Genomic DNA, 57,381 nt, shown 5'->3' with positions numbered 1-57,381 from the left:
CATCTGGCCGCTGATGAAATTATCCTGCTTTCACCCATTGGCGTTTCTCCTACCGGAACCCTGTTCAATATCCGTGCTGAAGAAGTAGCCGTCGCTGCAGCCATTGCTTTGGGTGCGGCAAAACTGGTTTTTTACATGGACGAGGACGGCATTCTGGATGGAGATGGACAGCTCCTGCGGCAACTGACCTCTTCAGAAATCCCGGGCTTGCTGGAGCGTCAGGATATTTCGGCCGATGCCCGCGAGCATCTGCTGAGTGCCGGAGCAGCCTGTGCCCGAGGCGTAGAACGGGTTCATCTGATTTCCCGGCATGTGGATGGTGCCCTGCTCCGCGAACTGTTTACCCGCGATGGCCTGGGCACGCTGATATCCAGAGATTCCTTCGAGCATATGCGGATGGCCACTGTCGCCGACATTCCCGGCATTCTCGCTTTGATCCGGCCTCTGGAAGAAAAAGGGATTCTGGTGAAACGCAGTCGTGAGCGTCTGGAAATGGAAGCGGATCATTTTGTGGTGATGGAACGGGACGGCAAGATTATTGGCTGCGCGGCCGTGTATCCTTATCCCGATCAGGGCATGGCGGAGGTCGCCTGTCTGGCAGTGGACAACCGTTATCGTCGTCAGGGACGCGGTGAGCGGCTGATGGCGTTTTGTGAGAACTGGGCCAGAGAACGCCAATTGTCACAGATTTTTGTGTTGAGCACCCAAACTACCCACTGGTTTCTGGAGCGTAAATTCCGCCAGGGAAGCCTGGAGGAACTTCCTGTTCCACGGCAGCAACTCTATAATTTTCAACGGCGCAGTCAGGTTTTTTTTCAGATTCTCTGAGAAAACTGATTTAAGGCGTGGTCTCCTCCAGAACTTCTGGTTCGACTGCTTCCTCAGATTCCCGAGTCTCTGCAAAATGCAGTTCTTCGCTGCGATCCAGGTTCTGCCGTTCGGGTTGTTTGCTCATGCCGCCACTACGTCCATCATAGCGATTGACCACCGTACAGCGTCGGGCAATGAATCCGCCTTTTTCGGTTTCACTGGGCTCAATGTCAAATTCCAGAATAATATCCCGACTGGGGAGTTCGTCCGTATCCAGCTCGCGGGGCAAGTCGGAAATATGCACAAAAGCCGATTCGTAGGGAGAGTCCTCATGACGCGTGTCGGTCACCCAGAGTCGGGCGGAGATATTGGTCAAAAAACGAATAAAACCAAAACCACGCTCGGCTTCCCAACGAATACAAATACCGCGAATACGCGAGCCCATTTCTCCCCAAGGGACGCGCATATCGCCCCGGGTGGGGAGTAAACCCGGCACCAGATAGCCCGAATAAAAAGCGTCAGCCTCATGCTGCAATTCTCTGGAAACATTGCGGAATGCCAGCACTTCCACCCGGCAACCCTTATTTTGCAGCGCCCTGACTACCTGTAGAAAATCACCATCTCCGGTCACCAGCAGCAACTGATCCAGTCGTTCGGACTGCAGCATGACATCAACCGCCAGGTCGAGGTCGGCATTGGCTTTTGAAACCCGGTTACCTTCTTCATCCACAAACCAGCGCACGGGTTTTTCAATGATTTTCCAACCCAGATCACGAACCGCCTGTTGGTAACTGCGAATACCTTCCCGGTACTCACGGTCACTTTTCATGCGTTCCCCATCCACGGCCATATAAGTATTCAGGCGCAGCAGGCGCGCCTGATCTTCACGCGCGGCGAAACGCCTTAATACGTCATAACGCATGGCATAGCCACCGTTATAGCGCACATTTTCCGCATCTACATAAACGCCAATATGCAACTCACCATTACTCATGAATAATCAGGACTCCAGAATGGCGCCATTGGCCGCATTGGTAACCAGCTTGCGATAACGCCGCAACCAGGAAGACGACAAGGGTTTTTCAATGGGCACCCAATGGTTGCGCCGCTCGGCAAGCTCTTCATCACTCAAATCAACATGAATTTTGCCATTGTCCAGGTCCAGCGAGATGATATCACCGGCTTTCAGCAAACCAATCGGCCCGCCTTCAGCCGCTTCAGGAGAAATATGACCAATACAGGCACCACGAGTGGCCCCGCTGAAACGACCATCGGTAATCAGGGCCACGCTTTCACCCAACCCCATTCCCATGATGTTGGCGGTTGGCGTCAGCATTTCCGGCATACCTGGACCACCTTTAGGTCCTTCATAGCGGATAACCACCACATCGCCCGCCTGCACCTCGCCCGCCAGAATCCCTTCGGCTGCACTATCCATGCTTTCAAAAATTTTGGCAGGGCCTGAAAACCGGCGCATTTCCGGAATAACCGCACCGATTTTGACAATGCCGCCCTCGGGCGCGAGATTGCCGAAAACCACCCGCAGTCCCCCCGTTGGAGAAATAGGATTATCAGCCAGGCGAATGATTTTACTGTCCTTGACGCTCGCTTCCGAAACAATTTCACGGAGACTCTGGCCGCTGACCGTCGGCTTGTCCAGATGCAGTACATCGGGATTACGCTTGTGTACTTCATGGAGGATGGCGGGAATACCCCCTGCCCGGCCAATATCCTCAATATGCACGGTGGATAGTGCCGGCGAGACCTTTGCCAAATAAGCTACTTTCTGCGCCAGGTCATTGAGGCGGGAAAGCGGATACTGGATGCCTGCCTCGCGGGCAATGGCGAGGGTGTGCAAAACCGTATTGGTAGAACCGCCCATGGCCATATCCAGAATAAAAGCATTATCGATGGCATCAAAATCCACTAGCTGACGCATGGTCGGTCCACCCGCCAAGGCTAAAGCGACCACCCGGTCAGCCGCCTTACGCACCAGATCACGCCGCCCCGCCGCCGTCGCCAGAATCGTACCATTACCCGGCAACGCAATACCCAACACTTCCATGAGACAGTTCATGCTGTTGGCAGTAAACATGCCGGAACAGGAACCACAGGTCGGACAGGCCTTATCTTCAATTTCCTTGAGGCGGATTTCGGTGATCTGCCCGCGCTTGAACTGGCCAACCGCTTCAAATGCCGTCACCAAATCAATGGAAGTCCCATCAGAAAGTTTTCCGGCCTCCATCGGGCCACCAGACACGAACACTGTCGGCACATCGCAGCGCAGCGCGCCCATAATCATGCCCGGTACAATTTTGTCGCAGTTGGGAATACAGATCAGGGCATCCAGATGATGCGCCTGCACCACGGTTTCAATGGAGTCTGCAATCAACTCCCGGCTCGGCAAGGAATAACGCATGCCATCATGACCCATAATGATGCCGTCATCCACACCGATCGTATTGAATTCAAATGGAATACCGCCTGCGGCCCGAATATTTTCCTTGACGATGCGCCCGAACTCCTGCAAATGCACATGGCCGGGAATGATATCAATATAGGAATTCGCCACACCGATGAAGGGCTTATCCATGTCACTGTCCGTTACCCCGCAAGCCTTCAAGAGGGAACGATGAGGGGTCCGTTCAAAACCTTTTTTGATCATATCTGAGCGCATGTAAACCTCGTGCTGTATTCAGGAGGCCGACGTTTTTAACGCGGCCTGAAAGCGGAGCGACGGCCAGGAAACATTATGGCCGACCGTCTGGTTGGTCTGACGAGTATAGAACCAAGCGCCCGACAGGCCAAGCTGTCCCACCTCAGAAGTTCAGGTTTCAGCAGACTGAGCGGGTTGCAACCATTCCCGCCAGATGGCGAGCAGGACGGCGAGGATAACCGGCCCCAGAAATAATCCAAGCAGACCAAATGTCAGGATTCCGCCCAGCACACCAAATAGCACCAGCAAAAACGGGATATGCACCGCGCTGGAAATCACCAGTGGCCGGATCAGATTATCAATCCAGCTCACCACCAGAGCCCCCCAGAGTGCCAACCCCACACCCGCAGCAATTTGTCCATGAACCAGCAGCCAGATACTGGCAGCCCCCACACCAGGGGTGTACCAAATGGTAAAAAAGAAAATAACAGCGTTACGACGGCCAGCAGCACCGGGGCGGGCAATCCTGCTGCCCAATAGCCCAATCCCGCAAGGGCACCCTGGGCCAGGGCGGTCGCCAGAATTCCGTAAATGACGGCGCGGATGGTGCTGGCCACTGTTTGCAGATAGCTATCACCCCGCTGACCCAGCACCTGATGGACCATACGCCGCAGTTGATCAAGCAGTTCCAGTCCGTAGCGATAAAAGAAAAATGCCGTAATGAGGACCAGCATCAGCAGGGCCGCAAAGCGGCCAACCCCACCTGCCAGCATCCCGATGCGCCCCGCCCAGACGGACAAATCTAGAGACAAAGCCCCCGGCCGAAACTGCGCTTTCCAGGAAGGCGGTATTTGATCAAGCAAATTCTTTATCCAGCCGTTATGACTCCATTGAGTGCTTATCAGGGTATGGGCATCCAGCTGGCTGAGTTCTGTCAGCACATGATGCAATTCTGTGCCCAGAGTCATGCTAAGAAACAGAACAGGGAGAATGAAAATCAGCGCCAGCATGAATGTCGCCCCGCAAGCGGCCAGCAGGGGTGGCCAGTGACGGCGCAGAGGCGCAGACAAAGGCCAGATTGCATAAACCAGAATAGCGGCCCAGACAATGGCGGGCAGAAAAGGTGCGAGGATTTTCCAGACTAATGCAAAAAAAACAATCGCTGCGAGAAGTTGCCCGAGGGCAAGTCGCAATTCGCGAACCGTCAGATCCGCGAGGCGCATGCTTACCTAGAGCCGGGAAACGCCGCTTTCCCGCGCGGCTGCACTGACAGCACCCGCCACCCATTGCCGCAAACGCGGGTCGAGGGGCTTGGGAATGAAATATTCAGGCCCAAAGCTCAGTCCGTCAGTCCCTGAAAAACCATAGGCTTGTTGAACTTCTTCAGGAACGGGCTCCCGGGCCAAACGCGCCAGCGCATCGACAGCGGCCAGCAGCATTTCCTGATTAATCTGACTTGCGCGACAATCCAGGGCACCCCGAAATAAAAACGGAAAACCCAGGACATTATTCACCTGATTGGGCATATCCGAACGCCCGGTCGCCATGATGGCATCTGGACGCAAGCGTTTTACGGCAACGGGATCAATTTCCGGGTCAGGATTCGCCAGAGCAAATATCACCGGCTTTGCAGCCAGTCCGGACAAAGCCGCTTCGGGAATGGCACCACGTACCGAAACGCCGATGACCACATCGGCATCCGCCAGCATATCCATCAAGGTCCAGTGCGCAGGTGCTGTAGCAAAGGGCTGGTGCCAGTGAGTCAGGTCGCTGCGGCCTGCATGCAGCACGCCATGCACATCACTCAAATACACCGCCTCGACCCCAAGAGCGCGCAGCATTTTTGCAATGGCCAGCCCCGCCGCACCCGCTCCGACAATGGCCACTTTGACGCTCTTAAAGACCTTACCCTGCAATTCGAGTGCATTTTGCAAAGCAGCAGCCACAATAACGGCAGTACCATGCTGATCATCGTGAAGAACCGGAATATCGAGCATTTTTTGCAGGGCTTCTTCCACCTGAAAACACATGGGCGCCGCAATATCTTCCAGGTTGATGCCGCCGAAACCCGGGGCAATCGCCGCCACCACATCAATCAAGTGCTCCGCATCGCGGACCTGTACTTCAATATCAAAGGCATTGATGTCCGCAAAATGCTTGAAAAGCAAAGCCTTGCCTTCCATGACCGGCTTACCCGCCAGTGTCCCGACATTACCCAGTCCAAGAACCGCCGTACCATTGCTGACTACGGCAACCAGATTACCCTTGCCCGTATAGTCGTAGGCTTTTTCCGGATCAGCAGCAATTTCCCGTACGGGTGCCGCTACGCCAGGGGTATAGGCAAGAGACAAATCATCCGGGCTTTTGCAGGGTTTGCAGGGTATGACTGCAAGTTTACCGGCAGGACTTTGGGCGTGGTAATCCAGCGCCCGCCGTCGCAATTCTGCCTGGGCTTCAGTCTGTTCCATGGATACTTACTGACCGCCGCCGTAACGCTTGCGGAACTTCTCAACCTGACCAGCAGCAGAAACATTGCGCTGCTTGCCGGTATAAAAAGGATGGCATTCGGAACAAAGATCAATGTGAAGATCACGATTGGCCGTAGAACGGGTTTTAAACACATTTCCACAACTGCAGGTCACAGTGATTTCTTCGTACTTGGGATGAATTTCGGATTTCATAGTTGAGCTACTCTCGGGCCTGAATACAAAGTGGCGAATTATAGGGATAGAGGGGGCAAACGTCCAGCCAATCCTCAGCGATTCATGGAATCAAAAAATTCCGCATTGTTTTTGGTGGCTCGCACCTTGTCGAGCAGAAACTCCATGGACTCCAAAGAATCCATAGGTGCCAGCAACTTGCGCAATACCCACATTTTGCTGAGCAAATCAGCAGGTACCAGCAATTCTTCCCGACGGGTTCCGGATTTGTTGAGATTGATGGCCGGATAAGTGCGCTTCTCGGCCAGACGGCGATCCAGATGGACTTCCATATTACCAGTGCCCTTGAACTCCTCAAAAATCACTTCGTCCATTTTCGAACCGGTTTCCACCAAAGCCGTAGCGATAATGGTCAGACTACCACCCTCTTCAATATTTCGGGCGGCGCCAAAAAAGCGTTTGGGCTTCTGCAGGGCATTGGCATCAACACCACCCGTCAACACCTTGCCGGAAGATGGAACAACCGTATTGAAGGCCCTGGCCAAGCGTGTAATGGAATCGAGCAGAATTACCACATCGTGCTTGTGCTCTACCAGTCGCTTGGCTTTTTCAAGAACAATTTCAGCAACCTGGGTATGCCGGGTTGCGGGCTCATCAAAAGTTGAGGAAACCACCTCGCCTTTCACCGAGCGTTGCATATCGGTCACTTCTTCCGGGCGTTCATCAATCAGCAGCACAATCAAATAGCATTCAGGATGATTGGCAGTAATAGCGTGGGCAATTTGCTGGAGTAATACGGTTTTACCGGTTTTGGGGGGCGCCACAATCAAACCACGCTGCCCCTTACCAATGGGCGAAACCAGGTCAATAATGCGTGGCGCCACTTCACCGTAAGCCACAGCATCATATTCCAGACGCAAAGGTTCATCGGGAAACAGGGGGGTCAAATCATCAAAATTGACCTTGTTGCGGGTCGCTTCAGGCGATTCAAAATTAATGCTCTCCACTTTAAGGAGGGCAAAATAACGCTCACCTTCCTTGGGGGGGCGAATTTGCCCGGACACCGTATCACCCGTCTGCAGGTGAAAACGACGGATTTGCGAAGGAGAAACATAAATATCATCAGGTCCAGCCATGTATGATCCGGAAGCTGCACGCAGAAAACCAAAGCCATCCTGCAAAATTTCCAGTACGCCCTCGCCATAAATAGCATCGCCATTACGGGCATGCGCCTTCAGGATATTGAAAATGATTTCCTGCTTTTTCTGACGAGCGGTACCGTCCAACCCCATTTCCTGACAGATAACGGCCAACTCAGCAGCTGTTTTCCTTTTTAAATCTGTCAGGTTCATGGCTGTAGCGCCAGGATTTGGCATCAGCAGAGTCTCTTCTTCTTCAAGAAGAATATCTTCATTGGGAAAAGACTTGGGTGTACGGGGTGATTTACGGCGGGGACGTGGTGTATTCAAAGTTGGCTATCCAGAAATGCCGTCAGCTGGGCTTTACTCAAGGCTCCGACTTTCGTTGCTTCCAGTTTTCCATTTTTGAACAGCAACAAGGTGGGAATACCACGGATACCGTACTGAGGGGGGGTATTGGGATTTTCGTCGATATTGAATTTGGCAATTTGTAATTTATCAGCATATTCAACGGCAACTTCTTCAAGAATGGGTGCAATCATTTTGCAGGGGCCGCACCACTCAGCCCAAAAATCAACCAGAACCGGCTTGGAACATTGCAGTACATCGGTTTCGAAACTGTCATCAGACACATACGTAATAGCATCGCTCATGGGAGATAGCTCCTCTGTCTCAGATTGTTACAGCGCTTTGGGTGGAGGTCATTTAGTGTTTTTCATATGGGATAATCCCAAACTCTAGGCACCGGACGGCGCTGGCAGGTTTGATCTTCTTTCAAATTGAAGGTGTGTGAAAGAATAGCACGATATAAACGGTATGCAAGTAGCAAGTTTCTGGACATCTGCATTACAAAGGATTGTAATCAGCAATACTGCAGTAGAATCAAGTTATGGTCAAGCCATAGCCATGAATTGCCATCAAAATTCATATCCCGATTACCGACACTTTTCCGCAGACTAGCAAAAAAGGAGCAATATCATGTTTGGATTTGGAGAAAAACCCCAGGAACAGCAAAACGCCACTTGCCCATGCTGTCAGACACCCATGCAGGATATGGGAGCGCATGGCATTCGTATGGGGGGCTTAACGGGTCTGGGTGGCGCCGCTTTTGGCATGATCGCCGGGCAGATGGCCGACGATGGTGAAGAGGCCTTCGAGAAAAAGCTGAAGGTTCAGGTCTTTGTCTGCCCACAGTGTAGTGAAATGTCATTCAAGTATCATGGCGGGCTTTAGTGCCTCTTTATGTTGAACCCCATGCTGGATCTGCACCGATTGTGCAGCTTATACAATCGGCCCATCACGCAGTCAGCGTCGGGGTCTATCATCTCTCTGACCGCCCTATTCTCCAGGCATTGAAAGCCGCCCATGCGCGCGGTGTGGATGTGCGAGTGATTATCGAGGTAACCCTTACGACATGAAGCCGCGCTAATCGGGAAATGGGATTATTGCTGAATGGCCGACCGGTAACCGAGCTGCAGGCGCAATTTAATCGGGATTGGGCCTGGGCTGATGATGCAGATCACCAATCTCCGGGTGAATCGCTGGAGCCATTGTGGATGCGTGGGCGCGGATGAAAGCATAACAAGCTGTGATTTTACTTCCAGCACCACCATGCCACTACCAAGATGGCAGCGCTACTCAATGTTATGGCGCCACTGATCAAAAGAAGTCTGAGTAATGCCCGAGCTTCGGCATAATGCGAATCTTCGCTCATAATATATCTGCTGCTTTCCAGGTTGAACCCATTGGCACTATTGGTAGAAAAAAAGGTGGATATCTATCGTCCAGTAGACAATTTATGGCGGCTTCCGTTCAATGAAGAATTCGGCACTGGGGCTTTGATTTGCCTGTTTGCCAGTTGCAGCACCATATCAATGCGCCGAACACAAACAAGGAGGCTTGATCATGCACTACTCACCTTGTTACAAAACGATCTACAAAGCGCGGGAAGCGGCCAACCGGTTGCTGCTACGGTATCGCCAGACCGAAAACCCAAAGTAAGACAAAAAGAAAGACGCGGTCAAACTGGAAAAATTAAAGCCCCTCAAAATCAGGGGCCTATTAGCAATGTGTGGCGGAGAGAGAGGGATTCGAACCCTCGATGGAGTGTTTAGCCCCATACTCCCTTAGCAGGGGAGCGCCTTCAGCCGCTCGGCCATCTCTCCGGTAGGCGGATAATACCCTGTTGTCTGGTCTGAGGTCAAAGTCTACAGACAAACGAATTTTCCCGGATTTTGAGCGTCTGACAACTATTCCACTAGCTTGTGGTAACTTATTTGTCCCTGACAATGGAGAAAATTCCAGTGACCGCACTTCTGGTCTTGAAGGATTTAGCCAAACGACTCCCCGGCAATAATGACAAATGGTTGTTCCGTGAAGCTAATTTGGAGGTGAGTTCGGGAGATTTTGTGGCCATCATGGGAGAAAGCGGCGTCGGCAAGAGCACCCTTCTGCACATTATCGCTGGCCTGGAACGACCGGATGGCGGACAAATGCATTTTCGGAATCAGGCACTCAACACCATGGATGATGACAGCCGCACCCTGCTCCGCCGCCGTCATATGGGTTTTGTGTTTCAGGCTTTTCACCTGATTCCGCAATTGAATGTTACTGAAAATATCGCGCTGCCCTGGCGTCTCAATGGTCTGCCACGCAAGGACCTTCCCCGGCGTATTCAGCACCTTGCCGAACAGTTGGGTATTGACGGAAGGCTGCAGGCCTGGCCCAGGGAGCTTTCCGGAGGCGAAATGCAAAGAGTCGCCGTTGCCCGGGCGATTGTGCATCGTCCTTCCATGATTCTGGCTGATGAACCAACAGGCAGTCTGGATGCAGAATCCGCCGAATCGGTCATGAATTTGCTCTACACCGCGCTGGAAGCGGAAGGGCCGGCCGTACTGCTGGTCACCCATTCTGAGGCCGCAGCCAACCAGGCACAGCGCAAACTGCACTTTGATGCCCAGGGATTTCACCCCCTGTGATGATGCGTATTCCCTGGCGGGCTGCAGTCTGGCGCCCCCTGCGACAACGTCCGGGTGCTACCGTTCTGGCCATGATCGGCATTGCCTTGGGGGTGGCTTTGGGATTGGCCATTGCGCTCATCAATGTGCAGGCGGTCAGTGATTTTTCGGCGGGGCTTCGCCATATGGCGGGTCAGGCAGATCTGACCCTCAGCGCTCCGGGTCCTGGTTTTAATAACGCCTGGTATGCACGTCTGAGCATGGCACCCAACGTAGCGGTAGCGGCGCCCGAAATCCATTTGCAGGCGCCCCTCATTCAACCCGCACAACAACAGCCCCTTCAGATTCTGGGAATCGATGCCTTTCAGGCCGCCAGGATGGGGCAACCCCTGATCCCCCTGAATCTGCGCAGCCCGCTGGCCCTGCTGGACCCGCTGAATATTACCCTGAGTTCCCCGGCTATGCAGAAGTTGAATGTTCACACAGGCGATTTCATTACCGTCAATGCGGACGGAATACCGCGCCGCCTCAGGGTGATCGGCACCCTTCCTGATGTTCCGGGCGTAGGAGTAATGGGTGTCATGGATATTGCTGCGGTGCAATGGTTATGGGGCCGTGGACATGAAATCAATCAGGTCGATTTGCGCCTGCAACCCGGAATCAGCAATCAGGCTTTTGAAAAGCAGTGGCGGCCACTACTGCCCCCCGGAGCGGTTCTCGAAAGTCCCGCCCAGCAGGGTCGGGTAGCGGCAGATGCTTCAAGAGCCTATCGCGTCAATCTGCTGGTACTCTCTCTGGTGGCGTTATTTACCGGGGCGTTTCTGGTGTATGCCACCCTCGCCATGGGGGTCGTGCGCCAGCGCCAGCAACTGGCGCTTTTGCGGGTAATGGGTTTGCGTCGGCGCGAAATCATTATGGCGGTCATGCTGCAGGGCGTAGTGCTCGGTGTGCCCGGTGCACTTCTCGGATTACCACTGGGGGTTATGACCGCCGGATTGGCGCTGGTGCATCTTGGCGGAGATTTGGGCGCAGGATATTTCAGTAGCGCTGCCCTGCAATTACATTGGCATCCCTTACTCATGAGTATATTTTTTGCAGCTGGAATGGGCGCCGCACTGATAGGCGCCTTTTTACCCGCATGGGAAACCAGTCGCGCCATTCCGGCCCAGGCTCTGCGTGCCGGCGCAGAAGAACAAAGTCATCTCCATCGCCAACATCCACGCATCGGCTTTCTGCTGTTGATTATGGCGCTGGCAGGGGCCATGGCCCCTGCCATTCATGGCATTCCCTATCTGGCTTATGGCGCTATTGCCTGTCTGCTGTTTGCCCTGCTCTTCCTGCTGGCTCCATTGCTGCGCCTTATCGTCCAGTTAATCCCCTTACCTGAAAGCAGTCTCTGGCGCCTGGCCCTGCTGCAATTACGGGGCGCTCCGGGGCGTGCTGCGCAAAGCCTGGCCGCCGTCGTGGTAGCCTTCAGTCTGGTGGTAGCCATGGCCATTATGGTCGGCTCGTTTCGTGATTCAGTGGCCAACTGGCTTGGTGACATCCTGCGGGCTGATTTGTATGTGCAGGCGGGAAGCAATCAGGACGCATTACTCGCTTCCGGAACCGCACAATCCCTGTGCACGCTTCCAGATGTTCGCCATTGTTCACCGTTGCGCCGCATTCCATTGAATTTATTACCGGGTCATCCTCCCATCATGTTGCTGGCGCGCGGTATGAACCTGCAAGACCCCGGTCGGGAACTGCAAATACTCCGGTCTGTTCCTCTTCATACGCTGAAAGCACCGCCCGTATGGATTTCGGATATTCTGGCTGGCATCAGTGCCTGGCATCCAGGCCAGAACATCCGGATTCCTCTGGGCGGACAGCTTCGGACCGTCAGCATTGCCGGTATTTATCGCGACTACGCCTATCAGCAAGGATCCATTTCCATCCCGTTACAGGAATATCAACAGTGGTCCCATGATAAAGGCATCAATGGCGTAGCACTCTGGTTACAACCGCATGTGCCAGTCTCTGCCGCGCTCGTGCAGTTGCATCAAAGCATCGCGAAAAGTCGGCAACTGCTGATTGCCACACCCCGGGAAATTCGCCACCGTAGTCTGCAGATTTTCAATCAGAGTTTTGCCGCAACTTATGCGCTGGAAGCCGTAGCCATGATTATTGGCCTGCTTGGAGTAAGCAGTGGCTTTGGTGCGCAGACCCTGATGCGCCGCAACGAATTTGCCATGCTCCGGCATCTGGGGCTGCGCCATCGTGACCTGCTGGCCCTGCTTTTTGCCGAGGGCAGTATGCTTTCATTCGCCGGTATTATCATCGGTGGCAGCCTGGGCATTGCCATCAGCGTGATTTTGATTGCAGTGGTCAATCCGCAATCTTTTCACTGGCACATGGGTTTTCAGCCACCCTGGTTATTATTGGGAATACTCAGCATGATTTTATGGATAGCAAGCACAAGCACCATGATCCTTGCGGGACATCGCGCCCTGCGCAACAGCCCGGCGGTGTTACGTGATGACTAAGCGACGGTACCCTGCAACATGCTGGGGCCTGGTCAGCTTATGGGGGCTTTGGGTCGTGATCCTGCTGATCGGTTTACGCAGTACTTCAGTAGCTGCAGCGATCCTGCCAGCCCATGTACTCCCCCTGCAAAGCCCGCCCCACATTGCGGTGTCTGCACAAAATCCTCTGCATTTCCCCAATGCCTACGGCAGTCACCCTGATTTCCCTATCGAATGGTGGTATATCACCGGCTGGCTCAAGGACCGTTCAGGACATCCTTTGGGTTTTCAGTTGACATTTTTTCGCGTACGCCCCGCCAAGGTCTGGGAAAATCCCAGTGCATTCAATGCGCGTCAGCTGATATTTGCCGAAGCCGCCATCAGCGATCCAGCCATCGGGCACTTACTGACTGCACAACATATCGCCCGCTCCGGCCTGGGTTTGGCGGGCGCGGATCAAAACCATACCCGGGTCTGGATTCGTCACTGGTTTCTGCAACAAACCTCATCCGGCTATCGTGCAGTCATTCAGGGTAAAAACATGGGCTATCGGCTTCATTTTCAGATAACCCAAGCGCCCCTGCTGGAAGGCCCCAAAGGCATCAGCCAAAAGGGTCCTGATCCCAAAAATGCCAGTTATTATTACAGTATTCCGCATCTGCTGGTCAGTGGTGACGTAACCATCAAAGGACATGGTCAGGCTGTTCATGGCGAGGCCTGGCTCGATCATGAATGGTCTGCTGCATACTTGCCGAAAGCTGCCGTAGGCTGGGACTGGCTAGGACTGAACCTGCACAATGGCGCTGCGCTCATGCTGTTCATGATGCGCCGTGCCGATGGTAGTCCGCTTTGGCTGTCGGCCACCGAACGCAGCGCAGATGGTCAGGTGCACTATTTCCACGCCGGGCAGATTCATATGCAGGCCACGGGCTGGTGGAAATCCAGCCAGACGGGCATCCGTTATCCAGCACGTTGGCAGATTCACGTCGGTGAACAGAAATTTTCCATTATGCCCCTGATGGACAACCAGGAATTTGATGCCAGCCACAGCAGCGGCACCATTTACTGGGAAGGGGCGGTGCGTGCCACCAATCAAGGGAAAACTCTGGGTAAGGGCTATCTGGAAATGACCGGCTACGGTGGCCGTCTGGCCCTCGGAGCATCCTCTGTTTCAGCCAATACAAAAGCCATACGACCCTATCGAACCATGCAAAAGAAAATTCCTTTCCTGCAAAAAAGTGGCCGATAAGGCCTTCCGTTGCTACACTGAAAGCATGCCAAATTCCATTCCGCATCTACTCCTGCAAGAACAATTTCTGAACCGTTTTAATGGGCGTACCCTCATCGTCCATCGCGGTTTTCCTGATCAATATTTCAAGGAACTGCTGGAACAGCCTGGTGGCGGCGGGCATTTCCGGATAGATGTGCGGATTCCTCCCGGCACGCCGCCGACACCCATTGAATGGGTTGTTCATCATCACGTCATCCCTCTGGGTTTACCCATGCCGCTGCTGGTCAAGGTCGATCCGGACCATCTGTATTTACGCCACTTGCTGCATGGCAAGCATGCCGGGCATCCCAGCGAGATTCTCTGGATGCTGGATGCCATCCGTGAGCGTTATCACATGCGTCTGGAGCGCCAGCAGGGCTATTACCAGCCCGTGCCGGGGATGCCCGCAGAAGAAAATGACATTGACTATGACTTCAACAATGACTGATTCCCTGGATGATGCCGCCCTAATGCGTTACTCCCGACAGATTCTTCTGCCGGAAATTGACCTCGAAGGACAAAAACGCCTGCAGCTAAGCCGGGTACTGATCATCGGCATGGGTGGACTGGGTTGTCCGGCATCGCAGTATCTGGCTGCGGCAGGAATTGGACAACTGACCCTTTGCGATGGGGACGTTGTAGAAATCAGTAATCTGCAACGTCAGATTCTTTATACCGAAGCGGACCTGGGACGGCCCAAGGCCAGCGCTGCCCGTGAACGACTGCTGGCCATGAATCCCCATATCCGGGTGAGTGCCTGGACCGAAAACGCCAGCAGTGAATCGCTGGGCAGCGCCCTGGAAACCCATGATCTGGTTCTGGATTGCAGCGACAATTTTCACAGCCGCCACGCCATCAACCGCGCCTGCCGCGAGGCCCGCACAGCGCTGGTCAGTGCCGCTGCCATTCGCTGGGAGGGTCAGCTCAGCGTGTTTGATTTCCGCGACCCGAACAGCGCCTGTTATGCTTGCCTGTATCCAGAACAGGGCGAAGAAAATGGCGAAGATACCTGCTCCCGCAACGGGGTGCTGGGGCCATTACTGGGCATTCTCGGCAGCATGCAGGCCGTTGAGGCTATTCGTCTGCTCAGCGGTCACAACTCCCCACTGAGCGGACAACTCCTGCTGATCGACGCCCGCCACTGGCAATGGCGTCAGGTACAATTGCGCCGCGACCCAGCCTGTGGGGTTTGCGGCGGGGTCTGCGCATGAACCCTTTGATTTTACCCCGCACTCTGGCCAACGCCCTGCTCGGTGATCTGCAGTCTGGCGCTGGACAAGGGCTGGTCGGCGCTTTGCAAGAACGCCCCTGCTCCGTTTACCCGGTCAGTGCCGAACAGCGCGGCATGGCGCTGGATCTGCTGACCAGCCGGGGCGAAACGCTTTTTGCCTGCTATGCGGCGGCTCCGCAGGAGCCTTACAGCACTTTGCCCGAAAAGCCTCTGAGCCCCTTTGATCCACCCTACCAAATCCGTCTGGCAACCGACATCCGTGGGGTGATCGTCTTGCGCGCCTATGCCCGGAAAGCCGGACAAGGCTGGCAGGAAAAAATCATCGAGCTGGAAAATGACTGAGGACAATGGATTTTCAGTCATGTCCTTCAATATTCAGGTGGGTATTGGCTCTCATCGTGCCCGTCACATGCTGCTCCATGGCTGGAAATATGTAATGCCGCACGGCCAGAGCCTGCGCAATCTGGAACGCATTGCCGAAATTCTTTCAGAAGCGGATGTTGTCGGCCTGAATGAAGTAGATGCCGGCTCGTTTCGCAGCCAGTATGTGAATCAGGCCGGTTTTTTGGCAGAACGGGCGCACTTTCCTTACTGGGCGCAGCAACGCACCCGTGATTTTGGCGAGCTGGCCCAGCACAGTAACAGCGTACTCTCGCGCTGGCCCATTGCCCGCAGTGAACCGCATACTCTGCCGAGTTTCATGAAAGGTCGGGGCATGCTGGAAACCAGCACCGAAATCAATGGTCAGCCTCTGACTGTCGTCATCACCCATCTGGGTCTCAGTCGTCACGCCCGTTTCAGTCAAATCCGCGATCTCGCGCAACGTCTGCGCCAGCGCCGCCACCTCATTCTCATGGGCGACCTCAACTGCACAGCCCGCTCCCCGGAAATCCGCCTGCTCCTGGCCGAAAGCGGACTACAGGCGCCTCCCTGGAACCCGCCTACCTTTCCGAGCTGGTCTCCGCGCTTTTCCTTTGACCACATTTTCTGTAGCCCGGACCTGGAATTTACCGAAATTGAAAGTATTGGCGAACCCCTGTCCGATCATCTGGCCCTCAAGGCGCGACTGCGCTGGAACTCGAAGCCAGAGGCAAATGTAAAGACCCGGTCACCGTAAAAGGAATCCGGCTGTCAAAAGGTCCTGTTACCAGATAACCCTTGACGGCATAGGGCAGGCCCTTCTGACTGTCGACACTGCCCAGTTCACCCAACACGGGTAACAAATTACCCGTAACCGGGATGGAAACCACGCTACTTCCATACGCCGGAACCTGCACGGGCTTATTCAGCAGGCCATAAGCCACCTGCCGGTCTTGCACCAACAAACGCGCCTCCCCAGCCTTGGCGCGCAAGGCGCTGCTGTTGGGATTGCTGATTTTCAGGTCCAGAATAAAAGTCTGCGACACAAAACCTACCGACTGGGGATGAATGCTTTCCAGTTGCACATGCGGCGAATGGGCCGGAAAAGCACTGCAAGCCGTCAACGGCAAAGCGGCCATCATCAGCAAAGGCCAACGCCAAAAACTTTGGGAGAAGCCAGCACTTCGTGTAACAATACCCATCAGTCCACTCCAGCAGATCCAGGCGACTGAGTATAACCCAAGGAATATCCGATAAAAGCCCATATCGCGCATGACCGACCATAATCCCCAAGAACCTCGCTGGCACCTTCAGGAGCAGACCATTACCCTGAGCGGTCGCTGGACCCTGCGCCGCCTGGGCGGCAGTTTTGCCCAACAGCAAAAAATGCTGGGCAACATTCACGCCGACCTGCTCTGGGATTTACGCAATCTGGAGGCACTGGATAGTGCTGGTGCGCTGCTGCTCTGGCAGGTCTGGGGGAACCGCTTCCCAGAACACCTCCAGTTAGGTGATGCGCATCAGGCCATATTTTCGCGGCTGGCAGATTTGCAGCCACTCACCCATCCCCCGCGCCATCCCTTTCAGCTTCTGGACGCCCTCGGTGCTTTTCTCATCGAAACCGGCGGTGATCTTTGGGGGATTTTTTTGTTGATGGGTGCGCTACTGCTGGAATTCGGGCGCGGCTTGCGGCATCCCCGCAGCTTTCCCTGGCGGGAAATATCCGCCACCATTGTCAGCACCGGCCCAAGTTCCCTGCCTATTTTGACGCTCATCGGTTTTTTGATCGGTGTGGTGATTTCCTTTCAGTCGGCTTCCACTCTGGCCCAATATGGGGCAAACATTTACATTGTCAATATTGCCGGACTGAGTATTTTGCGGGAGTTTGGACCGTTGATCACAGCAGTCATTCTTTCCGGCCGTTCGGGCTCGGCGTTTACCGCCCAGATCGGGGCCATGCGCGTCACCGAAGAACTCGATGCCCTGCGCACCTTTGGTATCCCCCCCATTCGTCGCCTGGTGTTACCCAAGGTCATCGCCCTGGCTCTTGTGGTTCCATTGCTGGTGTTGTGGACGGACATGGTGGGGATTCTCGGCGCCATGCTGGTCGCCAAGGCTAATCTGGGCATCAGCTACCACTATTTCATTCAGGAAATGCCCGTCGCCGTTCCCAGTTTCAATTTATGGCTGGGTATTATCAAAGGCGCCGTTTTCGGCATACTGATTGCCTGGATTGCCGGTTTTCATGGCCTGAAAGTCAAGCCCAACACCACCAGCCTGAGTCGGGAAACCACCAATTCCGTGGTGTTCTCCATCACCCTGGTGATTCTCATTGACGCCATCCTCGCGCTGGTATTTGCCAATACGGGGATTAGCTGATGGAAAGGCCTGATGCCATCATCATGGATAATATTGGTACCCGCTTCGGAGACTACTGGATTCACCGCAATCTCGACCTAAGAGTCCACTGCGGCGAAATTCTCGCCATTGTCGGGGGCAGTGGTACCGGCAAAACCACCCTGTTGCGGGCCATGATGGGCCTGGTCCCCATTGCCGATGGCAAGCTGACCATACTCGGCAAAAATCCGCAAACCCTGACCCTGCGTGAACAAATTGCCCTGCGCCAGCGCTGGGGCGTACTTTTCCAGCAAGGTGCCCTGTTCAGCGCCCTGACCGTTTTCGAAAACATTGCCTTTCCCCTGCGCGAGTGGGGACACCTGACCCGCACCGAAATCAATGATCTGGTGGCCCTGAAATTACAGATGGTCGGGCTTCAGCCCAAAGATGCGTGGAAGCTGCCTGCCGAGCTTTCGGGTGGCATGATCAAGCGCGTGGCCCTGGCGCGGGCGCTGGCCATGGAAGCGGAAATTCTCTTTCTGGACGAGCCCACCTCGGGACTGGATCCGATTGCCGCCTCGGATTTTGATGCACTGCTGCGGCAGGTACATGCGGATATCGGCTTTACCGTGGTCATGGTCAGTCATGATCTGGACAGTCTCGCGGCCACGGCCAGCCGGGTGGCAGTACTGGCCGACCACAAGGTACTGACCGTGGGTCCCCTCAGTGAAGTGCAGGCCGTGGACCATCCCTATATTCAGGCATTTTTTCATGGGGAACGCGGCGAAAGATTACTCAACAGCCTCCGGGCCACCGGCAAACTGCCTACTCTCCCCAGCGGCGACCAATCTGGTTTGGCACGCCAATCTGATCCAGCACCCGCGCAACCATAAAATCCACCAAATCTTCAATGCGCTGGGGACGATGGTAAAAACCCGGACTGGCGGGCAAAATCCGCACCCCCATGCGCGCCAGACTCAGCATATTTTCCAGATGAATGGTCGAAACCGGACTTTCCCGGGGCACCAGCACCAACTTGCGGCCTTCCTTGAGCATGACGTCTGCCGCACGTTCGGTCAGATTATCGGACAAACCATGGGCAATAGCCGCAAGGGTGCCTCCCGAGCAAGGGCAAATGACCATGGCGCGGGGTGCATTGGAACCCGAAGCGACGGGGGAATACCAGTCATGCGGGGTATAAACAGACAACAGACCAGGCTCGGTCCCAAAATGGGTATTGAGAAACCGGGTGACACCCTCGGGCTTTTCCGGCAAATCCAGCCCCAGCTCTTCCTTGCAGACCACCCGCGCCGCGTCGGAAATCAACAGATAAACCTGAATCCCGGCGGTGAGCAGGACCTCCACCAGACGCATACCGTAAGCGGCCCCCGAAGCGCCCGTCATCGCCACACAAATACGGTCCTGCGGACTCTGTTCTGCCATTATGCTTCTCCTGTTGTGACGGTATTTCTGCGCGCCAGTTCCGCCAACAACCGCCCATGAATGCCCGCAAAAGCCCCGTTACTCATCACCAGAACCTGATCTCCGGCCTGTAATTCGTCAAGAATCTGCTGCAGCAGGTCGTCCATTTCCGGGTACACCTGCGCAGTTCCCGCCAGGGCAGCGCGAACATCCCAACCCATATCGGCGGCGGCGAAAACAAAAGCGCGATCAGCCTCCTGCAGGCTGGCAGCCAAAGTCTGCTGATGTGTCCCCAGCTTCATGGTATTGGAACGCGGCTCCAGTACGGCAATCAAACGACCGGAAGCGCCCATCTGCCCGCGCAAGGCGGCAATGGTCGCCGCAATGGCGGTGGGATGATGGGCAAAATCATCATACACCGACACCCCGGCAGCTGTGCCCCGTAATTCCAGACGCCGACGCACCCCCCGAAAACGGCGCAAGGCGGTTACGCCCACGTCCAGAGGGACCCCGGCATGCCGCGCCGCCAGCAAGGCCGCCAGAGCGTTTTCGGCATTAAATACTCCCGCCATATCCCATTTAACCTGCCCACGCAGCTGCCCCTGCTCCACAATACTGAAGCACCTGCCATCGGGGCTATCCAGTTGTACCTGCCAATCGCCCTCGCCAGAAAAACGCTGCACCGGCGTCCAGCAGCCCTTGTCCAGAACTTGCTGCAAAGCGGGTGCCGCCGCGTTGACGATCAACGCCCCCGTACCGGGCACTGTCCGCAGCAAATGATGGAACTGGGTGATGATGGCCGCGAGATCCGGAAAAATATCGGCATGATCATATTCCAGATTATTCAGTATCAGCGTACGCGGATGATAATGCACGAATTTGGAACGCTTATCGAAAAAGGCCGTATCGTACTCGTCGGCCTCAATCACAAAAAACGGACTGTCAGTAAGCCGCGCCGAAATCCCGAAATTCAGCGCTTCGCCACCAATCAGAAAGCCCGGATTGAGTCCCGCTTCCTGCAAAATCCAGGTCAATATGGAAGTGGTGGTGGTTTTTCCGTGGGTGCCCGCCACTGCCAGTACCCAGCGACTGGCGAGAATCTCCCGCGCCAGCCAGGCAGGGCCGGAATCATAAGGAATCTGCCGATCCAGTACCGCCTCCACACAGGGATTCCCCCGGGACAGGGCATTACCAATAATGACCAGATCAGGCGCGGGATTGAGCTGTGCGGGGTCATACCCTTCATGCACCACAATCCCCTCGCGGGCCAGCAGCTCGCTCATGGGTGGATAGGTGTGGGTATCAGAACCCGTTACCTGATGTCCGGCGGCACGCGCCAACAAGGCCACTCCACCCATGAAAGTCCCGCAAATACCGAGGACGTGAATATGCATGCGGGATTAGTGCATGGTACTGCGGGATGGAGCGCCCAAACGCTGATCAAGCATCTGATTGGCCAGTTCAAAAAGTGCAGAAAATTTTTCCAGCAACTCCTGATAACGGGTCATCAACGCTTCTTCTTCGGCCAGCACCGGATGGTCGTCCAGAGAACGGGCCAACATGTCCCGGGCCATGCCCAAACGCTCCACCACCTCAAAATACGCCCAACCATCGGGAGGCTGGGCACTGGCTGCGGCCATTTCCTGCTGGTAATACCAAACCAGGGCGCCCCGGGTAACAGCCTGGGCAGCGGTGGGTTCTTCCACTTCCGTCAACTGCCACTCATGACTGGTGGGTTCCTGCCAGTCCATATACACATGCCAGCGCTGACCGTTTTCGTCGGACATAAACTCCAGACGCACCCCAACCCCCTGGTCGCCAAGGCGGGCAATCAGGCGTTCTGCCTCTTCCCAATCATCGGCATAATCCGGAATGGGACTGCCGGGGACAGAACCCATGACCAGCAGCTCCACCTGCTCCAGGTAGTTGTGGTCCAGCGGGGCGCTACGGGCGGTTTCAAGCGCGTCATTGCTACTCAAAGAAGGTTCCTTCCACCGGACTGCTGGCGCTGGCGTAGAGTTTACGCGGCATCCGGCCTGCCAAAAACGCCTTGCGCCCGGCATCCACACCCAGACGCATGGCTTCCGCCATCAATATCGGATCCTTGGCGGCGGCAATGGCCGTATTCAGGAGTACCCCATCACAACCCAGTTCCATGGCCACCGCCACATCCGAGGCCGTACCCACCCCTGCATCCACCAGAATCGGCACCGTCGCCTGTTCAAGGATAATGCGCAGATTATAGGGATTGCGAATCCCCAGCCCCGAACCAATGGGCGCCGCCAGCGGCATCACCGCCACACAGCCCATTTCCGCAAAGGCCTTGCAGGCCACCGGATCATCCATGCTGTACACCATCACCTCAAAACCCTCGGCAACCAGGGTTTTGGCCGCTTCATAGGTTTGCAGCATATCTGGATAAAGGGTCTGAGGATCGCCAATGACTTCCAGCTTGACCAGTTTCCAGTCACCCAGTTCACGGGCCAGACGACAGGTGCGCACGGCGTCTTCAGCGGTATAACAGCCCGCCGTATTGGGAAGAATGGTAAATTGATCCGGAGGCAAAGACTCCAGCAAATTGGGGGCGTCCCGATCCTGGCCAAGATTCACCCGACGCAGCGCCACGGTAATGATTTCCGCACCGGCCGCATCTACGGCCGCCCGGGTTTCCGCAAAATCCTTGTACTTGCCCGTACCCACCAACAATCTGGAATGGTACGCACGCCCCGCGATCACCAGGGGATCTTTATGCATGGTCATTATTTCACCTCAAAATAGGGATTGATGCCGCAGCGCCAACCATTAACCGCCGCCTACCGCCTGAATAATTTCCAGACGGTCACCCGCCGCAACCATGACCTCGCCATGGGTGCTGCGCGGCACAATTTCGCCATTGCGCTCCACCGCTACCCGCCGCCCTGCCCAACCCAAATCGGCCAGCAGCGCCAGCACCGTCATTTGCTCCGGCACCTCACGGGGCGCACCATTTACCTGTATCAGCATGCCTGCGATGCTAGAACCTCCCCGCAGGGGCGTCAATCCTGCTGGGCAAAGATGCACCGGTAGATGATGATCTCATGGGAAACCCTCTGACAGTTAGCTGGATCTTGGCTCAGCCCCATGGCATCTATACAAACCGCTCCGCCCGATAAGGCGCCGGATCCGTAAACGGCGTTTCGCCGTCCATCATTTCTGCCAGCAGGCGTCCGGTTGTCGGGCCGAGGGTCAGACCCTGGTGACAGTGGCCAAAGGCGTACCAGAGACCTTTGTAGCCAGGGGCGGGGCCGATAATGGGCAGCATGTCGGGGGTGCAGGGGCGTGAGCCCAGCCAGGCTTCCGGGTCCAGGCGTTCGCCGAGGCTGGGCAGGAGTCGCCGGGCTTGCGCTTCGGCGCGGGTCAGGGGAATGGCGGAACGGGGCGCGTCGCGGTCGGCGAATTCGGCGCCAGTCGTCAGGCGAATACCCCTTTGCATGGGGGCCAGTACATAACCCTGATCAGCGTCCAGTACCGGGTGGCAGAGTGGCGTAGCGGGCTGGCTGTAATGCATGTGGTAGCCCCGTTTCACGAAAAGCGGCGGATGAAAACCCAGTGCGCGGGTAATATCTGGCGACCAGGCTCCCAGGGCAATCACCAGTTCGGCGGCTTCTATGGGGCCGTGTGCACTTTGTAAGCGCCATCCCGCGTGTTCTTTTTGCACTTTTTCAGCATTGCCGGTGCGAAACTCGCCGCCCAGTTGGGTAAAGTAATTCAAATAGGCGCGAGTCAGGGCGTGGGGGTCGGTGACGGCCAGCGGTTGGGTCCAGTGAATACCTCCCGCAAGGCCGGGGTGCAAAGTCGCTTCCATCTGCGCCACTTGTGCCGTATCCAGTGCCTCATAAGTGACCCCAAAGTGCTCAGCCTTGTAGGCGGCTTCCTGCAGGGCATGGTCCAGGGATTCTGCATGGGCATGAACCTGCAACCAGCCACCGGCACGAAACAGGTTTGTCGCTCCGGCCAGACCGGCCAGGGCCAGATGATCATCCAGGCAATGGGTAATCAGGGCCGCATAGTGGCGGGCAATGACCCGATGCCGATCTTCCTGAGAGTTGTACCAGTATTGCATAAAGGGAATAGCCAGACGGGGCAGCATGGTGCCGCGATAATAGGCTTCCGTCGAGCGATTGCGGGCGTAACTCAGCATCTGCGCCAGAGCACGCGGAAAGGGATGCGGCATGACCGCTTCACGCTGGATCAGTCCGGCATTGCCAAATGATGTCCCCTCCCCTGGACCCTGGCGGTCGAGCAGTAGAGTCTGCCGACCACGCAGTTGCAACTGCAGGGCAATGGATACGCCGACTATGCCGGCACCCAGGACGATGACGGCGTGTTGATTGGCCATCAGTACGGCTCCACCCGTCCGCGTGGAGGGCAACGAAGCTTCATAACTTCCACGTTCTCTGCCATGACGGTTCCCTCTGAATGGCTTTTAAAGCGAGATTCTGCCCCAATCACCTGCAAAACAGAAGACCATGCGAAAATAGCCAAGCTCGTTTAGATTTCTTGGCGCTTGCTGCAACTTGACAGAAGGCAGTGGCTCGGCCATGGTTGCGGGAAATTGTGAGGACACCCATGCTGCATTTTCCTGATATCAATACCGTTGGTTTTCCCCTGGGTCCCATTACCATTCACTGGTACGGATTACTTGAAATCATCAGCTTTGTCATTGCGACGGTGTGGCTGATCCGGCGCGGCAAAATGTCGCACTGGAACTGGCGCAAGGAACAGGTTGTCGATCTGGAATTTTATGTGGCAGTCGGGGCCATACTGGGTGGTCGGGTGGGTTACATTATCTGGTATAACCTGCCCTACTACCTTAGTGAACCCATCAAGATGCTGTATATATGGGATGGTGGCATGTCCTTTCATGGCGGACTGCTGGGCGTGGTACTGGCCTGCTGGGCGTTTGCCAAGTCTCATCAAGATCACAGTTTTCTGCCCACCCTCGATTTTATTGCACCGGCAGTACCCATTGGGTTGGGGCTGGGGCGTTTGGCGAATTTCATCAACGATCAATTGTTTGGCCGGGTCAGTCACCTGCCTTGGGCCATGGTTTTTCCTGCCGGTGGACCACAGCCGCGCCAGCCTTCGCAGATTTACGAATTTCTGCTGGAGGGGGTGTTGTTGTTTCTGATTCTGGCCATTTATAGCCGCAAAGCGCGCCCAGCCGGATCAATAGGCGGCATGTTCGTGCTGTTCTACGGGATTTTCCGCTTTGTGGCTGAGTTTGCCCGCCAACCCGATATTCAGTTGGGTTTTGTGTTTGGCCCGTTCACCATGGGGCAGGTCTTGTCCGTACCGATGATTATTCTTGGCCCGGTGCTTATCTGGTGGGCGTATAAGGGAGGCTTTGCCGAATCACCGCCGGCAACAAACTCATCAGCCTTCAGCAAAACCGTCAGCGAACACTGATTTTCGATATTTTCAGGAGCTACTGATCCGTGGCTGATGAACTCAATGCACCGCAATTGGAGGCCGTCCACCATGTTCATGGCCCCCTGCTGGTTCTGGCTGGCGCGGGTTCCGGCAAAACCCGGGTCATCACGCGTAAAATTGTGCACCTGATTCGTGATCAACAGGTGGCCCCCAAACATATTTGCGCGGTGACTTTTACCAACAAGGCCGCCCGCGAAATGAAAAGCCGGGTCAGCCAATCCCTGCAGGGGCATAACAGCCGGGGCCTGATGGTATCCACCTTTCATCGTCTGGGCCTGGATATTTTGCGCAAGGACATTGAACGCCTGGGTTACCGCAACAACTTCAGCGTCATTGATCCGGGAGACAGCCTTAGCATGGTGCGAAACCTGCTGCGCGATGCCAATGGTCCCAGCGATCTGGCAGAGGCCATTCAGGCGCGCATTTCGCGCTTTAAAAATGACGGATTTCTGCCCCAGGAGGCGCAGGGGAAAGATCGGCTGGGGGAAGAATCAGCGGCCATCTACAAACCCTATCAACGTGCCCTGAGTGCCTGTAATGCAGTAGATCTGGATGACCTGATTCTGCTTCCTACCCGTCTGCTGCAGGAAAACGAGGAAGCCCGCACGGCCTGGCAGGATCGTATCCGTTATTTACTGGTGGACGAGTATCAGGACAGTAATGGTGCCCAGTATCGCCTGATCCGCAATTTGCTGGGAGTGCGTCACAATCTGACCGCTGTGGGGGATGATGATCAGAGTATTTATTCCTGGCGGGGGGCTGCAGCCGACAATCTGCATCGTCTGGCGCAGGATTATCCGGCCCTGAAAGTCATCAAGCTGGAGCAGAATTATCGTTCTACCGGCCGTATTCTCCAGTCCGCCAACGCAGTGATTGCGCAAAATCCCCATCTCTTTGAAAAACGCCTGTGGAGCACCCTGGGGGATGGACATCCCATCCGGGTTTTGAACTGCGCCGATGAAAGTGATGAAGCCGAACAGGTGGTCAACGCCATTCTCCGCGACCGTTTTCAGCGCCAGGGAGAGTATCGGGATTATGCGATTCTTTATCGCAGTAACCATCAGTCCCGACCTTTTGAGGCGGCTTTGCGCAATGCCCGCATTCCTTACCAGATTTCCGGTGGGCTGTCGTTTTTTGAGCGCAGCGAAATCAAGGATTTTCTGGCCTATTTGCGTTTACTGAGTAATCCTGATGACGATCCGGCCTTTTTGCGCGCGGTCAACACTCCGCGTCGGGGCATTGGCAGCAGCACCCTCGAAAAACTGGGCGAGTTTGCCAAGGCCCGGAATCTGTCTCTGTTTGCTGCGGTTTGGGAAGATGGGCTGGAACTGCCGGAAAAGGGTCGCAACGCCCTGCGCAGTTTTGCCGGATGGGTCAACCTGAAAGCTGATGAAGTCCAGAAAACGGAGCTGATGCCAGCCCTGCAAAGCCTGCCCGATGACATTGGCTATTTGCCCTATCTGCATAATGAAGGGGATGAAAAAGATGCAGCCCGGCGCTGGGAGAACATTCAGGAACTGTTGGCCTGGATGCAACGACTGCAGGAGCAGGAAGATGGCCCGCAAACACTGGTGGAAATTCTCAACCGGCTGATGCTGTTTAATGTGCTGGAGCGGGAAGAAGACGATGACCGGGATGTGCTGCGCCTTTCGACCCTGCATGCCGCCAAGGGCCTGGAGTTTCCCCAGGTGTTTCTGGTGGGCGCGGAAGAGGAGTTACTGCCGCATCGTAACAGTGAAACCCCGGAACAAATCGCCGAAGAGCGGCGCTTGTTTTATGTGGGAATGACCCGCGCCCGCTTCCGTCTGACCCTCAGCCGCTGCCGCAAACGGCGGCGCTATGGTCAGGACGCCAATCCCAAGGCCTCCCGCTTTTTGCAGGAAATTCCCAAGGAACACCTGGACTGGCAGGGTGCAGACAGCGAGGAAGAGACCATGGACCCCGCCGTGGCTTTTGCCCGCCTGCGCGAAATGCTTGGTAAAAACTGATCTCATTCTGCATCTGTCAGCAGTTGTTCGCGGATGCTTTACAGCAACTATGACCGTATCGCAGGAACAAAAAGCATCCAGGACACCCACCGGATGACGCTTACGCAAAAGGGGCCATCCACAAATGGACAGCCCCTTTCAGTGACAACAGCGCGCTGCAATCAGTGTGCGGAGACGCTAGCCATCGCCTTGACGCGTGCAGAAAGACGGCTCTTGGTACGTGCAGCAGCGTTAGGATGAACGATACCCTTACCGGCAGTCTTGTCGATGACCGATTCTGCGGCATGCAGGGCCACGCGGGCTTCTTCCTGATTACCAGCGTGGACGGCCTTGAGCACCTTCTTCACGTAGGTACGCAGGCGTGAACGCATGCTGGCATTGCGCAAGCGGTGGTTTTCGTTTTGTAACACGCGCTTGCGCGCCTGAGCTGTATTCGCCAAGTTTTACTCTCCGTGTCTTTGCGTAGCTGATTACTGCTGAAATTTGAAGCTGCGGATTTTGACCCTTTCCTGCAGCATTGTCAACGGATTATCTGCAGATGCCGGGGTTGCACGCAGACTTTGAGGAAGTTTCCCACGGTGATCTGTGCGGCTTCGGCCTGGTGGCGGGGCAACAGCATTTCCAGGGAGGTAGGCCCTTCCAGATAAAGGCGCATGCTCAGACCTTCTTTTCGGCAAGCCTTGACCTGCACCGACAGATGATTGGGACAAAAATGCGCTGCCCCCGCATCTTGCAGGTAGATATCCTCAGCGCGCAAAGCCAGTTGTACTGAAGTCCCCACCGACAGACCAGCCTGCCAATCGGCCTGCAACTGCCAATCGGGACCTGCTACCTGCAGATGTGATTCATCATCCGAGTCAACCACCCGACCTGATAGAAAATTACGGAAACCCAGTAATCGGGCTGAAGCGACATGACGCGGCCGCGCAAACACTTCGGCGGGGGTGTCTTCCTGGACAATACGGCCATCGCGCAAAATAGCCATATGGTCCGCCAGCATCGCCAGATGAGGGTCATGACTGACCGCCAGTACAGGAATCCCGAATTCGTGAACCTCCCGTACCAATTCATCCAGTACCTCGTCCCTGGTCGCCATATCCAGCGCTGAAGTGGGCTCATCCAGCAGTAATAATTGAGGTTTTCGTGCCAGCGCCCGCGCCAGGGCCACCCGCTGTTTCTGGCCTCCGGAAAGTTCAGACGGAAACCGATTCGCCAAATCTTCAAGACCAACCCGTTGGAGCAAGACCAAAGCATCCGTACGGCGATGTGCAGAGCGCGGCAAGGGAAATGCGACATTTTCCCAGGCCCGCAGGTGTGGGAAAAGCGCATATCCTTGGGGCAAATAAGCAATGGGACGTTGCTCTACCATCAGATCTCCGTAAGGACTGACCCGGGCCGGGAGCAAACCGGCAATGGCCTTCAGCAGCGACGATTTACCCACACCGGAAACCCCCAGCAGGACGGTGAAACCTCTTACTTGAAGGCTAATATCCAGGGCAAGAGGCTGCTGCATCCGACAACGAATGTGCAGGGCGGGAGCAGATTGCTTCAAAACATGGCCTGCGTCTGCCGCCGGGCGCGCAAACCAATCCAGAGCGGCAAGGGAACAGCCACCAGAAAAAATATCCACAGCAAGGGGTAAACTGCACTGAGACCGATATCCTGCAAATTGACCCACAATTTGACCGGAATTCCCTCAGGGAAATACGCCACAATCAACACAATGCCAAACTCACCCATGGCCCGTACCCAGGCCAGGGCCACCCCGGCTGACAAACCAATGCGCGCCAACGGTAAGGTGACCCGCCAAAAAGTCTGAAATCGGTTGCGCCCCAATGTCCGGCTGATTTGCTCCAGTTCGCGGGGAACGCCTTCAAACGCTGCCCGCGCTGCGATGATGTAATAAGGCATGGCACCATAAATCTGGGCGAGGATAAACGCCGGAGCCGTATTGGTGAGGTAGATGCCCGCGTGGCTGAACAGGCTACCTACCGGTGAATAGGGACCATAAAAACTGCTCAGCAAGATACCCAAGGCCAGAGGCGGCGTCAGCAGGGGCAACATCAGCAGGGCATCAAAAAACCACTTACCACGTCCCTGCCCGCGCGCCAGCCACCAGGCCAGAGGGGTTCCGGCCAGCACGGAAATGATTAGCGCCAGCATACTGTAAAGTAAGGATGTCCGGATTGCCCCGAGATCCCCTTCGGCAAAATGAAAATCATGCCAGTCAGTCGCAAATATCAACGCCGCAAAGGGTGCCAGCAAAAAGACAAATATCAGGCCCGCCAAAGCAGGCCCCATCCAGCGAAAACGGTCAAAACCCGCTGTCACCCGATAGACCGGAAAGCCTGGGTCATGATCCGCGCTTCGCAATACCCCTCCCCATAAAAGTCGTGCCGGGTAAATCCTAACGTTATTCCCAAGCAAATATATCCAATGGGTTTATAGCGCTACCGCACCAACTGGTCAAGCTTGCAGCAACAGCCCAGCGCCGCAACTGCCTATAGTTCAAGCACCAGGCCCAGGTAGAATAGTACATACATTATTCCGGCTTTTTTATGCTATGCTTATGGAGTAAATAGAGTTAGCTATCCATTAAAGAGTCAGATGAAATGCACTGGACCATTCTCCTCAAATCCGACCCCGAAGCAAAGGGTAATCCTGTTCTGCACGGCCTGCGCATGGCAGCTTCGGCTTTGGCGGATGGTGTTGAGGTCAGCATTTTTCTTGCTCAGGAAGCCTGCCCCCTGGCTTTTCTGGATGAGCAAATCGGGGCAAAACAGTTGGTTCATCAGGATCTTATTCATGAACTCCAGGAACTGGGTGAGCGAATATATGTGGTCGGCCTGGAATGGCTGCATCAGTCTGAAAAATCCCTGCTCATCTCCAGCATTGAGGCGGCCAGCATGAAAACCCTGGTCCGCCAGATGAAAATCTCCGATCAGGTCATCACCCTTTAATACCATGGGTGCTACTTACGCATTGGGAGATGTGCAGGGTTGTTGTGCCCCCTTCAACGCGTTATTGCAAAAAATCGGCTTTGATGCGCAGCATGACCGCCTCTGGTTGGCGGGTGATTTGCTGAATCGTGGTCCCGATAGTCGTCCATTACTGAAAAAGCTTTTCAACTGGCAGGACCGCCTCCAGATTGTGCTGGGCAATCATGATTTATATGCGCTTTCGCGCTGGGCAGGTATTGTTCCCGCCAAAAAAAGTGACACCCTTGCGACACTCCTCGCTGACAAAAATGCCGGTGACTGGCTGGACTGGTTACGGCAGCAGCCTCTGCTTCATCATGACGAAGAGCTGGGCTGGACCATGGTCCATGCTGCCATTCATCCTGACTGGGATATTTCCAGCGCTACAGTGCATGCCTTGAAGGTGCAGGAAGCACTATGCGGCCCGCACTGGAAACGCTTTTTGAAATCATTGTGGGCTGCACCCGCTCCGGATCGCTGGGAAGATTGCCGCAACGAAGAAGACGCCCAGCGTTTTCGGGTGGCGGTATTTACCCGCGCCCGTTATGTCACCGCAGATGGTCGTTTCAACTGGCCCAGCACCCCACCGAAAGACCTTGCGCATATGTATGCGCCATGGCATCAATGGTTTTTTGAGCGGCAGAGCAGTGGTGCTATTATCTGCGGACATTGGGCAACCCAGGGTCTGCTGGTGCATGAACGCTTGCTGGCCCTGGACAGCGGCTGCGTCTGGGGTCGCCAGTTGAGCGCAGCGCGCATTGATCTCGCCGAGCCACTGATTCAGCAGATCAATTGCCCCGCCTATGCCCAACCCGGCAGCTAAGGAATAACATCAGCTCACCAGATATGCCCACCATCACGCCCTCTCTCGAAATCCTCCGCCATACTTTCGGCTATGAACAGTTTCGAGCCCCTCAGGAGGAGGTCATCGCCACACTCATGAGCGGCCAGGACGCACTGGTGCTGATGCCTACCGGGGGCGGCAAGTCCTTGTGTTACCAGATTCCCGCCATCGCCCGTCCGGGTGCTGGTGTGGTCGTATCACCACTCATCGCGCTGATGGAAGATCAGGTGAATGCCTTGCGGCAGGCGGGGGTTGCAGCGGCGGCTCTTAATTCCAGCATTCAGCCCCGGGAAATCCGCGAAACCGAAGAAGCCCTGCGCAGCGGCCAACTGGATTTACTATACATTGCCCCCGAGCGTCTGCTGCAGGATCGTACCCTGCGCCTGCTGCAACAATGTCAGGTCAATCTTTTCGCGATTGATGAGGCCCATTGCGTATCCCAGTGGGGACATGATTTTCGTCCGGAATATTTGCAACTGAAGGTTCTTCACGAACGCTTCCCAGCCATACCGCGCATTGCCCTGACGGCTACAGCAGACCCCAAAACCCGCCTGGAAATCATCGAACGGCTGGGACTGCAACGCGCGCGGATTTTTACCCGGTCTTTTGATCGTCCCAATATCCTCTACCACATCCACAGCAGCAGCCAGGGTGCTCGCAACGCCCTGCTGCGTTTTATTCGCGACCGCCATGATGGTGAAGCGGGCATTGTTTATTGCCTTTCCCGTAAACGCGTCGAAGAAATTGCCGCATGGCTTCAGGCAGAAGGGTTGGACGCCCTGCCCTATCATGCCGGCCTTTCCGCAGATGAACGGCGCCGCCATCAACTGCGTTTTCAACGCGATGAGGGTGTCATTATCGTAGCAACCATTGCTTTTGGTATGGGTATCGACAAGCCCAATGTGCGTTTTGTGGCCCATCTCAATTTGCCCAAAAGTATCGAAGCCTATTATCAGGAAACCGGTCGGGCGGGGCGTGACGGTTTGCCAGCTGAAGCCTGGATGCATTATGGCCTGCAGGATGTGGTGCAACTGCGGCAGATGATCCAGCAATCTGAAGCCGACCAGCAACGCAAGCAAATGGAAGGCCAAAAACTGGATGCCATGCTCGCCCTTTGCGAAACCGTTACCTGTCGCCGCCAGACTTTGCTCAGTTATTTTGGCGAAACCCTCGCCCAGCCCTGCGGAAATTGTGACAACTGCCTGACCCCTCCGGCCACCTGGGATGCCACCGTCGCTGCACAAAAAGCCCTCTCTGCGGTACACCGCACGGGCCAGCGTTTTGGCGTTCAGTATCTGGTCGATGTCTTGCTTGCCCGCGATGATCCCCGTATTCAGCAATGGGGCCATCATCAACTCCGGGTCTATGGCATTGGCAAGGAATTATCTGCCAACGCCTGGCGCGCCTTGTTCCGCCATCTGTTACTCCGGGGCCTGGTTGAAGTAGATAGCGAAGGACATGGTGGCTTGCGTCTGAGTCCGCTGAGTCGTCCCATTTTGCGCGGCGAACAAACCCTCACCCTGCGCCAGCACGAAAATACCCAGTCCCGAAAAAAAGAGAAGGTCCAGGAAATTCCCGCCAGTGACAAAGCACTATGGGAAGATTTACGTCAGCATCGCCGCGCCCTGGCACAAACCCAGGGAGTACCTCCCTACGTGATTTTTCATGATGCGACGCTGATGGAAATGCTGCGCCTGCGCCCCCGAACCCTGGCCAGTCTCGCCACGGTGCCCGGCGTTGGTGAACGCAAACTCGCCGCCTATGGGGAATCGTTTCTGGCCATTTTACTGAATCACGCAGGCCAGTCCTGATGGATCAAAACTTGCCCTGCAGCAGGTCAGGTCGCATCATAGGACCGAACTTGAGGAAACCCGAATGAACGAAAAAAGCTTTGCCGTCGCCGTTGAAAACACTCTGACAGAATTGCTGACCCGCATTGAGGAACGCACTGCGGATGTGGAATGTGATCTGGTGGACAGCGTGCTCACCCTGCTCCTGCCCGATGGCAGCCAGATTATCATCAATCGTCAGGAGGCCGTTCAGCAAATCTGGCTGGCCTGCAGTGATGGTCCCGCCCGCTTTTCGGCCAAAGATGATCAATGGCTGGACAGCCAGACGGGCGAAAGCCTGACGACCGCCCTGGGCCGGCTACTCAGCCATCGTTTACATGACCACATCGATCTGGACTGAAATGATGGCCTACTGGTTAATGAAAACTGAACCTGAAGCCTTTTCTCTGGATGATCTCAAGGCGCGCGGCCAGGAACCCTGGGACGGTATCCGCAATTATCAGGCACGGAATTTTCTGCGCGGCATGCAGCCGGGGGATGGCATTTTTATTTATCATTCCCGGGTCGCGGTACCGGGTATTGTCGGGATGGCCGAAGTCGTCAGCAGCGCCCGTCCAGACCCCACCCAGTTTGATCCGCACAGTCATTATTACGATTCGGGCTCCAGCCTTGATAAACCCCGCTGGGATCTGGTGGACGTTGCCTATCGGCGTAGTTTTACGCAATGCATTTCCCTGGACAGCCTGCGCAACATGCCGGAATTTGCGGATAGCCCCCTGGTACGCAAAGGCAACCGCCTGTCCATTCTGCCCATCACCCAAAGTCAATGGCAGCATGTGCTGAGCCTTGTTGACGATGGTCGCCAATGAGTGATTCTGCCCACGAAATCCACCTTTATCACCGTTGGTCATCGACTGCCGGGCAGATGCTGCGAATGGTGTTGAGCGCCAAAAATTTACACTGGCAAGATCATCCCTGTGCCCTGCGTGACCAGGAAACCGCTTTTGATCTGGACTATGCGGACTTGCCGGTACTGGTCCATGCCAATGGCAATAAACAGCAAGCGACGCTGCCCGAATTGGCGGAACTGGATCGGCTCTATCCCGAAACTCTGCCTATGCAGCAGAGCATTGCCGAGCCGGAATGGGCGGCTTTTTGTCAATGGCGCAACAGCCTGACGCCGCTGCTGGAAAGACTGATCGCTCCGGTTTTGCCTGCTTATGATGAAATCAGCCATGATGAAGAAGACATGAATTTTTATCGGAACGAATGTGAACGCCGTTTCCAGCAGTCTGTCGAGGCGTTGGCCAATGATCGCTACGGCGCGTATCAGCAACTTGAGAGTCGGGGACGATTACGCGAATTGGGCAAAATCCTGGCTCGGCAGCGCTTTTACACGGGTGATTTGTCACTGGTGGATATTATCCTGACGGCCGACCTGCATTTACTCCGATTACTGGATGGCGTGACCATTCCTTTGGATCTGCAATATTATTTTCAACGTGTCGCTGATGCCTGTAATATCTCGCTGAATGACGGCATGACCCAGTCCCTTTGACTTTACTGGAGTAAGTAATGACTTATCAAGAGTTGGTGGAATTTTTGAATCAGCACCTGGGATATCCGCTTCTCGGTGGTTTGAGTCCCGCAGAGGCCCTACAGGCTGCCCAAAACAACACGTTGGAAGACCCCCTGACGGCGGAAGTGCTTATCGCCATTTACCAGGGAAACCAATGTCAGGCCTTGATTGATCCGGTAGACCGTGCCCACAGTTTTGACGGACTGGCTCGCCTTCGGCTGCGCGCCCAGGCCGACGATGCCGACCCTTTCATTTTTCGCAAGGTGCTCAAGTTGTCCCAGGAACTGGATAACGCCTTTGATCAGGAACTCATCCGGCAAAGACAGTAAAGTCCCGGGCAGAAATTTTGCCCTTCCAGAGCCGCTGTCTAGTCGTATTTTTTCGGCCGCCAGAATATCCAGATAATTCACCCAGTATTGGGGGCGGATCTGCTTGTTACGTTTTGCTACATACAGGGCTTCATCCGCATGGCGCAGCAAACCGTCCGGAGTGGCTGAATCATCAGGATACAAGGCCAGTCTGGCACTGCAGCCTACCGATACCTTAATTTCAGCCTCTAGCATGAAAGGCGTGACTACGGCTTTGTAAATATTATCCAAGACCGGCAGCAGATCATCCGTCTTATGCAGACCCTCCAGTAAAATATCAAATTCGTCTCCCCAAGGCGTACCAGAAAATCTGTATTGCGTATGGCATCCTGCAAAGCACCAGCCACCCTGACCAGAAGCCGATCGCCAGCTTCATGCCCATAGGTATCATTGACGGGTTTAAAATCATCCAGATCAATAAGTAACACAGCCAACGAAGTTCTATTGCGCTGAGCGCTCAAGATGGCATGGAAAAAGTAAGTTTCCAACCCACGACGATTTATTTATCCAGTTAATGGATCATGACTTGCAAGCCAGCTTTGCCGAATTTGTTCATCCGCAAGCTTTTGCTTCAGATCAATCTCATCTAAACCACGACCTAATAATGAAGCGACTCGCTGCAGAAGTCCTGCAACATCCTCACTCAAATATTCGGTCAACTGGCCTCTGACCACGAGAACACTCCACAATTTGGCACTGCGAAGAACTGGCAAGAGCGCAACAGGGATGTCGGTATTTGACGTGGCTTCTTTCCGTGGTGTTAGAGAGGGAAACAACGTCTTACCAGTTTCCCAAACACAACTTATTGTTAAAACAGTCCGGATCATTGCTGCTTATGAACAAAATTGCCTGCAAGCCAGTATCACCCCATAAAGGCCAGGCTCCAATAACCGAAGTTTTATTCATAGTCGGCTCGGAATCTCGCCAAGTTTCCAGACACGCATCCGCTCTTACTTCATCAAAAAAAAAGCGCAACCGCGATAACGCATTCATTCGACAACTTCATGAAGCCATTGTCGGACCGCACCAGGTTTTTCCAACCAATACTTGAGGGAAATTTCAGGCATACAACCCTTCGAGGTGATTAATACATATGATGAAACATCATATCTCTGTTCAGGACAGGCAACTCCAAAAACACGGCGAAATCATCTGCAAGGTGCATCCACAAAGTATGATTTGGTGATAACAGATCAACTTTCTTTGGCAGAAAAAACTATAATTCCCTTATCACCACTCAGGCTGCGATAAGGCACACTTAAACTAGCATGAAAAATCTCATCATCAGCAATCGGCCACCCTCTATAGGAATTGTCTCCTAGAAGCGGCATATATTGAGCAACAATACTTTCTAGTGCGTTATGGACAGAGCCATAAAAACCGCCAGTACAGATGTAAGTTTTTGATATAACGGCAACTTATTGGTGATATCCAGCCAGAGACAGGATACCGAAGGAATCATCCTCAGCTTTAAACGCACCGATCCAAACTAAAGAATGATTCAGATATCTGGACAGAATTTCCATCATCTTTTGTGTTGTCAAAGAGAGATCCTGTGTCAGGGAGTTCCCAACAATCGATCCACCTCGATCAAGGCAGATTGCAAAGAAGATTGCGCTTTAAAATCATTAGCAAGTCTAGTATTTTTTGTAAGAATTCGAATAATTATAGATAAAAATATCAAAAAAATAATAAAAATGTGATTTTTATCATAAAATCATATTACGAAATGGACCATAAAATTCTTTATTTTTAAACAACATCCGCAGGAGCTGCCTGAGAATTATCATCTGGGACCATCTGCAGCAATTCACCCAATCCATAATAAGTATCATTCAGCGCAGTTAAATTTGATTCCTTAACCCGCCTTTGCTGACTGAGCGACTGAATACGCGGCTGAATATTAGCCGACGAATGCACAATTGACTCCAATGCAGTCAACTTTTCTTTAGATTGTGCGGCAAAAAGTTCCAATTGACGATTCATTAAATCAAGAGACTCGTTAACCCAATTACGTATGTCTTTTTGCGTTTCTTTTACAAAATCCTCTATCTGCTGTGTTAGTGAGAAAAAAGCCTTCCGAACAACCGAACCTTGTGTGGAAGCAGCAATTTCCAGTCTTTTACCGAAACGCTCATAGCGATCTGCTATCGCCAACAACTCGGCTCGCCGAGGCAAAATAACATATGGAATGGTATCCAGTTTGGATAATCCATACTGTTGTTCAAGTACCCGATAGGCATCCAGCATTAATGCCGAAAGGCGATTGGCCCGCTCAAGAGCATTGTCAAATTGTGCAATAGTCTCCTCGAAAAACTTTGAGAATCGGTCATAAATACCTACAGTAGTCCAGGCGGCCAGCAATTCTGTCCGGGCAGAGATGATAATCTGATCAAGCTGTTCCATGGAAAGCGACTGTAATAACCAGGTATTTGCAGATTCCAGAAACTCCCTTTCTTTCAGCACAAAAGAATCCTGGTCACGAGCAAAAGAGCGCATGAGTTTTTTCTGTTTTTCCAGCAAACGCGGTAATTGCTCTCCAGTTTGTGCCTGCAGACGCTCCATACTCTCAATCTCACCGCCCAGATTCCTTATTTGTTCCTCCAGCAAAACGCGCTGATCAATAACTACCCTTCTGATCAGTCGCCGCGCGCTTTCCAGGATGGATTCACGCTTTCCAGGAATAAGAATTTGCGCTATTGCTTCTTCCAGTTCTTTTAGCCTACTTCGAGCACATAAACTGTCATCCTGACGAATCCGACCCAGTAAGCCTTTTTGCGCGGAGACGGCAATGACCTGGTCCACACTTAATCCCAGGCGCGTTGCCGTCTTTTCTCTTTGAGCAGAAATAGCATCAGCCTCCTGTTCAGGGTTCAGCAAATCATCCCAAAGCGTATCTACTTTATTAAGTACTACCAATTGATTTTGTAGGGCATGACGCCCAAGTGATTGTTCCCAGATCGCCAGGTCGCTTTGTGTTACACCACTATCCGCACTCAGCACAAATATCAATGCATCAGCGTCACGGGCTACCTCCAGCCCTAAATCTGCTTCACTACCCAATGAATTAAGGCCTGGTGTATCCAGAATAACCAGCCCCGCTTCCAGCACCGGATGTACCCACTGCAGCAACGCATAGCGCCAACGCGAAATTCTAACTTTCCCTTCTCCGCAGTCGCCACTGTTAGCAGTCTCTAACTGTGATCCAAACTCTTTAACTTGCGGGCATAATCCGTAACTACGTGCCTCTTCCATCGGTACACAAAGTGTCTCTGTCAGTTGGGTCATGCATTCTGCACAGTCTTTTTTGTCTTCTGGATTCAATGGTAAAATCGTCCAGAGATCCCGTATTTTTTTTAATTTTTCAACTGAATCATTGAGAGTTCTACTGCGAATCGGCAACAATTGCAAAGAAGGCGTCATGTGGGTATAGGCAATCTCTACAGGGCACATGGTAGTTTGTCCCGGACCAGAGGGCATCAGACGCGCGCCCAGATCCGAAAAAAACAGGGCATTAATGAGTTCGGACTTACCTCGGGCAAACTCACCAAAAAACGATATACGTAAATGATCCCTGGCAATTTCCTGAGCAAGATTCTCCATGCGTAACATTGTGCCGCTAGGTAGAATTTCCATTTCTATAGAGAGCTTCGCAAGCTGATCCACAGCATTTGCAATACGCATTCGCCATTGATGGTATTCACGCAAATGATCAACGAGCATGGGTATGGTCATAGTAATCTCTCCATTCGACTATCGGACCATCCGAAATCGGAGTATTCAAGTTTGGCGTATCGGTGCCAATTATAATGCAATCAGGAAACGTCACAACAAAAAAAAGATTAAGAACTACTTTCTTTTAAACAATACGATGCAAGAAACCAGCAATTATAGCAAACAAAACAATGGGTAAAATGGTAGCCATCGATGGGCTAATCCCTCCAGACACACTGATATAACCAGACATTTCCGTCAAAAAGTGAAAGCCCAACCCGAGCACCAGTCCAGCCATAACTCTGGCGGCAAGCCCTCCACCACGGGGATTGCGGGTGACAAATGGGACCGCCAACAAAATCATGATCAGGCCTACCCACGGATAACTCAAGCGTCGCCAGAACGCCAAGGCAAAACGATTCATGTTTAATGCCCCTGTCTGCAAACTCTGGTAATTGCGCCAGAGCGTGGGCAGGGTCATGGTGCGCGTCGGATGGGCAAAGCTGCTGAGGGTAGAAGGCGGCATTTTGATGTTCCAGGGTAAGCTTTGTTCATGCTGCATCTGTATCTGTTGCGGCGAAATCGTAGCCAGCTCAATATCCTGCAATACCCAATGACCCGCCTCAAAATGGGCAGACGCTGCGCGGGTCATGGTCTTCAGTCCCACCAACCCGGTACTTAGTGAAACTATGCGCACATTCTGCAGCGCCTTGCCTGAATCACCCACTGCACCAATCTGGATGAGTTGATCATCACGCCGCAACCAGAGCCCCTCATTCCCCATATTATGAAAACCGGCACCGGGCTGACTGGCATTGGCCCACATAGCTTCAGATGCCGGAGCAGTCACCGGAATCACCCATTCCCCAAGAACGAACATCAACACCGTTCCCAGCAAGCCAACCAGCAACAAGGGCTGCTCCAGACGCCATAGAGACCAGCCGGACATCCGCAGGGCAATCACTTCGGAATGGCCACTGAGAATACTCATCCAGACCAAGGTACCGAGCAGCAAGGCCAGAGGAACAACATCATAGGCGACTTCGGGCATTTGCAAAGCTGTGTACTGCATGAGTCGCGTCATATTCCAGACGCCATGTCCTGGTCCCGAAGCTTTGGCAATCAACTGGGCAATAAATACCAGCGCCAACAACAACAGCAACACAATACCGCTGTACGCCAGCATGCCACGAAACAGTAGCCGATCAGCGCGTTTCATGCGCACTCTGACTGAACAATAAAGGCAGCAGACCCAAATCCCGACTCCGACGTAGAAAAGTATAAAAAGCGATCAAGGCGATGCCCAGCACTACCCAAAGAAATCCCGGAAAAAGCGGCATCTTGCCAGCCATCATGTGCTCCTTTATATAAATCAGAATGTTATTTATCGCCAGCAGGAAGAGAACGCCAAGCAACATCCCGGCGGCTCTTCCGCCACCGCGCGGCTCACTGTAAGCCAGTGGTATAGCCAACAATGCCAGAAGCGGCAAAGCAATAGGCCATATTAGACGCCATTGCAGCTCCGTCACCGCATAACGCCTGTCCAGACCAGAAAAATGATCCACCAACAGGGACAAGGAAGCATTACTCCAGCTGATTCCGCCAGCCTGGTTGGTAGCATTGGTAGCGGAATTGCCAATCATCACCCGGTAGCGCGCAAATGACAGCACCTTGAAACCATTTTGTCCGGGTTGACCGAGATAGCGCTGTCCATCAATAAGTACCAGACTGAGAGCACCATCAGCACCCGGTTTGATTTCTCCATAGGCTGCAGTTGCCATATCTGATTGTGCACCTTGGGCGATGGAGAGAAAAATTTCATGATAACGGTGTGTATTTTTTCCGATGGCAGAACCCACATAAATGACCCGCCCCCCCGATAAGGAGGTGAAACTACCCGGTTGCAGCATCGCTTCTGCGGCGACATTGGCCAGCCTTTCGGACTCAGACTGAAGCGTGCGTTGGGCTGCAGGAGCCCAGGACAAAGCCAGGCCCAGCTCCAGGCAAAAAACGACTCCAGCCACCACGGCTACTGCAGGCAATAATCCTGTCAAACCGGTGCCTGTGCTGCGAATCGCCACCATTTCATTGGAACGATACAAATTATTGAACACCAGATACACCGCGAAAAAAAACGCAAGGGGCAAAACCGTCACCAACAGTGTTGGTACGGCCAGCCCCAACAATTGCAGGACAACAGGTAACGGCAATTGCCCCGATGCCACCTGCTTCAGCAGCTGGGTCAATTGGCCAATCGCCAGAATGGCCAGAATGACCAGACAGGTCAGCAGAAAGGTGACGGAAATATTTCGGATGATTTGCAGATGGATACGGGTCATGGATGATTCTCTTGTAATCCATCACTTGATTCACGGCACCATTGGGGCTTACTTTGTACGCTTTCGTTCATATTGAATTCCTCAGTCACAGATTATCAGGAGATTTACCGTGGAGATAGCCATTCATGCCCACAAGCCCAGTACCGACAAAATGGATTGTATTGTCGTTGGTGTTTATGAACACGGTATCCTGAGCCCTGCAGCCACTTTGGTCGATATAGCCAGTAATGGCGCCCTGCAGAAATTTATAGAGATGGGAGACTTCGGTGGTCAGTGCGGGGAAACCCAGATTCTCTACCAGCTGCCCGGATTGGCTACCCAGCGCGTGATGGTGCTGGGCCTGGGTACCCATGGCAAGCTCAAGGACAGCAAATTTCGCAAAGCGGTACAAAGTGCTGGCAAAGCCCTGCAGCAGGCGCAAATCACCCAAGTCAGTTTCTATCTGCTGGAAACACCCGTTGCCCGCCGCTCACCCGCAGCTTTGAGCAAAATTCTGGTGCAGGCGGTCATGGATGCCGATTATCAGTTTGATCATCACAAGGAACCATCGGAAAAGCCCCGGCACAGCCTGACCCATCTGCATTTGAATGTGACTGGTGGCGCGGAAGAAGAAGCGGTTATTAAACAGGCCAGTGCCGAAGCGCTGGCGACCGCGCGGGCAGTCGCCTGGGCGAAAGATCTGGCCAATGAACCCGGCAACATCTGTACCCCCACCTGGTTGGCGCAACAGGCCGAAGCCATGGCGCAACGTACTGGAATCAAAAGCACCATCCTCGGTCCGGACGCCATGGAAGCACTGAATATGCGCTTGTTACTCGGTGTTGCTCAGGGGTCTCGTCAGGAACCACGCCTGATTATTCTCGAATACTGGGGAGGAAGCGAAGAACAGGCCCCCATTGTTTTGGTAGGCAAGGGCCTGACTTTTGACGCTGGTGGCATTTCTCTGAAGCCTGCCGACAAAATGGACGAAATGAAATATGACATGTGCGGCGGTGCTGCGGCCCTTGCGGCCATCCAGGCGGCTGCCGAACTGAAACTACCCTTGAACATCATCACGGTAGTTCCCGCGTCTGAAAACCTGCCCGACGGCCAGGCCACCAAACCCGGTGATATTCACAAGAGCATGAAAGGCCTGACAGTTGAGGTCATCAATACGGATGCTGAAGGTCGCCTGATTCTCGCTGATGCCCTCACCTACGTTGAGCGCTTCGAACCTGATGTAGTCATTGACATGGCCACCCTGACCGGAGCCTGTGTTATTGCCCTGGGGCACCAAACCGCCGCTGTATTGGGTAACCACGAAGGGCTGGTTCATGATCTGATCAGCGCTGGCAAGGAAAGCATGGACCGCGCCTGGGAATTACCTCTTTTTGAAGAATACCAGGAACAGCTGAAGAGTCCTTTTGCGGATCTTTCCAACGTCGGTGGTCGTCCTGCCGGAACCATTACAGCCGCCTGCTTTTTGTCGCGATTCACGGAAAACTACCATTGGGCGCACCTGGATATTGCGGGCGTAGCCTGGAAAAGCGGCGAAAACAAGAGTGCCACCGGGCGACCCGTCGCTTTGTTGGTCGAATATCTTCTCAACCGATCCCGTCAAACTGCCTGAGGGGGCCACCACATTGCCGGCTGCCTCCTTTTATGACCTGCCAGCCACCCTGTTGACCCCGCAAGAGCGATTGCGCGCCATCTGTCGGGTCATCAACAAGGTCTGGCAAGTTGTTGGGGAAGCAGATATTCTCTGTGCAGATTTGGCAGCAGCTCAGAGCGTGGACGACATGCTCTGGACTTTTCAGGCAGATGCTTTTATTCCTCATGGATTGGGGGCAAGGCATTCTGTACGCATACACTACCAGCAACCTTGGCCGGATGCCTGCGTGGTTGCCGTGTTGTGCGCCTTGCAGAATCTCCCTGAGCCACTTCCGGCGTGTGAAAGACTGGTGGATTTTATTCCAGCCGAGAGCAACGCTCGCGACCTGGCAAGAGAGAGATATAAGACATTGAAGAACATCGGATACACTTTGCAGGTACATACCCTGGAAGCCTGACCGGAGATACCACAATGAATAAACAATCTGATCGCAAGGAACCCGTGCTCGAAGAAACATTGGAAGATAACGATGACGCACCCTTGCTGCTTACCAGGGTTGTACGAGAAGGTTTACCCCCGCAGCTTTGGCGTCATGAAGAATCACCTGCCATGCCGGAACTCAATAGCAAATCCCATAAAACACCGGCATCTCTTGATGCCGGACAGGCCGATAAATTTTCGATGCAATGGGAAGAGGCTGAGTCTGACTCTACAGCCGCCGCTGTCACAGAACAAACCAAAACGTACACACAGAGCGAAGTGCGTTGGCAGCCATCAGAAACAGTCAATCCGCAGCAGGACTTTGAAGACCGCGACCTGGAAGCAGCACTTAAGCGTATGCGCCAAGGACTCAGTAAGTTTACCGCCTCCAGATCCGAGCCTACATTTGGAGAAAAAAGTGATTCTGATTTCGCAGATCAAGTCGTTACTGGTCTGGTCAGCGAACACCTGAAGCCTGCACCAACAAATCCGGAACCCGCTGAAGAGCCTGTTGACGAAGTAATTGTAGGTGCTACCGGGTCTGAGCCGGAGGCTTCCATTGCAGATGCGGTAATTAATCCATCCGACGAAGAACATCAAGAATTTGTGGAAAAGCATCCAGTGCAGGAACCTGTGCCAGACAACCCCCCGCTTGATCTGGATTTTCTGAAAGATTTTGAGCAATTACTTTTTCAGGAAATAGAAAGACAGGTCATTAACGAGGTGGAAGAACAGATGACTCAGCATCTGCAGAAAGTCTGGAAAGAGCAGGTCAGCCTGACCTTAATGCGCACGCTGGCGCTGGAAGGCATTAAATTGCGCGAAAGTCTTGCCCAGGAAATGCGCGCTTCCCTACCTGAAATTCTTCAGCACGTACTGCATAATGGCCTGGAACAAATTACCCCCACCGAACCTGACCGATGAAGGCTCATGACTGACCATTTAGACCGCCCCTTCGCCCCCGCCGAAATAGAACAGACCTGTTACCAACGCTGGGAGGAGCTTGGAATATTCCAGCCTCAGCCCGGGCAAAACCCCTACTGCATCATGTTGCCGCCACCCAATGTCACCGGCACCCTGCATATGGGGCATGCGTTTCAGGATACCCTCATGGATATTCTTGTCCGGGCTCACCGGATGCGCGGCGAAGAAACACTTTGGCAACCCGGCACCGACCACGCCGGAATTGCCACACAAATGCTGGTGGAACGCCAGATTGTTCAGGAGGGTGGTGACCGTCATCAGATGGGGCGCAGCGCTTTTCTGGAGAAAGTCTGGGAATGGCGTCATACGTCAGGGGGACATATTACCCGACAGATGCGCCGTCTGGGCGCCTCCTGTGACTGGTCGCGGGAACGCTTCACCCTCGATAGCGGTTTGTCACAAGCGGTCACCGAAGTATTTGTGCAACTTCACGATGAGGGCCTCATCTATCGTGGCAAACGTCTGGTCAACTGGGATCCGGTCCTGCGCACCGCCGTATCCGATCTGGAAGTACTCAGTGAGGAAGAAGACGGATTTCTCTGGCATATCCGTTATCCACTGAGCGATGACAGTGGTTCTCTGGTGGTGGCGACCACCCGTCCGGAAACCCTGCTGGGAGACGCCGCTGTTGCTGTGCATCCCGACGATCCACGTTATGCAGCCCTGATTGGCAAAACTCTGCGTCTGCCAATCATGGGACGAGAAATTCCGGTCATTGCCGATCATTATGTCGATCCGGAATTTGGCTCGGGATGCGTCAAAATCACCCCGGCCCATGATTTCAATGACTATCAGGTGGGTCAGCGTCATCATTTACCCCTGATCAACGTATTTACCCCCGAAGCCCGCATTCGGGACAGCCTTGAGATATTCAGCAGCGCAGAATCCACTCCGGCCGAAGAAATTCCAAGCGCACTCAGAGGACTGGACCGCTATGCTGCGCGCAAGCAGATATTGGCACAGCTGGAAAGTGAAGGACTGCTGGTACAGACAGACGCGCACAAACTGATGGTGCCGCGTGGCGATCGCTCCCAGGCGGTCATTGAACCCTATTTGACGGATCAATGGTATGTGAAAGTGGCACCACTGGCTGAACCCGCTATCAAGGCCGTAGAAGAAGGCCGGATTCGCTTTGTGCCAGAAAACTGGAACAAAACCTATTTTGACTGGATGAACCGGATTGAAGACTGGTGTATTTCCCGGCAGCTCTGGTGGGGACACCAGATTCCGGCCTGGTATGGACCCGACGGGCACATATTTGTCGCACGCCACGAAGCGGAAGCCCACAGTCAGGCCAGTCGCCATTACGGGATGCCCGTGACTCTGGAACGGGATCCCGATGTACTTGATACTTGGTTCAGCTCCGCCCTCTGGCCATTTACGACTCTTGGCTGGCCGGAAAAAACACCGGATCTCGCGCGCTTTTATCCGGGTAGCGTTCTCGTTACCGGATTCGACATCATTTTCTTCTGGGTCGCGCGCATGATCATGATGGGTTTGCGCTTCATGGATGAAGTGCCCTTCCAGGAAGTGTACATCCATGGCCTGGTCCGCGATGCCGAAGGTCAGAAAATGAGTAAATCCAAGGGTAACGTGCTGGATCCTATTGATTTGATCGATGGGATCAGCCTGGAAGATCTGGTTGCCAAACGCACCAGGGGACTCATGCAGCCGCAAATGGCTGCCAAAATCGGAAAATCCACGCGCAAGGAATTTGCCGAGGGGATTCCCGCCTTCGGAACTGACGCCCTGCGCTTTACCTTTACCGCTCTGGCCACCCAGGGTCGGGACATCAAATTCGATTTGAAACGCGTGGAGGGTAACCGGAATTTCTGCAACAAACTCTGGAATGCCTCGCGTTTTGCCATGATGCAGGTTCCCGAAATCGGCCTGCTGCACGGTGAGAAAGAACTGATGGCCCCGGAACGCTGGATTATCGGACGCCTGCAGCACTGTGAAGCAGCGGTAAACACCGCCATTGATCAGTATCGCTTTGCCGATGCCGCCCACGCACTGTATCAATTTTTCTGGAATGATTACTGTGACTGGTACATTGAACTCTGCAAACCGGTGCTGCGTGCGGACAGCCCGTTTACAGCGGCGCAGCAATGCGGCACCCGCAACACCCTGTTGCGGGTGCTGGAGGCGGGGTTACGTCTGCTGCATCCGGTGATGCCGTTTATCAGTGAAGAACTCTGGCAGCGCATTGCACCCATGCTCGACAAAGGCGGGAGCAGCATTGCCGTAGCGCCCTACCCCATAGCCGATCTGCAACGTGTGGATCCCGAGGCCGATGCTGATACGGAATGGCTCATCAATGCCATTCGTGCCGTACGCTCCGTTCGTGGTGAGATGGATATCCCGCCGAGCAAATTACTGCCAATTTTACTGCAAGGCGGCGATGCCCGGGATCGTACCCGTGCTGAGCACTACCAACCCTGGCTGTTTGCCCTGGCCCGTTTAAGCAGTCTGGAATGGCTGACAGACAGCGAAGAAGCGCCTCCGGCAGCTCTGCAACTACTGGGAGAGCTGAAAGTCCTGGTCCCCCTGGCCGGAGTCATAGATGTAGGTGCCGAGCGGGCGCGTTTGCACAAGGAACAGCAACGCCTGGAATCCGACCGGGGTAAGACCCTCGGCAAACTGGGCCAGGAAAGTTTTCGTAGCCGTGCTCCTGCCGAAGTCGTCGCCAAGGAAGAAGAGCGTTTGCGGGAAATTGAAGCGGCCCTGCAGCAACTGGAGGAACAGGCAGCACGACTGGAGTTGCTCTGAACATGGCAGATTCTGAGCCTCGCCAACCCCGTTACTACCCCCTCGAACTGCTATTTGGCAAGATTTTTTCGCCTTTCGAGCAGTTTTTGCGGCGAGCGACAGCAGGCGGAATTATTCTGATTGTCGCGACGCTGCTGACCCTGTTCCTCAGCAATTCCCCCTGGCATCAGTCCTATCACCTGTTTTGGGAAAATCATTTCGGCATCCATTGGGGTCACTGGATGCTCGACCAGAGTCTGCACCACTGGATCAATGACGGACTGATGGTCGTGTTCTTTTTTGTGGTCGGCCTCGAATTAAAACGTGAATTTCTGGTAGGAGAATTATCTTCCCTACGGGATGCAGCCCTGCCCATTATTGCCGCAGGGGGCGGGATGCTGGTTCCCGCACTGATCTACCACCAAATCAATCCCAGTGGTTCTGCCGCCGAAGGCTGGGGAATTCCCATGGCAACGGACATTGCCTTTGCCATTGGCATCCTCGTTTTGCTGGCCTGGCGGATCCCGCGTAACCTGATTGTTTTTCTGACCGCCCTGGCTATTGCCGATGATCTTGGCGCGGTGCTGGTCATTGCTATTTTTTACACCCCATCCTTGAATATTTCGGCATTGATCATCGCCGGCCTGATACTGCTGGGCTTGATTCTGCTTAATCAGAGTGGCGTTCGCAAAGTCCTGCCTTACCTGATTCTGGGGCTACCTTTCTGGTATTTTGTGATGCTCTCCGGCATTCATGCTACGGTCGCCGGCATTCTGCTCGCCTTCACCATACCGGCACGGGGACGGGTTCGTCCTGACCAACTGGCGGACACCCTCAGCGCCCGCAGTGAAAACCTGCGCGATACCATCATTCACAGCAAACGTCTTGATCCGCTGGTCAACGGCAAACTTGCGGGCATCATTCAAAGCATTGAACACAGTAGTGCCGAGGCCATTGCACCGCAGCAACATCTGGAACACAGTCTTCAGCCTTGGGTAACTTTTGCGGTGATTCCCATTTTTGCGCTGGCCAATGCCGGCATCAATTTCGCCCACGTCAGCAGCGAAATGCTGCTCAGCCGGGTTACGTTGGGTATTTTTCTGGGACTGGTGCTCGGCAAGTTTGTCGGCATTTCCCTGTCGAGCTGGCTGGCCATCAAAATCAAAATGGCCCGCATGCCCACTGGCGTGAGTTGGCCCCATCTTCTGGGTGCTGCCTGGCTGGCTGGAATCGGCTTCACCATGTCTTTATTTATCAGTGAGCTGGCCTTTAAAGATGCATTTATGATAGAGGAAGCCAAGCTCGGCATTTTGCTGGCTTCACTGACTGCCGCCTGCATAGGACTGGTCTGGCTATTTTGGGTGGGCAGTAAAAGCAAGGAGTTAGAATGATTCCTGAAGACCTCATAGATGTCGTCAAACAAGCGCTTCGCGAAGATATAGGGAGCGGTGATCTGACCGCTGCACTCATTCCCGAAGCGCAGACACTCCAGGCCCGCATCATCAGTCGTGAGCCAGGGATTCTCTGTGGACAGCCCTACGCCACGGCCACGTTTGCCGCACTTTCCTACCAGCTGAAGCTACACTGGGAGGTTGCTGAAGGGAGCGCCGTTGCCGCCGATCAGGTGCTGTGCCACCTCGAAGGCCCGGCCCGCGCCCTCCTCAGTGCCGAGCGTTGCGCCCTGAACTTTCTCCAGACCCTGTCAGGCACAGCAACGGCCGTGCATCATTTTGTAGAATTGCTGAAGGGCAGCAGGACCCGCCTGCTGGACACCCGCAAGACCATACCCGGCCTACGTCAGGCGCAAAAATATGCGGTACGTGTGGGTGGGGGGCACAATCATCGGCTGGGACTGTTTGATGGGATTCTCATCAAGGAAAATCACATTGCCGCCTGTGGCAGCATTACGGCGGCGCTGAGTGCTGCCAGGTCCCTTGCTCCGGCCCTGACCCGCACCGAAATTGAGGTGGAAAATCTGGAACAACTCGAAGAAGCCTTGGCGGCAGGGGCGGATATGATCCTGCTCGATAATTTCGGGCTGGAATCCCTGCGCCAGGCCGTGCAGAGAGTGGCCGGGAAAATTCCTCTGGAAGCTTCGGGGAATATGGGCATCCACAACATAGCCGCCGTCGCCGCTACCGGCGTCGATTTTATCTCCGTCGGCAGTCTTACCCGTAATTTACACAGCCTGGATTTATCCCTGCGCTATTTTTGAGCTCAGGCGCGGGCTTCTGCATCCAGGCTGCGCAGCGTCTCATCGGCGCCTGCGGCAGCGGTCAGGTCGGCAACATTTTCCTTGGTGAAAAACCCCTGAAAACCACCAAAACGCTGCACGTATTCAATAATCAGGGAAGAATGCTCCGAAGCGCTGGAAAAAATCTGTTTCAAGCCTTCCTGCTCCGAACCGATGACCTGCAACAGAAACTTCTGCCCGCAATTTCGCAAGGTGTCCACCACATAATCAATGTTGATCTGATCATGGGTATACCCATCCTGCACGCCCACGGCCAGATGGTGCAGGCGGGGGCCAAAATTACGCACAAAAGCTTCTGTGGGCGAAGGCTGACCAATCAGATGATTGCAAAAATAAGGATGATTGGCAGCGGTAAACACCTTGGCAGGACTATTCAACACGTTTTCATAGTGCACGCTTTTGGTGACATTGGTAGAAGAATTCTGGTCGGGAATATCGTAAGAACCCCAGTAGTAATAACTGGACAGGGTCAGATATTCGAGTATGGCGGCTTCCCGGTTCTGGCTGTATACCCGGGTTGCCAGATGATCGATAGGCAACAGTAATTGCTCCAGACCCAGTTGTTCTCGTAACACTTTGGCTTGTTCAAAAGCCACCTGCATATCATCGCGGATGGAAGACAAACCCAGGGAATAAACACGGATGTCATTATCAGGCCGTTCCCAGTAACCGACAATATTGTGGGTATAGGGAGAAGGTTTGACGATGGCCATGTTGCCCGGCAACTCCAGGTGCCGCACCTGTTCCTGATTAAAAAAACGGACTTCGCGGTTTTTTTGTACTGCAAGTACTTCATGGAGATTTTTGACCTGAAAGACTTCGCCCATGTAGCGCGAGTTGGGACGCTTGGCCCCCACCGGATACACTTCGTTCAGGCTGCGGAAAATACCATGCAGATTGGGGTCTTTCACTTCACGAACCAACACATCGGGAGCATCCATATCAATGCGGAGAATGTGGGTGGAATGCTGATCGGTTTCGAGGGTGACCAGATAATTGTAAGGCGTCATCAAACACAATTCATGCACATAAGCGGCAGAATGTCCCGGCTCTACCGTAATCATCAGTGCATCAATGCGGCCAATATTTTCCGTAAGCCCCTGGCGATCGCGATCTTCCAACAGGCGCCCTAACCATTCTTCAAAAAAAGCCGAATTCTGCTTGTCACCCTGCCGCTGAAAATCTATTGATGCTTTCATCCATCACCCCAATTCGCCTTCACACGCTGGTTATCAGTCTAACGCGCTTAAGGCATTTTCCCAAACTGGACGTATCCGCTGGCAGCCGGTAATTGACAATATACCGTTTGGTCGGTATCTTCCAACGCCATGATGAACATGATTCAACGCAAAACGCGCAATCCCGAACAGACCCGTAATGACCTGCTGGATGCTGCTTACCACGAAATTCTGGAATCCGGCTTTCAGGCCGCGAGTCTGGAGCGTATCCTCGCCAATACTTCCGTGAGCAAGGGGGCGCTTTATCATCATTTTGGTACCAAGCGCGATCTTGGCCTCGCGGTCATTGAAGAAGTGATCGGACCGCAACTGGAAGAGCGCTGGTTTACCATGCTTGCCCAGCATGATAATCCGATCAACGGGTTGTACAATCTCATTGCAGAAAAAATTGCCCAGGCGGATGAATCGGTCATTCGCTATGGCTGCCCCCTTAACAACCTGATTCAGGAAATGAGTCCCCTCGATGAATCATTTCGGCAAGGTTTGCAAAAAATCCTTGAACGCTGGGTAGAAGTGGTCGCCCAGGCACTCAAGGAAGGTCAATCCGCAGGACAGGTCCGTCCGGACGCGAGTCCCGAGGATATTGCCTTGTATATTGTCGCTTCCATTGAAGGCTGTGTCGGGCTGGGCAAAAATGCCCAATCCGTCGCCGCCTACCAACGCTGTCTCCGGCAACTACAAGTTTACATTAAATCTTTAGCTGTCTGACCCCGCAATAATTTCCCTTCCCTTTTTTCATACGCGAATAAGGAGGTAGAGTGATGCCTGAAATGCATTCCGAATGGCTACAACTGGAAAACGGTCCTCGTGCCTGGTACGCCCGCCCCGGTAGCAATGGCCAGTATCCCGGCGTCGTCATATTTATTGAAGCTTTTGGCGTAAACAGCCATTTTCAAGATGTGGCCGAACGATTTGCCAAAGCGGGATACTGTGCCATCGTCCCCGATTTATATCATGGTAAAACGTACGAATATGCCGACTTTGAAAATGCCATCGCGCACCTTAAAACCCTGAAAGATGATCTGGCCATGCAGGAAGCGGGGCTGGCCATAGCCGAACTGCAAAAACGTCCCGAAGTCATGAAGCACGCCATCGGCGCTGTCGGCTTTTGTATGGGTGGCCGCTTTGCGTTCATGGCCAATGCCGTACATGCGGATAAACTCGGCGCGTCCGTTGCCTTTTATGGCGGTGGTATTGCCCCGGATAAGGACCCGGCCGGACGCCAACCGCTCCTGCATCTGGTCGAACAGATGCGTGCTCCGCTGCTACTGCTTTATGGAGCCGAAGATCAATCCATCACTCCTGAGGAACATGGCCGCATTGCCGCAGCCCTCAGCACCGCCAAAAAGCGTTACACCCTGACACTGTTCCCCGGTGCCCCCCACGGTTTTTTTGCTGACCCGCGTGACAGCTATCGCCCCGAAGCTGCCGCCGAAGGGTGGCGTCTCACCCTGGATCATTTCAGTCAGCATCTTGGAGGGCAGGCATGAGTCACAAACTGTTCACGCCCTGGACAATGCGCAGCATCACGCTGCGCAACCGCATTGTCGTCGCACCCATGTGTCAGTACTCCACCCCGGATGGGATAGCCAGTGATTGGCATATGGTCCATCTTGGCAGCCGTGCGGTGGGTGGCGCCGGACTGGTCATGGCCGAAGCCAGCGCTGTAAGTCCCGAGGGTCGCATTTCTCCGCGCGATCTGGGTATCTGGAATGACCCCCAAGCCGAAGCTCTGGCACCCATCGTCCGCTTCATGAAAAATCAGGGAGCCGTAGCTGCCATACAAATTGCCCATGCCGGACGCAAGGCCTCTACTCAGGCTCCCTTTGCCGGTGGCGCGCCCATCGCGCCTGATGCGGAACAGGGTTGGCAACCTTATGGCCCCAGCCCGCTGCCTTTCAGTCCGGCACACACGGTACCCGAGGCAATGACAGCTCAGGATATCGAAAAGGTCCGCAAGGACTTTGTGGCTGCTGCGCAAAGAGCGCTCCATGCCGGATTCGAAGTCCTCGAACTGCACATGGCCCATGGCTACCTCCTGCACAGCTTTCTTTCGCCCATCAGCAATCATCGTGATGATGCCTATGGTGGCAGCCTCGAAAACCGGATGCGCCTGCCTCTGGAAATCACCGATGCCGTGCGCGCGGTCTGGCCCGACCATCTGCCACTGTGGGTCCGAATTTCGGCCACGGACTGGGTACCCGGTGGCTGGGATCTGGAACAATCCGTCGCTCTTGCCAAACAGTTGCAGGCAAGAGGTGTGGACGTCATTGACTGCAGCAGCGGCGGGATGACACCTGATGCCGTCATTCCGGCTGGCCCTGGATTTCAGACGCCCTTCGCGCAACAAATACGCGAACAAACCGGTTTACCCAGTGTTGCCGTCGGACTGATTACCGAGGCCATGCAGGCCGAACATATTCTGGTTACAGAGCAGGCCGATGGTATCGCCCTTGCCCGGGAATTACTCCGCAATCCTTACTGGCCCCTGCACGCCGCCCGTGAACTGGGGGTAGACTTGCCCTGGCCAGAACAATACGATCGGGCCAAATTACGCTAAAACGCCGCCGCTTATTTCTCTACAGGGAGAGATGAAGTGGGTTGCCGGGATGGGTTGCTATCCCGGTTTTTACATTCTGGAGCCACAGACTGATGTCTTCCCCCCAAAAAACGCTGACACTCTGGCCCTTGGCTGCACTGGCCCTGTTGACCATAATCTGGGGATATAACTGGGTCGTCATGAAAGTCGCCATAAGCGACTGCCCACCCCTGCTGTTTGCCACTCTGCGCGTTTGGCTAAGTGTCATCGTCCTGATTCCCCTGATCATCTGGCTGAAAAGACCACTGCGGATGCCCTCAGCCCGCTATATCATCCCCTTCGGCCTGTTGCAAACCACCGGTTTTATTGGGCTTGCTCTCTGGGCGCTGGAATACGGCGGCGCCGGAAAAACGGCCATTCTGGTCTACATGATGCCGCTTTGGCTGATTGTGTTTGCCTGGCCTCTACTCGGCGAGAAATTGCACGGATTACAATGGCCCGCCGTGCTATTGGCCCTGTTGGGTCTGATTGCCATTCTGAAGCCCTGGAGTTTCGACGGCGAATGGACTGGCAGCGTGATTGCACTGATTTCAGGCATTTTGTGGGCCAGTTCCGCCCTCTGGCAAAAGCGTTATGCGCCCCCCGACATGGATTTATTCAACAGCACTTTGTGGCAAACCATTTTCGGCGGACTCGGGCTGATTGTCATGACCCTATTTATTGACCCACTGACGGTTCACTGGACACCCGTATTTGTCGGCGCCCTGCTTTATAATGCGATTCCCGGTACTGCTCTGGCCTATTTTCTCTGGGCCTACGCCTTGCAGAAACTGCCCTCCGGAATCGCGGGCATGGGCACACTGGCAGCGCCACTGATTGGTGTCGTTGCCGCTTGGCTGCAATTGGGAGAAACCCCGGGAGGCTGGGAAGGTGTGGGAATGGTCTGCATTTTTATCGCACTCGCCTTGGTCAGTTGGCAACACCTGCGCCCTCGTGAGCAGGAAAACGCTATTGTGCCAACGGGTCAGGAATAAATCGAAAATTTTGGATTCTCAAAGTCCATTTTGCAGCTGCTCTTGCTCCAGCATTTTGCGCAATTGCTGACCAGTCGCACGCTTCACCGGTTTTCCATCCACAGGCGAAGCGGGACTGCGCCGGTCTTCATCCAGCGCAAAAATGACCAGACGAATCTCCGTGTCTACGTAGTCAATTTTCAGGCAGGGATAATCTTGCGCCGGGGCATCGCCAAAATGCAGGCGCTGCCAGCTTTCTTCATAGGGCGTTTTCTGATCCATCAAAAAGAAAATGACCGTCTCAGGGGCATCCGCAAATAAATGCAGGGTAATTGCCGCATGGCGCGTAGCCGTACCATTCAACACCGGGCCGGTCAGACGCGGCTGAAACACCTCCAGCCACTGCATAGCTTTCAGCGCCCGCTCGCGCAGTTCGCGCAAATCCACCGCATGGGCAGGTCCGTGAAAAAGCTGCAGGCGGGCATGTAATTCCGATTCTATCTCACTATTATTCGGCCAGTGGTGCTGAGCATCCCCCCCCGCACCCAAACGCCGCGCCGCTTTTTCCTTGGCCACCCGAAAATCCACGACGCCCTCCTCCGCCATGATCCGGGCCGACTCCACAGCCAGCAAACGGCGTAAACGATGGGGTTGCTGTGACTTGCTCATGCTCGGTACTCCGATGATTGTCGCCAGGGACTATTCCGCATAAGATAGCGCGTAAGCGAGAGTGGCGGAATTGGTAGACGCACTGGATTTAGGTTCCAGCGCCGCACGGCGTGGGAGTTCGAGTCTCCCCTTTCGCACCAAATACTGGGTTAGCCGAGCCAGTCAAACAACCTGCGGATATTCCGAATGAACAGGGCATTAGCTCGACTGGATACACTACTCTATGGCGACGGGACACCAACAGGTGGTTTTTGCAGTTCCCTTGGGCGAATTTTGGGCAAAGCGCCAGAAATAAGTGTGTAACCAGCACGGTAATGCCTTTATTTGCTGGAGGTTGAGTGGCTCAGACCAGTGGATTATCAATCCGGGGGCTGGCAATAAACTGCTATCGTGGCGGTTGTAGTTGATACCTTAAGAATTGTAGTTTTCAATTATATAGTGAAGATCCTCCCTGGACTCTTCTAAAATATTAAGAGATTTTCCCATATCACCAGTTTAACATTCTTGAAATTTACATTTGTTCACACTTTTTCAATGTACGACTACATAGCTTTATGTTATTTTATTTATCACACAATTTTTTAATAAATTATCTAAATGAACAATAAAAAACACAATAAAATTTTGTTTTCTAAAGCAAAAGATTATTTCAATTCCCGAGACTATGCTTCTTCCGCAACGTGCCTTATTGATTATCTTGGGAAATTTCCAGATGATATAAAAGGAATCATTCTATTAGGGCGCGTATTATCCGGAATGCACTACTACAATAAAGCAGAAGAGGCATTTAATGTTGCTCTAAAAAATGATCAGAATAATTTTAGTGCACGTTTTTATCTCGGAGCTCTGTGGATACGAATGGGGCATTACAGTAAAGCAGAAAAGTTATACAGACAGTTGCTAAAGACCAAGCATGAAGACTCATTACCTTTGATTATTAATCTGGTTCAGGCGTTAGGTCGACAAGGTAAGTATGATGAAGCACAAGAATGGTTGCTTATGCCTATTGTAACATCATCAAAAGATCCATTTTTTATTGTTGCAAGAGCTGAGATGTGTCTTATTCGCGGCGAATTTGAAAATGCTTATTTATTGGTAAAAAAAATAAAAATTAGTGATCCAGAAGTAATTTTAGAGTCTGACATTGACGAACAAAAAAAACTAAACGATGCATATATATCTGTTTTATTTATTAGGGCTAATTATCATCACCATTATGGTGAATATGATAAGTCTTTTTTGTTATACAATGCTGCACATTCTGTGCAGAAAAGTATTTATGGATGTTATGATTTTCCATCTATGGAAAGAAATTTAAAGTCAGATATTAAAATCTATGAAAATATAAAGCCAAAATTACTAAAATTTGAAAAGCTAGATTATACGCCAGTATTCATTGTTGGCATGCCCCGTTCAGGCACTAGTTTGCTGCATCAAATGCTCGATATGCACACGCAAATAGTGGGATTAGGTGAGCTATCTGAAATTCCTGAGATCGCAACCAAAATACGTTCATCAGAATTTATTGAGTCAGACAGTTATGAATCTACTTATATCCTAAGAAAAGCGTATATAGATTATTGTGCGTCACTTGTTAACGATTTTTGTTTTCAGGTCATGATTGACAAGTTGCCACATAATTTTCTATATATCGGAACAATAATGTTGTTATTTCCTGAGTCTAAAATAATTTTTTGTGAGCGTGATGCTCTTGATAATTGCCTGTCAATTTATCAGCAGAATATGACAGGTGATCATTCTTATAGCCATGATTTCGATCAATTAGCCAGATTCTATTGCTTTAGTCAGTATGCTCTTGAACAATGGAAGCTTCTGTTTGAAAAAAATATATTAATAGTTAGATATGAAGAAATGGTAAAAAGTCCTGAGAAAAAACTTCGTTGCGTGCTGGACTTTCTCGGGTTGCCATACGAAGATTCATGTCTTAACGTTCATCTTAACAAAAATATCATTAATACTTCAAGCCGGCATCAGGTCCAACAACCTATTTATGATTCGTCTATAAATAAATGGCAGAAATATTCAGGCAATCTTGGCAACCTTAAAGAAAACATTGATCGTTATAAAGAGTTTTATTTAACTTTTTATGAATAGCTTATCGTTCTTATATTTGGAGATGATAACATGTGTTCAAATTTGATATTTATGGAGATATCTAAAGAATTTTTACCTGTTATGAAGTCCAGTCTTGTGGATTACCATAGTGCGGAACTGCAAAAGGTCATGCTTCTTTCCGAAGAAGCGGCTCACAATATCACGCAAGGACAGATACAGATGCTAGATAATATTGACCGACAAAGTGACAATCACCAGTATCTTGTTTCAGCGCAATATGATGGTAAGATGATAGGTGGTGCATGGTATTCGGCAGTACCCCATCAAGCTGCCGTCCTGCTCTGGTTTTTTATCGATGAAAAATATCAGAATCGAGGTTTTGGCAAACGATTAATGCAACATATTATGGATAATTGTAAAAACATGGAAGCATCAGGATTTGCTCTGCATGTATTCAGCCATAATGAAAAGGCGATCAAACTTTACCAATATTTTGGACTTCAAGAGGTTGGTAAGGAAATGTATATAAATTGGTCAGCATCATCCCGCTAAGATTCGTGATTAGATATTTATCCTTGGGTGTTTTTTATGGATGCGGCGTGTTCGCATATTCATTTCTATGTCTGTTATGTTGAGCTATTATTTTTTGTTATTGTTATATCGGAAGATGCCCCGTAACGTGGAGTTAAATCCGCCCAGCAAATAATTCTCGGCAGAGGACTGGTTTCAAGGGGTCTTTGAAGTATTCGTCAACTTTATCTCGAACTAACGAAGTACGGTATGCCGAATAACATGGGACGACCTTCCTGTTGGTTGGGACATAATGCACCATCATGTCTGATGGAAAGAGCCAACCAGGTTCGTAGTCCCTTGATTGAACGGGGACCAGTCACTGCCTGGATCGGCCATTTATGAGACAAAAAGCAGGGGCCGGTCATTTTTTGATGCCCCTGTGTTTCACTCGGTCTCGGAATCCAAACCCGGCCAAGGTTGCGTCTATGTCTGCATAGGCAGCGGCAACACTCTTTGGGTGACATCTTGTGACTTCCCCCCGGTGTCAGGGTAGTTGTCGCCTCTCTGAAATGGAGTCAGGTGTAGGGTGGGGGCGGAAAGTGGATTATCGAGATGAAGAGTTATTCAGCAGAACGTAAGGCCGCTGTATTGCAGAAGATGTTACCGCCCACCAGTTTATCTGTGCCAGAACTGGCCAAACAGGAAGGGATTTCTGATGTGACGCTGTACCATTGGCGTAAGCAGGCGATAGCGAGTGGGACGATGAGTGCAGTGACCAAGAAGACCGCAGAGTGTTGGTCTGCCGAGTCCAAGTTGGCAGCGGTGGTGGAAACGGCACTGCTGTCCGAGGTGGAGTTG

Annotated in this window: 56 protein-coding genes, 2 tRNA genes and 2 pseudogenes (1 of these 60 only partly in view); 35 read left to right on the top strand and 25 right to left on the bottom strand. The window is 53.4% G+C overall.

Going from position 1 to position 57,381, the window contains the following annotated elements:
* Positions 1-828: the 3' portion of an amino-acid N-acetyltransferase gene (argA, locus tag H7F11_RS04095; RefSeq protein WP_193649926.1), read on the top strand. 480 nt of this gene lie to the left of the window's left edge; only the last 828 of its 1,308 coding nucleotides appear in the window; its start codon lies beyond the left edge, outside the window; it ends in the stop codon at positions 826-828.
* A 10-nt stretch (positions 829-838) separates the two neighbouring features.
* Here the strand turns inward: argA and H7F11_RS04090 are convergent, their stop codons facing one another.
* The 7 genes and pseudogenes from H7F11_RS04090 to trxA all read right to left on the bottom strand — a co-directional run bounded on the left by H7F11_RS04090 (position 839) and on the right by trxA (position 7,918).
* A complete protein-coding gene (locus H7F11_RS04090; protein ID WP_193649925.1) occupies positions 839-1,804 on the bottom strand; it encodes an NYN domain-containing protein in 966 nt (321 codons plus the stop codon).
* A 6-nt stretch (positions 1,805-1,810) separates the two neighbouring features.
* Positions 1,811-3,487, bottom strand: a complete 1,677-nt coding sequence (gene ilvD, locus H7F11_RS04085; protein ID WP_193649924.1) for a dihydroxy-acid dehydratase — start codon at positions 3,485-3,487, stop codon at positions 1,811-1,813.
* Positions 3,488-3,637: 150 nt separating this feature from the next.
* Positions 3,638-4,689: pseudogene (locus H7F11_RS04080) on the bottom strand (AI-2E family transporter).
* A 6-nt stretch (positions 4,690-4,695) separates the two neighbouring features.
* Positions 4,696-5,934, bottom strand: coding sequence for a malic enzyme-like NAD(P)-binding protein (locus H7F11_RS04075; protein ID WP_193649923.1), 1,239 nt, complete (start codon positions 5,932-5,934; stop codon positions 4,696-4,698).
* A gap of 6 nt (positions 5,935-5,940) precedes the next feature.
* Positions 5,941-6,147: a 50S ribosomal protein L31 gene (gene rpmE / locus H7F11_RS04070; RefSeq protein ID WP_010639220.1), complete on the bottom strand. Its 207-nt coding sequence runs from the start codon at positions 6,145-6,147 to the stop codon at positions 5,941-5,943.
* A gap of 74 nt (positions 6,148-6,221) precedes the next feature.
* Complete coding sequence (gene rho, locus H7F11_RS04065) at positions 6,222-7,478, bottom strand: transcription termination factor Rho (protein ID WP_010639222.1); 1,257 nt, start codon at positions 7,476-7,478, stop codon at positions 6,222-6,224.
* Between the two features lie 113 nt (positions 7,479-7,591).
* A complete protein-coding gene (trxA, locus tag H7F11_RS04060; protein WP_010639224.1) occupies positions 7,592-7,918 on the bottom strand; it encodes a thioredoxin TrxA in 327 nt (108 codons plus the stop codon).
* Between the two features lie 325 nt (positions 7,919-8,243).
* Here trxA and H7F11_RS04055 point away from each other — a divergent pair, with 325 nt between their 5' ends.
* The gene (locus H7F11_RS04055) at positions 8,244-8,498 is read left to right on the top strand and encodes a hypothetical protein (RefSeq protein WP_193649922.1); all 255 of its coding nucleotides are present in this window, start codon (positions 8,244-8,246) and stop codon (positions 8,496-8,498) included.
* Positions 8,498-8,683, top strand: a complete 186-nt coding sequence (locus tag H7F11_RS17085) for a phospholipase D-like domain-containing protein (RefSeq protein WP_319803336.1) — start codon at positions 8,498-8,500, stop codon at positions 8,681-8,683. Before H7F11_RS04055 ends, H7F11_RS17085 begins: the two co-directional genes overlap by 1 nt.
* 654 nt (positions 8,684-9,337) lie before the next feature.
* On the opposite strand, the gene H7F11_RS04045 is transcribed toward H7F11_RS17085, so the two are convergent.
* A tRNA-Ser gene (locus H7F11_RS04045) sits at positions 9,338-9,430 on the bottom strand.
* A gap of 138 nt (positions 9,431-9,568) precedes the next feature.
* Between H7F11_RS04045 and H7F11_RS04040 the strand changes: the two genes are divergently transcribed.
* From H7F11_RS04040 to H7F11_RS04010, 7 genes are read left to right on the top strand one after another with little or no spacing between them, the layout of a single operon-like run.
* Entirely contained in the window at positions 9,569-10,243 is a 675-nt protein-coding gene (locus tag H7F11_RS04040; protein ID WP_193649921.1) for an ABC transporter ATP-binding protein, read from the top strand.
* A complete protein-coding gene (locus H7F11_RS04035) occupies positions 10,243-12,747 on the top strand; it encodes an ABC transporter permease (protein ID WP_193649920.1) in 2,505 nt (834 codons plus the stop codon). Before H7F11_RS04040 ends, H7F11_RS04035 begins: the two co-directional genes overlap by 1 nt.
* A complete protein-coding gene (locus H7F11_RS04030) occupies positions 12,740-13,975 on the top strand; it encodes a lipocalin-like domain-containing protein (protein ID WP_227485234.1) in 1,236 nt (411 codons plus the stop codon). Before H7F11_RS04035 ends, H7F11_RS04030 begins: the two co-directional genes overlap by 8 nt.
* Before the next feature lie 25 nt (positions 13,976-14,000).
* Positions 14,001-14,444 (top strand): hypothetical protein, encoded by a 444-nt coding sequence (locus tag H7F11_RS04025; protein WP_193649919.1) that lies wholly within the window; start codon positions 14,001-14,003, stop codon positions 14,442-14,444.
* Positions 14,437-15,207 carry a HesA/MoeB/ThiF family protein gene (locus tag H7F11_RS04020; RefSeq protein WP_193649918.1) on the top strand — a complete coding sequence of 257 codons (771 nt, stop codon included), beginning with the start codon at positions 14,437-14,439 and terminating at the stop codon, positions 15,205-15,207. The genes H7F11_RS04025 and H7F11_RS04020 overlap by 8 nt, the downstream gene beginning before the upstream one ends.
* Complete coding sequence (locus tag H7F11_RS04015) at positions 15,204-15,569, top strand: hypothetical protein (protein ID WP_193649917.1); 366 nt, start codon at positions 15,204-15,206, stop codon at positions 15,567-15,569. The genes H7F11_RS04020 and H7F11_RS04015 overlap by 4 nt, the downstream gene beginning before the upstream one ends.
* Positions 15,562-16,344, top strand: coding sequence for an endonuclease/exonuclease/phosphatase family protein (locus tag H7F11_RS04010; RefSeq protein WP_193649916.1), 783 nt, complete (start codon positions 15,562-15,564; stop codon positions 16,342-16,344). The genes H7F11_RS04015 and H7F11_RS04010 overlap by 8 nt, the downstream gene beginning before the upstream one ends.
* Here H7F11_RS04010 and H7F11_RS04005 read toward each other — a convergent pair.
* A complete protein-coding gene (locus H7F11_RS04005; RefSeq protein ID WP_193649915.1) occupies positions 16,283-16,789 on the bottom strand; it encodes an LEA type 2 family protein in 507 nt (168 codons plus the stop codon). The genes H7F11_RS04010 and H7F11_RS04005 overlap by 62 nt on opposite strands.
* 70 nt (positions 16,790-16,859) lie before the next feature.
* Between H7F11_RS04005 and H7F11_RS04000 the strand changes: the two genes are divergently transcribed.
* Positions 16,860-17,966, top strand: a complete 1,107-nt coding sequence (locus H7F11_RS04000; RefSeq protein WP_193649914.1) for an ABC transporter permease — start codon at positions 16,860-16,862, stop codon at positions 17,964-17,966.
* Positions 17,966-18,817 (top strand): ABC transporter ATP-binding protein, encoded by an 852-nt coding sequence (locus H7F11_RS03995; RefSeq protein ID WP_193649913.1) that lies wholly within the window; start codon positions 17,966-17,968, stop codon positions 18,815-18,817. Before H7F11_RS04000 ends, H7F11_RS03995 begins: the two co-directional genes overlap by 1 nt.
* Here H7F11_RS03995 and H7F11_RS03990 read toward each other — a convergent pair.
* The 6 genes from H7F11_RS03990 to H7F11_RS03965 all read right to left on the bottom strand — a co-directional run bounded on the left by H7F11_RS03990 (position 18,750) and on the right by H7F11_RS03965 (position 23,724).
* Positions 18,750-19,367 (bottom strand): flavin prenyltransferase UbiX, encoded by a 618-nt coding sequence (locus H7F11_RS03990; RefSeq protein ID WP_193649912.1) that lies wholly within the window; start codon positions 19,365-19,367, stop codon positions 18,750-18,752. The two genes, H7F11_RS03995 and H7F11_RS03990, sit on opposite strands and share 68 nt — an antisense overlap.
* Positions 19,367-20,740, bottom strand: a complete 1,374-nt coding sequence (gene mpl, locus H7F11_RS03985) for a UDP-N-acetylmuramate:L-alanyl-gamma-D-glutamyl-meso-diaminopimelate ligase (RefSeq protein WP_193649911.1) — start codon at positions 20,738-20,740, stop codon at positions 19,367-19,369. Before mpl ends, H7F11_RS03990 begins: the two co-directional genes overlap by 1 nt.
* Positions 20,741-20,746: 6 nt before the next feature.
* Positions 20,747-21,325 (bottom strand): hypothetical protein, encoded by a 579-nt coding sequence (locus H7F11_RS03980; protein WP_193649910.1) that lies wholly within the window; start codon positions 21,323-21,325, stop codon positions 20,747-20,749.
* Positions 21,318-22,100, bottom strand: a complete 783-nt coding sequence (locus tag H7F11_RS03975) for a thiazole synthase (protein ID WP_193650032.1) — start codon at positions 22,098-22,100, stop codon at positions 21,318-21,320. Before H7F11_RS03975 ends, H7F11_RS03980 begins: the two co-directional genes overlap by 8 nt.
* A 48-nt stretch (positions 22,101-22,148) precedes the next feature.
* Positions 22,149-22,349 carry a sulfur carrier protein ThiS gene (gene thiS / locus H7F11_RS03970; protein ID WP_193649909.1) on the bottom strand — a complete coding sequence of 67 codons (201 nt, stop codon included), beginning with the start codon at positions 22,347-22,349 and terminating at the stop codon, positions 22,149-22,151.
* 124 nt (positions 22,350-22,473) lie between these two features.
* Complete coding sequence (locus tag H7F11_RS03965; RefSeq protein WP_193649908.1) at positions 22,474-23,724, bottom strand: NAD(P)/FAD-dependent oxidoreductase; 1,251 nt, start codon at positions 23,722-23,724, stop codon at positions 22,474-22,476.
* A 230-nt stretch (positions 23,725-23,954) separates the two neighbouring features.
* On the opposite strand from H7F11_RS03965, the gene lgt reads away from it, so the two are divergent.
* Complete coding sequence (gene lgt, locus H7F11_RS03960) at positions 23,955-24,794, top strand: prolipoprotein diacylglyceryl transferase (protein WP_193649907.1); 840 nt, start codon at positions 23,955-23,957, stop codon at positions 24,792-24,794.
* Between the two features lie 29 nt (positions 24,795-24,823).
* The gene (locus H7F11_RS17080) at positions 24,824-26,806 is read left to right on the top strand and encodes a UvrD-helicase domain-containing protein (RefSeq protein WP_193649906.1); all 1,983 of its coding nucleotides are present in this window, start codon (positions 24,824-24,826) and stop codon (positions 26,804-26,806) included.
* Positions 26,807-26,967: 161 nt separating this feature from the next.
* On the opposite strand, the gene rpsT is transcribed toward H7F11_RS17080, so the two are convergent.
* The 3 genes from rpsT to H7F11_RS03940 form a co-directional block, all read right to left on the bottom strand.
* Positions 26,968-27,246, bottom strand: a complete 279-nt coding sequence (gene rpsT / locus H7F11_RS03950) for a 30S ribosomal protein S20 (RefSeq protein WP_193649905.1) — start codon at positions 27,244-27,246, stop codon at positions 26,968-26,970.
* Positions 27,247-27,326: 80 nt separating this feature from the next.
* On the bottom strand, positions 27,327-28,358 hold the full coding sequence (locus H7F11_RS03945; RefSeq protein ID WP_227485233.1) for an ABC transporter ATP-binding protein: 1,032 nt from the start codon (positions 28,356-28,358) through the stop codon (positions 27,327-27,329).
* A complete protein-coding gene (locus H7F11_RS03940) occupies positions 28,355-29,179 on the bottom strand; it encodes an ABC transporter permease (RefSeq protein WP_227485232.1) in 825 nt (274 codons plus the stop codon). Before H7F11_RS03940 ends, H7F11_RS03945 begins: the two co-directional genes overlap by 4 nt.
* A 239-nt stretch (positions 29,180-29,418) precedes the next feature.
* On the opposite strand from H7F11_RS03940, the gene H7F11_RS03935 reads away from it, so the two are divergent.
* From H7F11_RS03935 to H7F11_RS03905, 7 genes are all read left to right on the top strand, one after another.
* Complete coding sequence (locus tag H7F11_RS03935; RefSeq protein ID WP_193649904.1) at positions 29,419-29,766, top strand: DsrE family protein; 348 nt, start codon at positions 29,419-29,421, stop codon at positions 29,764-29,766.
* Positions 29,767-29,770: 4 nt separating this feature from the next.
* Positions 29,771-30,607, top strand: a complete 837-nt coding sequence (locus H7F11_RS03930) for a symmetrical bis(5'-nucleosyl)-tetraphosphatase (protein WP_193649903.1) — start codon at positions 29,771-29,773, stop codon at positions 30,605-30,607.
* Positions 30,608-30,630: 23 nt separating this feature from the next.
* Entirely contained in the window at positions 30,631-32,439 is a 1,809-nt protein-coding gene (gene recQ / locus H7F11_RS03925) for a DNA helicase RecQ (protein ID WP_193649902.1), read from the top strand.
* 64 nt (positions 32,440-32,503) lie between these two features.
* Positions 32,504-32,818, top strand: coding sequence for an iron donor protein CyaY (gene cyaY / locus H7F11_RS03920; RefSeq protein WP_193649901.1), 315 nt, complete (start codon positions 32,504-32,506; stop codon positions 32,816-32,818).
* A 19-nt stretch (positions 32,819-32,837) separates the two neighbouring features.
* Complete coding sequence (locus tag H7F11_RS03915; protein ID WP_264674703.1) at positions 32,838-33,287, top strand: EVE domain-containing protein; 450 nt, start codon at positions 32,838-32,840, stop codon at positions 33,285-33,287.
* Entirely contained in the window at positions 33,284-33,976 is a 693-nt protein-coding gene (locus H7F11_RS03910; RefSeq protein WP_193649900.1) for a glutathione S-transferase family protein, read from the top strand. Before H7F11_RS03915 ends, H7F11_RS03910 begins: the two co-directional genes overlap by 4 nt.
* Before the next feature lie 17 nt (positions 33,977-33,993).
* The gene (locus H7F11_RS03905) at positions 33,994-34,326 is read left to right on the top strand and encodes a hypothetical protein (protein WP_193649899.1); all 333 of its coding nucleotides are present in this window, start codon (positions 33,994-33,996) and stop codon (positions 34,324-34,326) included.
* 111 nt (positions 34,327-34,437) lie between these two features.
* Here H7F11_RS03905 and H7F11_RS17190 read toward each other — a convergent pair.
* From H7F11_RS17190 to lptF, 5 genes and pseudogenes are all read right to left on the bottom strand, one after another.
* Positions 34,438-34,853: pseudogene (locus tag H7F11_RS17190) on the bottom strand (diguanylate cyclase domain-containing protein); the annotation flags it as partial.
* 15 nt (positions 34,854-34,868) lie between these two features.
* A complete protein-coding gene (locus H7F11_RS16640) occupies positions 34,869-35,039 on the bottom strand; it encodes a hypothetical protein (RefSeq protein ID WP_193649897.1) in 171 nt (56 codons plus the stop codon).
* A gap of 1,078 nt (positions 35,040-36,117) precedes the next feature.
* The gene (locus H7F11_RS03885) at positions 36,118-38,100 is read right to left on the bottom strand and encodes a dynamin family protein (protein WP_193649896.1); all 1,983 of its coding nucleotides are present in this window, start codon (positions 38,098-38,100) and stop codon (positions 36,118-36,120) included.
* 124 nt (positions 38,101-38,224) lie between these two features.
* Positions 38,225-39,298, bottom strand: a complete 1,074-nt coding sequence (gene lptG, locus H7F11_RS03880) for an LPS export ABC transporter permease LptG (protein ID WP_193649895.1) — start codon at positions 39,296-39,298, stop codon at positions 38,225-38,227.
* Positions 39,285-40,418, bottom strand: a complete 1,134-nt coding sequence (gene lptF / locus H7F11_RS03875) for an LPS export ABC transporter permease LptF (protein ID WP_193649894.1) — start codon at positions 40,416-40,418, stop codon at positions 39,285-39,287. Before lptF ends, lptG begins: the two co-directional genes overlap by 14 nt.
* Before the next feature lie 151 nt (positions 40,419-40,569).
* On the opposite strand from lptF, the gene H7F11_RS03870 reads away from it, so the two are divergent.
* The 6 genes from H7F11_RS03870 to nadC are packed head-to-tail and all read left to right on the top strand — an operon-like array spanning position 40,570 to position 48,436.
* Positions 40,570-42,027, top strand: coding sequence for a leucyl aminopeptidase (locus H7F11_RS03870; RefSeq protein ID WP_227485245.1), 1,458 nt, complete (start codon positions 40,570-40,572; stop codon positions 42,025-42,027).
* 13 nt (positions 42,028-42,040) lie between these two features.
* Positions 42,041-42,466, top strand: coding sequence for a DNA polymerase III subunit chi (locus tag H7F11_RS03865; RefSeq protein WP_193649892.1), 426 nt, complete (start codon positions 42,041-42,043; stop codon positions 42,464-42,466).
* 14 nt (positions 42,467-42,480) lie between these two features.
* Positions 42,481-43,413 (top strand): hypothetical protein, encoded by a 933-nt coding sequence (locus tag H7F11_RS03860; protein WP_193649891.1) that lies wholly within the window; start codon positions 42,481-42,483, stop codon positions 43,411-43,413.
* A gap of 6 nt (positions 43,414-43,419) precedes the next feature.
* Entirely contained in the window at positions 43,420-46,242 is a 2,823-nt protein-coding gene (locus H7F11_RS03855) for a valine--tRNA ligase (protein ID WP_193658012.1), read from the top strand.
* Positions 46,243-46,244: 2 nt separating this feature from the next.
* Positions 46,245-47,612 carry a Na+/H+ antiporter NhaA gene (gene nhaA / locus H7F11_RS03850; RefSeq protein ID WP_193651857.1) on the top strand — a complete coding sequence of 456 codons (1,368 nt, stop codon included), beginning with the start codon at positions 46,245-46,247 and terminating at the stop codon, positions 47,610-47,612.
* Positions 47,609-48,436 (top strand): carboxylating nicotinate-nucleotide diphosphorylase, encoded by an 828-nt coding sequence (gene nadC, locus H7F11_RS03845; RefSeq protein WP_193651858.1) that lies wholly within the window; start codon positions 47,609-47,611, stop codon positions 48,434-48,436. Before nhaA ends, nadC begins: the two co-directional genes overlap by 4 nt.
* 2 nt (positions 48,437-48,438) lie before the next feature.
* Here nadC and H7F11_RS03840 read toward each other — a convergent pair whose 3' ends face one another.
* Positions 48,439-49,674 (bottom strand): hypothetical protein, encoded by a 1,236-nt coding sequence (locus H7F11_RS03840; RefSeq protein ID WP_193651859.1) that lies wholly within the window; start codon positions 49,672-49,674, stop codon positions 48,439-48,441.
* Between the two features lie 138 nt (positions 49,675-49,812).
* On the opposite strand from H7F11_RS03840, the gene H7F11_RS03835 reads away from it, so the two are divergent.
* The 4 genes from H7F11_RS03835 (at position 49,813) to H7F11_RS03820 (ending at position 53,286) form a co-directional block, all read left to right on the top strand.
* Positions 49,813-50,421: a TetR/AcrR family transcriptional regulator gene (locus tag H7F11_RS03835; protein WP_193651860.1), complete on the top strand. Its 609-nt coding sequence runs from the start codon at positions 49,813-49,815 to the stop codon at positions 50,419-50,421.
* A gap of 53 nt (positions 50,422-50,474) precedes the next feature.
* Entirely contained in the window at positions 50,475-51,203 is a 729-nt protein-coding gene (locus H7F11_RS03830) for a dienelactone hydrolase family protein (RefSeq protein WP_193651861.1), read from the top strand.
* Entirely contained in the window at positions 51,200-52,273 is a 1,074-nt protein-coding gene (locus tag H7F11_RS03825; protein WP_193651862.1) for an NADH:flavin oxidoreductase/NADH oxidase, read from the top strand. Before H7F11_RS03830 ends, H7F11_RS03825 begins: the two co-directional genes overlap by 4 nt.
* A 92-nt stretch (positions 52,274-52,365) precedes the next feature.
* Positions 52,366-53,286, top strand: a complete 921-nt coding sequence (locus tag H7F11_RS03820) for a DMT family transporter (protein WP_193651863.1) — start codon at positions 52,366-52,368, stop codon at positions 53,284-53,286.
* 18 nt (positions 53,287-53,304) lie between these two features.
* Here the strand turns inward: H7F11_RS03820 and H7F11_RS03815 are convergent, their stop codons facing one another.
* Positions 53,305-53,934 carry a nucleotidyltransferase gene (locus tag H7F11_RS03815; protein WP_193651864.1) on the bottom strand — a complete coding sequence of 210 codons (630 nt, stop codon included), beginning with the start codon at positions 53,932-53,934 and terminating at the stop codon, positions 53,305-53,307.
* A gap of 55 nt (positions 53,935-53,989) precedes the next feature.
* Between H7F11_RS03815 and H7F11_RS03810 the strand changes: the two genes are divergently transcribed.
* The 4 genes from H7F11_RS03810 to H7F11_RS03795 all read left to right on the top strand — a co-directional run.
* Positions 53,990-54,074, top strand: a tRNA-Leu gene (locus H7F11_RS03810).
* Between the two features lie 457 nt (positions 54,075-54,531).
* Positions 54,532-56,049, top strand: coding sequence for a tetratricopeptide repeat-containing sulfotransferase family protein (locus H7F11_RS03805; protein WP_193651865.1), 1,518 nt, complete (start codon positions 54,532-54,534; stop codon positions 56,047-56,049).
* A 30-nt stretch (positions 56,050-56,079) separates the two neighbouring features.
* Positions 56,080-56,562 (top strand): GNAT family N-acetyltransferase, encoded by a 483-nt coding sequence (locus tag H7F11_RS03800; protein WP_193651866.1) that lies wholly within the window; start codon positions 56,080-56,082, stop codon positions 56,560-56,562.
* 573 nt (positions 56,563-57,135) lie between these two features.
* Positions 57,136-57,381, top strand: a 246-nt coding sequence (locus tag H7F11_RS03795) for a transposase (protein WP_193658005.1), incomplete at its 3' end; no start/stop codon positions are given.

Source organism: Acidithiobacillus sp. HP-2, assembly GCF_015100155.1.
Taxonomy (GTDB): Bacteria; Pseudomonadota; Gammaproteobacteria; order Acidithiobacillales; family Acidithiobacillaceae; genus Acidithiobacillus.
Note: the sequence above shows the minus strand (reverse complement) of the source record. Positions and strands in the feature narration are given on the sequence as shown.

Bases quoted from the DNA above. Each gene is read 5' to 3' on its own strand.
- H7F11_RS04090 (WP_193649925.1), bottom strand. From the start codon at position 1,804: ATGAGTAATGGTGAGTTGCATATTGGCGTTTATGTAGATGCGGAAAAT.
- ilvD (WP_193649924.1), bottom strand. From the start codon at position 3,487: ATGCGCTCAGATATGATCAAAAAAGGTTTTGAACGGACCCCTCATCGT.
- H7F11_RS04075 (WP_193649923.1), bottom strand. From the start codon at position 5,934: ATGGAACAGACTGAAGCCCAGGCAGAATTGCGACGGCGGGCGCTGGAT.
- rpmE (WP_010639220.1), bottom strand. From the start codon at position 6,147: ATGAAATCCGAAATTCATCCCAAGTACGAAGAAATCACTGTGACCTGC.
- rho (WP_010639222.1), bottom strand. From the start codon at position 7,478: ATGAACCTGACAGATTTAAAAAGGAAAACAGCTGCTGAGTTGGCCGTT.
- trxA (WP_010639224.1), bottom strand. From the start codon at position 7,918: ATGAGCGATGCTATTACGTATGTGTCTGATGACAGTTTCGAAACCGAT.
- H7F11_RS04055 (WP_193649922.1), top strand. From the start codon at position 8,244: ATGTTTGGATTTGGAGAAAAACCCCAGGAACAGCAAAACGCCACTTGC.
- H7F11_RS04035 (WP_193649920.1), top strand. From the start codon at position 10,243: ATGATGCGTATTCCCTGGCGGGCTGCAGTCTGGCGCCCCCTGCGACAA.
- H7F11_RS04030 (WP_227485234.1), top strand. From the start codon at position 12,740: ATGACTAAGCGACGGTACCCTGCAACATGCTGGGGCCTGGTCAGCTTA.
- H7F11_RS04025 (WP_193649919.1), top strand. From the start codon at position 14,001: ATGCCAAATTCCATTCCGCATCTACTCCTGCAAGAACAATTTCTGAAC.
- H7F11_RS04020 (WP_193649918.1), top strand. From the start codon at position 14,437: ATGACTGATTCCCTGGATGATGCCGCCCTAATGCGTTACTCCCGACAG.
- H7F11_RS04015 (WP_193649917.1), top strand. From the start codon at position 15,204: ATGAACCCTTTGATTTTACCCCGCACTCTGGCCAACGCCCTGCTCGGT.
- H7F11_RS04010 (WP_193649916.1), top strand. From the start codon at position 15,562: ATGACTGAGGACAATGGATTTTCAGTCATGTCCTTCAATATTCAGGTG.
- H7F11_RS04005 (WP_193649915.1), bottom strand. From the start codon at position 16,789: ATGGGTATTGTTACACGAAGTGCTGGCTTCTCCCAAAGTTTTTGGCGT.
- H7F11_RS04000 (WP_193649914.1), top strand. From the start codon at position 16,860: ATGACCGACCATAATCCCCAAGAACCTCGCTGGCACCTTCAGGAGCAG.
- H7F11_RS03995 (WP_193649913.1), top strand. From the start codon at position 17,966: ATGGAAAGGCCTGATGCCATCATCATGGATAATATTGGTACCCGCTTC.
- H7F11_RS03990 (WP_193649912.1), bottom strand. From the start codon at position 19,367: ATGGCAGAACAGAGTCCGCAGGACCGTATTTGTGTGGCGATGACGGGC.
- mpl (WP_193649911.1), bottom strand. From the start codon at position 20,740: ATGCATATTCACGTCCTCGGTATTTGCGGGACTTTCATGGGTGGAGTG.
- H7F11_RS03975 (WP_193650032.1), bottom strand. From the start codon at position 22,100: ATGCATAAAGATCCCCTGGTGATCGCGGGGCGTGCGTACCATTCCAGA.
- thiS (WP_193649909.1), bottom strand. From the start codon at position 22,349: ATGCTGATACAGGTAAATGGTGCGCCCCGTGAGGTGCCGGAGCAAATG.
- H7F11_RS03965 (WP_193649908.1), bottom strand. From the start codon at position 23,724: ATGGCCAATCAACACGCCGTCATCGTCCTGGGTGCCGGCATAGTCGGC.
- lgt (WP_193649907.1), top strand. From the start codon at position 23,955: ATGCTGCATTTTCCTGATATCAATACCGTTGGTTTTCCCCTGGGTCCC.
- H7F11_RS03935 (WP_193649904.1), top strand. From the start codon at position 29,419: ATGCACTGGACCATTCTCCTCAAATCCGACCCCGAAGCAAAGGGTAAT.
- H7F11_RS03930 (WP_193649903.1), top strand. From the start codon at position 29,771: ATGGGTGCTACTTACGCATTGGGAGATGTGCAGGGTTGTTGTGCCCCC.
- recQ (WP_193649902.1), top strand. From the start codon at position 30,631: ATGCCCACCATCACGCCCTCTCTCGAAATCCTCCGCCATACTTTCGGC.
- cyaY (WP_193649901.1), top strand. From the start codon at position 32,504: ATGAACGAAAAAAGCTTTGCCGTCGCCGTTGAAAACACTCTGACAGAA.
- H7F11_RS03915 (WP_264674703.1), top strand. From the start codon at position 32,838: ATGAAAACTGAACCTGAAGCCTTTTCTCTGGATGATCTCAAGGCGCGC.
- H7F11_RS03910 (WP_193649900.1), top strand. From the start codon at position 33,284: ATGAGTGATTCTGCCCACGAAATCCACCTTTATCACCGTTGGTCATCG.
- H7F11_RS03905 (WP_193649899.1), top strand. From the start codon at position 33,994: ATGACTTATCAAGAGTTGGTGGAATTTTTGAATCAGCACCTGGGATAT.
- H7F11_RS03885 (WP_193649896.1), bottom strand. From the start codon at position 38,100: ATGACCATACCCATGCTCGTTGATCATTTGCGTGAATACCATCAATGG.
- lptG (WP_193649895.1), bottom strand. From the start codon at position 39,298: ATGAAACGCGCTGATCGGCTACTGTTTCGTGGCATGCTGGCGTACAGC.
- lptF (WP_193649894.1), bottom strand. From the start codon at position 40,418: ATGACCCGTATCCATCTGCAAATCATCCGAAATATTTCCGTCACCTTT.
- H7F11_RS03870 (WP_227485245.1), top strand. From the start codon at position 40,570: ATGGATTGTATTGTCGTTGGTGTTTATGAACACGGTATCCTGAGCCCT.
- H7F11_RS03860 (WP_193649891.1), top strand. From the start codon at position 42,481: ATGAATAAACAATCTGATCGCAAGGAACCCGTGCTCGAAGAAACATTG.
- H7F11_RS03855 (WP_193658012.1), top strand. From the start codon at position 43,420: ATGACTGACCATTTAGACCGCCCCTTCGCCCCCGCCGAAATAGAACAG.
- nhaA (WP_193651857.1), top strand. From the start codon at position 46,245: ATGGCAGATTCTGAGCCTCGCCAACCCCGTTACTACCCCCTCGAACTG.
- nadC (WP_193651858.1), top strand. From the start codon at position 47,609: ATGATTCCTGAAGACCTCATAGATGTCGTCAAACAAGCGCTTCGCGAA.
- H7F11_RS03840 (WP_193651859.1), bottom strand. From the start codon at position 49,674: ATGAAAGCATCAATAGATTTTCAGCGGCAGGGTGACAAGCAGAATTCG.
- H7F11_RS03835 (WP_193651860.1), top strand. From the start codon at position 49,813: ATGATTCAACGCAAAACGCGCAATCCCGAACAGACCCGTAATGACCTG.
- H7F11_RS03830 (WP_193651861.1), top strand. From the start codon at position 50,475: ATGCCTGAAATGCATTCCGAATGGCTACAACTGGAAAACGGTCCTCGT.
- H7F11_RS03825 (WP_193651862.1), top strand. From the start codon at position 51,200: ATGAGTCACAAACTGTTCACGCCCTGGACAATGCGCAGCATCACGCTG.
- H7F11_RS03820 (WP_193651863.1), top strand. From the start codon at position 52,366: ATGTCTTCCCCCCAAAAAACGCTGACACTCTGGCCCTTGGCTGCACTG.
- H7F11_RS03815 (WP_193651864.1), bottom strand. From the start codon at position 53,934: ATGAGCAAGTCACAGCAACCCCATCGTTTACGCCGTTTGCTGGCTGTG.
- H7F11_RS03805 (WP_193651865.1), top strand. From the start codon at position 54,532: ATGAACAATAAAAAACACAATAAAATTTTGTTTTCTAAAGCAAAAGAT.
- H7F11_RS03800 (WP_193651866.1), top strand. From the start codon at position 56,080: ATGTGTTCAAATTTGATATTTATGGAGATATCTAAAGAATTTTTACCT.